A 56616-nucleotide genomic window follows, 5' to 3' on the forward strand; every position below is an offset into this window, starting at 1 on the left:
GTCGGCATCAACCTCCTGCGCGAGGGGCTTGACATCCCGGAGGTGAGCCTCGTCGCCATCCTCGACGCCGACCAGGAGGGGTTCCTCCGCTCGACCACCACCCTCGTCCAGACGATGGGGCGGGCCGCCCGCAACGTCAACGGCGAGGTGGTCCTCTACGCCGACGAGACCACCGACTCGATGGAGGCCGCTATCGAGGAGACCCAGCGCCGCCGCGAAATTCAGCTCGAATACAACGAGGAGCACGGGTACGAGGCGACCACCATCGACAAGCCGGTCAGCGAGACGAACCTCCCGGGGTCGAAGACGGACACCTCGTCGGTCAGCGTCGGCGACGTGGAGAGCGAAGACGAGGCGAAAGCGCAGATCGAGGCGCTCGAAGACCGAATGGACGAGGCCGCGAGCAACCTGGAGTTCGAACTGGCGGCCGACATCCGCGACCGGATCGCGGAGCTACGGCGCGCCTTCGAGATCGACGCTGGAGACGACGGCGTCCCGGCACCGGCGATAGACGAGTAGCGCCCCGATTCTCAGTCCGCGTCACCGTGACGGCGGGATTTTTACCTCGGTGCGTCGCAGTCGGGCATATGTACCGACGCGCGGTGGTCTCCGGCGCGCTCGCCCTCGCCACCGCCGGGTGCGTCGACCGCCTCCACGACGTCGCCGCCTCCACCCCCCGCGACCTCGGCGTGCGGAGCCGGTACGTCGACGGCAACCCGATGGTCGACAGCCAGAGCGTCCTCGCGCGACCCGAGGAACTGCTGACGCACGCGGCCTCGTTCCGGTCCGCCGCGACCGCCGGAAGCGCGCTCAAGCCCGACGCGACCGAGTCCCGCGAGTTCGTCGACCGCACCGAGTTCGTCGACGACGGCGGCGACGCGGTCCTCGTGATCGCCCAGCAGCTCACAGTTCCGGAAGTCAAGCTCCGGCTCGGCGGGATCAGCCGCACCGGCGACCACTCCCTCCGGATCGCGATCGATCAGGGGGGCGTCCGCGGCGAGATCGAGACCGACGAGCCGGTCGTCAAGACGCTGCTGTTGCGGCTCACCGACGAGCGCGGTCCGCCGGAGCGGGTGATCGTCGTCATCGGCGACGGGCGCGCCGGAATCACGGTGTGAGCGAGGTCGGTTCGCGGCCCCGGTCGCCCCGCCTCGGTCCCGCGATCGTTTTGTGGTCGGGCCGCGTCTGGCCGACCATGTCACTCCGCAGTCGACTCCTCGGATCGGCCCTCCTCACCGTCGCCCTTGCCGCGTTCGCGGCGTCCGTCTCCCTCGCGCCGACCGTTCCCCTCGAACCGGCGGCCGACGCCGTGTCGATCATCGCTCCGACCCCGTACTCCTTCCTCGTCGCGCCGGCCCTCTTCGCCGTCGGAGGAGTGCTTCTGGTCGGCGGGGCCGCCGCGCTCGCGGGTGTCGACCTCTCGGCGCGCGCGACGCTCCTCGCGCCCGCCCTCGGCGGTCTCGCGGCGTTCGCGGTCGTCGTCGGCGTACTCAACGCTCCCGCGGCGACCCTCCCGGCGCTCGCCGAGTCGGACGCGCTCGCCACCGCCGTCGCCGGTGCGGCCGGTTCGATCGCGACCGGCGCGGTCGTCGGGTGCGCCGTGGCACCGGTGGTCCGCGCGACGACCACCGAGGACACCGTCGCGCTCCTTGCGGGATCGGTCCTGCTCCTCGCCGCGCTGGCGGCGGGCGCGTCCGACCCCCAGTCGCTGGTCACCGGCGGGATCGGCGGCGCGGCCGCCGTCGCCCTCCTCTGGGCGGTCGACCCCGACCGTTGGCGACCCTGAACCGGGTCACGCCGCTCTCCCGTCCGGAACCGCAGTAGCGCCGTCCCGATCAGTCGCCCGGCCGCTCGCTTTCGGTCTCCAGTTCGATGTCGCGGTCGGCCTCCCGTTCCCCGTCCTCTTGGCGGGCGAGGTCGACGTCGCGGGCCGCGTCGGAGTCCCGCGTCTCGTCGGTCCGCAGGTCGCTGTCGGCCACGGTGTCGAGCTGTTCGAGCGCGCTCTCGATGTCCTCCAAGCCGAGCAGTTTCTCCGTCTCCTCGTCGAACTCCTTGCCCTCTAACCCCTCCATCTGCTGGACGTCGGAGCCGGAGAGCGCCTTGCCGTAGCGCCCGACGAGGCTGGTGAGTTCCTGCGGCAGGACGAAGGTCGTGGACTCGCCCTTGCCGATCTCTTCGAGGGTCTCCATGCCGCGCTCGATGATGGCGCGCTCGCCCATCGACTCGGCGGAGCGGGCGCGGAGGACGGTGGAGATCGCGTCCCCCTGCGCTTCGAGGATCTGGGACTGCTTTTCACCCTGCGCGCGGATGATGTTGGACTGCTTGTCACCCTCCGCCTGCTCGACCGCGGAGCGGCGTTCCCCCTGCGCTTCGAGGATCATCGCCCGACGGCGGCGCTCCGCGCCGGTCTGCTGCTCCATCGCGCGCTGGACCTCCTGGGAGGGGCTCACCTCGCGGACCTCGACGGCCTCGACGCGGATCCCCCACTCGTCGGTCGGCTCGTCCAACTCCTCGTTGATCCGGTCGTTGATCAGCTCCCGCTGCGAGAGCGTGTCGTCGAGCTCCATGTCGCCGATGACGGCCCGCAGCGTGGTCTGCGCGAGGTTCGAGACAGCGTTCTTGTAGTCGTCGACCTCCAAGAACGCCTTCTTCGCGTCCATCACCTTGATGTAGACGACCGCGTCGGCGGTCACCGGGGAGTTGTCCCGGGTGATCGCCGACTGGCTCGGCACGTCGATCGTCTGCGTCCGCATGTCGAACGCGTACGTCCGCGAGACGAACGGCGGGATGAGGTGGACGCCGGGTTCGAGCAGCTTCCGGTACTCGCCGAAGACGGTGAGCGCCTCCTTGTCGTAGGCGTCGACGATCTCGACGGCGCTGACGACCGTGACGGCCGCCAAAAGCACCGCGAGCGCCGCGACGCCGAAGGCGAGGCTCTGCCCGAGGAGGGCGACGCCGACGAGGAGGGCGACGCCGAGCGCGAGGTACTGCCAGACCCGGTCGGGGATCTCGGCCAGCAGCTCCTCCAGTTCGGCGGACTCGCCGCGCGGACCTTGTGTTCCCATACGCGGGGTTACGGCCCGACGCTGTTAACCGTTGGCACGAGACCGGGCCGCGGGCGCGTCGCGTCGGGGGATAGGGTCCGGGGCGCGTCGCGTCCGCCGATCCCCCGGGGCGACGCGACCTCGGGGTCCCGTCGGCCCGCCCGAACCGGTTCGGCGATATCCGTGATACCGGAAACGCCGGTACAGGCCGGCCGGCTTTAACTGCGCAGCGACGGAAGGGGTACCCATGCCAGCAGACGACGGGGACGACGGCCGAAAGTTCAGCACGCGAAGCGTTCACGCCGGCTCGGAGCCGGACCCGGCCACCGGTGCCCGCGCGACGCCGATCTACCAGACGACCGCCTACCAGTTCGACGACGCCGACCACGCGGCGGATCTCTTCGCCCTGGAGGAGGCGGGGAACGTCTACTCGCGGCTGATGAACCCGACCAACGCCGCGCTCGAAGAGCGGATCGCCTCGCTGGAGGGCGGCGTCGGCGCGGTCGCGACCGCCTCGGGCATGGCCGCGCTCGACGTGACGACGTTCCTGCTCGCGTCCGCGGGCGACAACATCGTCTCGTCGTCGGCGCTGTACGGCGGCACCTACACCTACCTCACCCACTCGGTCGAGCGCCGCGGCGTCTCGACGCGGTTCGTCGACCCGCTCGACTACGAGGGGTACGCCGAGGCCATCGACGAGGACACCGCCTACGTCCACCTCGAAACGATCGGGAACCCGGCCCTCGTTACGCCCGACATCCAGCGGATCGCGGAAATCGCCCACGACCACGGCGTCCCGCTGTTCGTCGACAACACGTTCGCGACGCCGTACCTCTGCCGGCCGCTGGAGCACGGCGCGGACCTCGTCTGGGAGTCGACGACCAAGTGGCTCACCGGCAACGGCACCACCGTCGGCGGCGTCGTCGTCGACGGCGGCTCGTTCCCGTGGGCCGACCACGCCGAGAAGTACCCGGAGATCGCACAGGACAACCCCGCGTACCACGGGATCAACTTCGCCGAGCGGTTCGGCGACGCCGCGTTCACGTTCGCGGCGGTCACCCGCGGCCTGCGCGACCTGGGCGACCAGCAGTCGCCGTTCGACGCGTGGAACACGCTCCAGCAGACGGAGTCGCTCCCGCTGCGGATGGACCGCCACTGCGAGAACGCGGCGGTCGTCGCCGAGTACCTCGAAGGCCACGACGAGGTCGCGTGGGTGAACTACCCCGGCCTGGAGAGCCACGAGACCCACGAGGAGGCGACCGAGTACCTGGAGGGCGGCTACGGCGGGATGCTCACCTTCGGTCTGGAGGCCGGCTACGAGGCCGCGCGGGCGACCGTCGAGGAGGCGGACCTCGCCTCGCTGCTCGCGAACGTCGGCGACGCGAAGACGCTCATCATCCACCCGAGCTCCACGACCCACCAGCAGTTGACGGACGAGGAGAAGGAGACCGCGGGCGTCACCGACGACATGGTGCGCCTGTCGGTCGGCATCGAGGACCCGGCCGACATCGTCGCCGACCTGGAGGCCGCCATCGAGACGGCGACGAACTGACCGCGCCGCGCCGTCAGTCCCCCGCCTCGAACCCGTCTTCCCACCGGAACGTCCCGTTCCGCTGGACGACCTCGCCGTCGACCGCCATCCGGGAGCCCGCGCTCACGTCGGTGATCATGTCGACGTGGACCGCGCTCTCGTTGCCGGACTCCCCCTCGGGGAGACAGGCGTCGTAGGCGCGACCGACCGCGAGGTGGACGGTGTCGCCCATCTTCTCGTCGAAGAGGATCGAGTCCGTGAACCGGTCGATGCCGCGGTTCATCCCGATCCCGAGTTCGCCCAGCCGCCGCGCGCCGGGGTCGGTGTCGAGGACGTTCGCGAGCGCGTCCTCGCCCGCCTCCGCGGCGAAGTCGACGACCTCGCCGTCCTCGAAGGTGAGGTGAACGTTCCGCACGCGCGTCGCGTCGATGGTCATCGGCACGTCGAAGAACACCTCGCCCGCCGTGTCGTACGGCGCGGTGAACACCTCGCCGGAGGGCAGGTTGTGGGAGTCGTACGCGACGGAGGCGGCGGAGTTGACCGCGGTCCGGCCCGCGATCGACATGGTCACGTCGGTGTCCGGGGCGTCGTCGCGCTCGGTGACGATCCGGACCCCCTCGCCGTCGTCGAGAATCTCCTTCATCTCCGCCATCTCGTCGGCGAGCGACTCCCAGTCGCGGAGGACGGCGTCGTACACGAAGTCGGCGTACTCCTCGTAGGCCATCCCCGCCTGCTGGGCGAGGCTCCGCGTCGGGTGGACCGTCGACACCCAGTCGGTGTCCATCCGCGCCTCCCGGACGCCCTGCCGCGCCTTCGCGTACGCCCGCCGCGTCGGGCGCTCGACGTCCGCGGTCGCGGTGACGTTACGCCCGCCGCCGATCCGGAGGTAGGCGTCGGCGGCCTCGAACACCGCGCGCTCGACGCCCGGGTCCGCGTCGAAGTCGTCCGCGTCGACCGCGTCGTCCCCCTCGCCCTCGACCCTCGCCTCGACGCCCTTCAGGTAGGCCCGCGAGACCTCGCTCGACCCGTACAGCGTCGTGACGTTCGCCCCCCGCTCGCCGAGCGCCGCGGCGACCGCGACGCCCAGCTCGTGGGCGTCCTCGGCGACGCTCACGACGACGTCGTCGCCGGCCTCGACCCGCGCGCTCCAGTCGACGAGCACCTCGGCGTGCTCGCGTACGCGTTCGTCCATGGTGAGGGGTTCGGGGGTCGGAACGAAAAGCCATCGGGGTCGGGACGCCCCCGCCGGATCCGTCACTCGACTTCCCCGTGGAGGGTCGCGAGGAGGCCGACCGCGAGCAGTCCGACGCCGACGAGCCCGGTCCCGAGCCTCGCCAGCCCGAATGCCGGGGTGCGGTCCACTCGCTCCTGCGAGTACTCGCCGAGGACCCCGTACGAGCGCCCGTCGACGCGGAGGTTGTCGAGCCCGGAGAGGCGGTCAGCGCAGTTCGCGTCCCCGAGCGTCCACTCACCGGTGACCGACGCGCGCTCGAACGCGAGGTCGACCGAGTCGGGAGCGACGCGGAACCCCCGAACTGAGACGGTGCGGCCGTCGGCGAGGGCGACGGCGGCGTCGCGGCAGGCCGCGGGCAATTCGCGGACGTGCGTCGGCGGTCGACCGTCGAGCCCCGGCCCGGCGTGGAGCGTCGCCTGCCAGCGCAAGAGGCCCACGTCCGCGATCAGGAAGAGCAGGAGGAAGACGCCGGGAACCGCGAGCAGCCGCCGGTCCATTGCGGCACGCGCGTTCGTCCGAGCGAAAGATAGGCTTTGCGCCGGTCACGCCGCCGTCGTCAGGACGACTCCTCCGGCAGCGCGAACCCGGTGCCGCCCGCGACGATCGCCGCGGCGGCGAGGATCGTCGCGCCGAGGACGACGAACCCGTCGTCCGGGTTGAGGCCGCCGATCGACGCGGCGATGTCCACGACGAAGACGGTGACGAACAGGCTCAACACCGCGAACGCCAACATCACGAAGCCTGCGATCAGCGCACTTGCCAGCGAGCCGAACGCGTCTAAGATTCCCATGCGTGACGGGGACGCGCCGCCGGACGGAAGTACCTGCCCCTCGGTCCCGCGGAGCTCGGTTACTCCAGGTCGAGCAGAGCCGCGACTTCGTCGAGGTACTCGTCGTAGACCCCAACCGCGGACTCGATCGGGTCCGGGGAGGCCATGTCGATGCCGGCGAGTTTGACGACCGCCAGCGGGTAGTCGGAGCCGCCGGCCTTCAGCATCTCGCGGTAGTCGGCGGCCGCGGACTCGCCCTCGTCCAAGACGCGCTCGACGATGGCGGCCGCGGCGGAGATGCCGGTCGCGTACTGGTAGACGTAGAAGTCGTAGTAGAAGTGCGGGATGCGCTGCCACTCGCGCTCGATGCCGCCCGTCAGCTCGGCCGGCGCGTAGTAGTCGCCCTTCAGGTCGGCGTAGATCTCGTCGAGGGCGTCGGGCGTGAGCGCGTCGCCGGCCTCCACGCGCTCGTGGATCCGCTGTTCGAACGCCGCGAACATCGTCTGGCGGAACAGCGTCGAGCGGAAGCGTTCGAGGTACTCGTCGAGGACGTGGGTCCGAAGCTCGTCGTCCTCGACGGTGTCGAGCAGGTGGTGGGTGAGCAGCGTCTCGTTGACGGTGGAGGCGATCTCCGCGACGAAGATCTCGTAGCTCGCGTCGTGCCACGGCTGCGCGTCGCCCGCCAGCTCCGAGTGCATCGAGTGACCCAGTTCGTGGGCCAAGGTGTACATCGAGGCGATGTCGTCCTGGTAGTTCATCATGATGTACGGCTGGGTGTCGTAGGTCCCCGAAGAGAACGCGCCAGAGCGCTTCCCGCGGTTCTCGTACACGTCGACCCACCGCGAGTCGAGGCCCTCGGCCATGCGCTCCTGGTACGCGTCGCCGAGCGGCGCGACCGCCTCGATCACCCACTCGCGGGCCTGCTCGTACTCCACGTCGGGACCCTGATCGCCCGTCAGCGACATGTAGAGGTCGTGGCTCTGTAACTGATCGACGCCGAGCGCCTCGGCCTTCAGGTCGGCGTGCCGGTGGAGCACGTCGAGGTTGTCGTCGACGGTGTCGACGAGGGTGTCGTACACCTCGACGGGGACGTTCGAGCCGTCGAGCGCGGCGGCGCGCGCGGAGTCGTAGTCGCGGATCTCGGCGCTCGCGACGTGTTCGCGGACGGCCTTTTCGAGCGAGGTGCCGACCGTGTTACGGACGTCGGCCCACTCGTCGTAGAACGTCTCGTGGACGCGCTCGCGGAACTCGCGGTCCGGGTTCGTCTGGAGCTTCGTGAAGTTCGCCTGCGTGATCTCGACCGCCTCGCCGTCGGGGTCCTCGACGACGCCGTAGGTCATGTCGGCGTTCGTCAGCATCGAGTAGATCTCGCTCGGCGCGTCGGTGACCTCCGACAGGTCCGCGAGCACCTCCTCGACCTCGCTCGACCGCGTGTGCGGCTTCTTTCGCAACACGTCGTCGAAGTAGTGGTCGTACTCGGCGAGGGCCGGCTCCTCGTCGACGAACGCCGCAACGTCCTCTTCCGTCAGCGACTGCAGCTCCGGTTCGAGGTAGGAGATCGCGCTCGACGCCTCGGAGCCGAGCGACGACGCCCGCGCGGACATCGCCTGATACTCCTGATTCCGCGTATCCTCGGCGCTGCGGAGTCGGGCGTAGGTGGTCACCTGCTGGAGCTCGCGGAAGATCTCCTCGCGCAGTTCGAGCAGTTCGAGCAGGGTCGCGGCGTCCTCGGTCGCGCGCCCCTCGTAGTCGCGGAGCTCGTCGATCCGGTCGGCGACGGTCTCGCGGGCCGTCTCCCACGCCTCGTCGTCGGCGTAGATGCCCTCCAAGTCCCACTTGTACTCGGCGTCGATCTCGGACCGCTCGGGAACCGAACTCATACCAGTCGAGTCGGTCTCCCGCACACTAAGCCTTGGCAAACCCCGCGCGGCGGGCCGATAGGCGTGCGACGCGTCACCGCTTGACATCCTCCAACGGCTGAAGCCGTGGGATTCCTCCAGTGGGGATGTTGGCTATGCCGTATCCACGGAGGCAAGTTTCCCGTCGCCGGTACTCCGGTTTGTGCGCTCCTCGTTGGGACTTTCCCTCTCGAGAGAGTGTGGTATCTCCGACCAGTTGTGGTCGTCCCACTTGAGGCGCACGGGCCGTGCCATCGACCCTGCTTCGATGTTTTTGCCAGCCTGTCGTTCGAGGAACGTCCGTGAAGCGTCGAGGTCGGCGTGGCCTTCGTAGCCACACAAACACCTAAACACGTCGCCGGCTCGGCTTGTGGTCTCTCGCTCGCCACACACCGGACACTCCGCCGTCGTGTACGCTTCCGACTCGACTTCGACCGTGATGCCGTACTCCTCGGCGGTCGTGGCAAGCCGGTGGATAAACGAGCGATACGCCCAGAACAGGTGGGTTTTCTCGTTCACCTCTGCCGACCAATGTTCCGACAGTACATCGGTGAGGTCGCCCACGTACACGGTTGCCACGCCTTCGTCGTACAGCTGTCTCATCAGGTCGCGGGCGAGTGCGTCCTGTGCGTGGTCGCGTCGTCGTGTCCGCTTTCGATAGAGGCGTCGAATACGGCGACTGCTGTACCGACCTTCACGGAGTTTGGACTTCAGCCGGGCGATCTCCTCGGTGGTTTCGCGGAAGCGGGCGAACAGGTCGCGCCCCTCGTAGAGATACTGCTGGCCGGTCGTGGCCGTACAGGCGACGAGGTTGTTCGCGCCTACGTCCAAGGCAGCCGATTCCTCGGCTAATGGTGAATCCTGTCGAGAATCGGGAACGGTGACAGGCTGAAAGGCCCTGAACGTGTTGTCCATCTCGTCGTAGCACAGCTCCAACCGCCCTTGTTTGCCCTCCCATTTGGGGTCGCCAGCAACTTCGAGGCGCAGGCGCTCATGGTCGCCAAGTCCGTACTCGTTTTTGAGGTCTCGGCCGACAGGGATTTCGAGTCGGCTCCGCTCGCCGGTTTCCAGCGTGTACTGGTCGTTGCGGATGTACGTCCGCAACTCCCTGCCGTTGTCCTCGTTGCCCCAGTAGCCCGGCGTGCCGGTGTCTTCGCCGTCCTCTTGAGCGGCGAAGAACGACCGCCACGCCTCGCTGTTCTTGCGGATGACTTGCTGGGCGGTGGCGGAGCCGAGGACGCCGACGTACCGCTTGCGATAGTCGGCGGTGTCCCACACCGATTCGCCGTCGAAGAAGTTCTGACGACGTTCGTAGGTAAGTTCGTTCCACAAGCTGGCGGAGGCGTCCAGCAAGTCGCGGAGCAGTTGCTCGTCCTCTGTGGAGAGCGGGCGCACCGCGAACGTGTTGGTTCGCTTCACGACAACAGACATTTGTTCTTCTGCGTCTAAATGTCTTTTGGACACAAATAATGCGACCGAACATTGACATTTCGCACACGCTGAACGGGCGGGTGAAAGACTACGCCGAACGGCAGGGCGTAAGCCTCGAAGAAGCGTATCGGGAGGTTATTAAAACGGGACTTGAGGCGGTGGCACATCCAGACGAGTCATAGCGCGCGGATTTCCGGGCCGTGTTGTCGCTCAGACCCACCCCTGAAGGGGTGGGCTTCCGCTCGCTACGTGTCACTCGGTGTCGCCTCCGGCCCACTCCGCGAGGTCGACGACGAGGACGAGCGCGTCCTCGCCGTCGGGGTAATAGCCACCGACACGCCGGATCGGGTCGAACCCCTCGTCGGCGTACAGCGACCGGGCGGGGTCGTTCCCCTCGCGCACCTCCAGCCGGGCGACCGCCACGCCGGTCGCGCGGAGCCGGGCCAGCGCCGACCGGAGGAGGGCCCGACCGGTCCCCTCGCCGCGGGCGTCGGGGTGGACGGCGAGGTCCTTGACGTGGCCGATGTCGCGGCCGTGATTCGGCGTCCGGTCGGCGACGACGAACCCCACGACCGCGCCCGCCCGCTCCGCCACGAGGAACGCCGGCTCGCCGAGCAGCCGCTCGAAGGCGTCGTGCGGCCACGGGTCCGCGAAGCAGGCGCGCTCGATCCGGACCACCGCGAGGAGGTCCGCGCGCTCGGCCTGTCGGATCGTCACGTCGGCGACGCTCACGGATCGGGTTGCGGGTCGCGCGGAATAAACTCGCCGGGTTCCCGCTACCCGTCGATCCACGGCTCGTCCGGGTCGGCGTCGGCCGGTCCGGGAGCGCGCACCTCGAAGCACGCGCCCGCCGGCGGGCGGAGCCGCCGTCCGTCGGGGAGGCCGATGTGGCCCTCGGAGTCGCGGCGGAGCGTCACCTCCCAGCCGTGGGACTCGACGACCTCGCGGACGATGTCCAGCCCGTACCCCGTCCCGTCCGCCCGCGTGGTGAACCCCGAGTCGAACACGGACTCCCGGTCGTCGGGGTCGACGCCGGTCCCGTCGTCGGCGACGAGGAACCCCCCGTCGGTCGCGGTCACGAGGACGGTGAGCGCTTCGTCGTCGCCGTCGGCGGCGTCGGCTTCGTCGGTGTCGGCCACGGCTTCCGTCGGCTCGGTCGCGTCCGGCTTTGCTCGTTCGGTCGCGTCCGGCTTCGCGTGTTCGGTCGCGTTGCGGAACAAGTTCTCCAGGGCCTGCCGCACCCGGCCGCGGTCGCCGTACACCCGGGCGTCGCGGGCGACGGCCAGCTCCGCGTCGTCGTCGCCCTCGGCGGCGGTCTCCCAGGCCTCGTGCGCGACGCTCGCCAGCCCGAACTCGGTCGGCTCGTCCATCCCCGTCCCCTGTCGCGCGAGGGTGAGCAGCTCGGAGACGAGCTGGTCGATCCGGTCGACCGCCCGCTCGCCGCGTTCGAGTGGGTCCGTCTCGCCGCGCAGCCGCGCCATCTCGATGGAGCCGCGGATCACGGACAGCGGGTTCCGCAGGTCGTGCGAGACGATGCTCGCGAAGCGGTCGAGTCGCTCGTTCCGGTCGGAGAGCCGCCGCTCGCGGGCCTTCCGCTCGCTCACGTCGCGGGAGTTGACGAGCAGTTCGCCGACGGGGCTGTCGGCCGGCAGCGACCGCGTCCGCGACTCCAGCCACACCCAGTTGCCGTCGGCGGTGCGGTAGCGGTACTCCAGGGTCGGTGCCGCCTCCGGCTCGTTGAGCGCGCGGTAGAAGCGCTCGGTCACCCGCTCGCGGTCGTCCGGGTGGACGTACCCGAGCGGCGACCGCCCGACGGTCGACCCCTGCTCGTAGCCGAGGACCTCCTCGACGGACGGGCTCTCGTAGACGACGACCCCGTCCCCGTCGACGACGGTGACGAGGTCGCTCCCGTACTCCAGGAAGGCGCGGTAGCGCTCCGGGAAGGTGCGGTCGACGTCGACGCGCCGGACGGTGACGACCCGCCCGCCGAACTCCTCGGCCAGCTCCTCGTCGACGACGGACTCGACCCAGGCGTACCCGCCGCTCGCGCGCCGGATGCGATGGGTGACGGTCCGCGTCGCGGCGACCGCCGACAGCGCCTCCGCGACCGGATCGCGGTCGCTCGGGTGGACGCGTTCGAGGAGGTCGCTCCCGACGAGCGCGTCGCGCTCAACGCCGACGACGTCCGGCACCGACGGCCCGGCGAACAGCACCTCGCCGTCCACGGCGACGGCGAGGAGGAAGCGGTCGGCCTCGCGGGGGCGCGACGGGCCGCCCGCGGACGTCGTGCCGGCGTCTCCCTCTCCCGACGCCCGGCCGGAACCGGCGGAGGCGCTCGGGGGCTCGTCGGTCCCGGCGCGTTCCGCCGGAGAGACGGACCGATCTCGGGCGTCGGCGGGCGCGTCGGCCGCGGTTCGGTCGTCCGCGTCGGGGACCTCTCCCCCGTCGCCGCCGCGGCCGGGCGTCGACGTGTCGGATGGGCGAAGCGTCACTGTCAGTTCTACCGACGGTACGGACGCGGGATGATAAAGCTGCGCGCCGCCGGAATCAGTCGTGATAACTGCGGCGCGGAGCGCCTCGGCGCGTCACACGTCGTCGACGACGGTCCCGTCCGCCCACGCGGCCTCGAAGCCGTCGCGGACGCGGGCCGCGAACCCGCGGTCGCGCAGGTCGAGCATGCCGAACAGCCGGTCGGGCGCGAGCGGGTCGGCCACCTCCAGACACACCTCCTCGCCGTCGATGAGGTAGAAGTTCCCGTACGCGTCCTCCGTGATCCGGAGTTCGAACGGCCCCTGCGCGATCGTCAGCGTCGCCCGGTCCGCGTCTACCGCGGCGCGCGCGTCGTCGAACACGTCCGGCGAGAGCAGCACGGAGACGTCGACGCCGCTCCGGATCGCCCCGAGGAGCCGGTCGAGCAGCTCCGGGCCCTCGCGGTCGACGTCGAACTGCGCCGACACGTCGGTGGCGACGACCACGATCGACTCCTCGGCGGCGTCGATCCGCTCGAAGAGCAGGTCGAGGGAGTCGTCCGCCCCGACCGCGGCGGTCCAGAACTCGTCGTCCGTCGTCTCGGCGTCGGCCAGCCGGTCTATCAGCTCCGACTTCCCGGACTCGTACGTCTCGATCCGCTGTCGCAGCTCCCGCCGTTTCGTCTCGACCAGCCGGTCGACGGCGACCGCCGGCTCGACGGGCGCGTACCGCTTCGGCTCGCGGTCGGTCTGGACCCGGACCAGCCCGCGCGACTCCAGCCCGCCGAGCGCGTCGTACACCCGGCCCTTCGGGACCCCGCTCTCCTCGGCGACGGCGGCGGCGGTCCCGGTGCCGAGCGAGAGCAGCCCGCGGTACGCCCGGTCCTCGTAGCTCGACAGCCCCAGGTCGCGAAGCGACTCCATGCGCCCCGTAGGCGCGTCCCCCACAAAGCGTCGGCGCTCCTCGCTGCGAACGCATATAAACAACGGCAGACACAACGCAGAATCGTTTCGACGATCGCCCTCCACCGGTTCCGTCGCGTATCTGTCGAGCGCGTCTCTACCGCCGAAATAAGGCGAAAAAAAGCGGTTTCGATCTGTCTCGTTCGGTTCTTTCCGCCGAGTTCACTATCCGAAAACGAATACGTTGTTGTGTCGGGTTCCCGAAGGGTATTACGTCGCAGCCCCCTACCCGGACCCAACCAACATGAGTCGAATCCGGACGGCCGCCGTCCTCCTTCTGGTCGCGTCGCTGCTCGCGACCGGGACGGCGGTCGCGCAGCAGGCCAACGACACGGTGCGCGGCGACCCCGATATCGAGGCGTTCGCGCCGGAGACCGCGTTCGTCCCCGGCGAGGAGTCCACGCTTCAGGTGAGCCTGAACAACCGCGGCGACATCTCCGCGCAGGGGGCCGACAACCTCGAAAGCGAGGTGGTGACCGCCCACGAGACGACGGCGCGGATCCGCACCGGCTCCGAGACGGACCGCGCGGTCCCGTTCGACGTGCGGACCGGCGAGCAGACGGTCGGCGACGTCGGCCGCGGCGTCACCGGGCCGATCGAGTTCACCGTCGTCCCCGACGAGGACGCCGAGCCGGGCGTCTACCGCGTCCCGATCGAACTGGAGTACCGGAACGTCGAGAGCGCGGAGGTCGACGACGGCTCGACGGTCCGCGACGAGGAGATCGTCACCGAGACCGTCACCGTCGCCGTCGAGATCACCGACCGCGCGCAGTTCGCCGTCGTCGACGTCGACGGGGTCGTCCAGGCGGGTGACAACGGACTCGTCGACGTGACGCTGCGGAACGTGCGCAACGAGAGCGCCCGCGAGGCCTCCGTCGCCGCGAACCCGATCGACCCGGACCTCTCCTTCGCCACCGACGCGGGCACGACCGAGACGTACGTCGGCGCGTGGGAACCGGGCGAGAATCGCACGTTCACCTACCGGTTCGCCGCCGCGGGCGAGGCGACCGCGCGGGCGTCGACGCTGGAGTTCGAGGTCGACTACCGCGACGCCGAGCGCGCGAACGCGGCCGCCCGGACGGTCAGGACGGGCGTGACGCCGCTCTCCCAGCAAGCGTTCTCCGCGGAGGGGCTGAACAGCACGCTGCGGGTCGGCGAGGACGGCTCGTTCACCGTCGAGGTCCGCAACCGCGGCCCTCGGGACATCGAGAACGCGGTCGTCGTGTTCAGCAACGAGGCGCCCGCTCCCGACGGCGTCGGGCAGGAGACGGTCCAGTCGGACCCGAACATCGTCCCGCGCTCGACGCGGGACACGGTCGGTGACCTCGCGGTCGGCGAGACGACCACCGCCACGTTCGACGCCGGCCTCCGCACCGACGCGAACCCCGGCGAGCGGACGGTCAACGTGGCGGTCCGCTACCGCGGGCTCGGAAGCGACGAGGGCGTGAGCGCGAGTCCGGGCGAGAACGGCTCGGTCTCGCTCGTCTCGACGGGGTCGGCCGGCGACGTCGTCGTCTCCGACACGCTCGACGTCGTCGTCGACGTCGCCCCCGAGGCGGACGTGTTCTCGGTGTCGCCGGCGGAGCCGAACGCGACCCGGCCGTCGACGGTCACGCCGGGGTCGACGGTCCGGTACGACGCGGTCGTCCGCAACACCGGCCCCGAACCGATCACGGACGTACAGGCGAAGCTGTTCGTCGACTCGCCGCTCGCCTCCTCGGACGACGAGGCGTTCGTCACCTCGCTCGACCCGGGCGAGGCGCGGACAGTCACCTTCGAGGTCGAGGTCGAGGCCGGCGCGACGCCGAAGACGTACTCGGCCGCGGTCGACTTCCGCTACGACGACGCGGACGGCGACGAACAGCTCTCGGACACCTACCGGCTCCCGGTCGAGGTGGTCGAAGACGACGAGAGCGGGGCGCTCTCCTCGCCGCTCGGGATCGTCGCCCTGCTCGGCGTCGTCGCGGTCGGCGGTGCCCTGGTCTGGCGGCGCGGCCGGGTGAGCCGGGCGCTCTCCGACCTCCGCGGTCGGCTCCGCTCGCGATAGATGGACCCCGTCACCCGGCTCTTCGGCGCGGTCACCGACCGGGTCATCGAGCGGCCGCGCCGGGTCGTGATCGCCTGTCTCGTCGTGACCGCCCTGTTCGCGCCCGGCATGGCGCTCCTAGAGGCGGACGCCGGGAGCGAGCAGTTCACCGACGGCATCGAAGAGGCGGACGCGCTCGACCGCGTGAACGAGCGGTTCGAACCGGCGTTCGGCGGCGACGACACGACGACGCAGCTGATCCAGCGCGACGCCAACGTACTCGACCGCCGCGGGCTCCTCGACATGCTGGCGACCGCCGAGCGGCTCTCCGACCGCGACGGCCAGCGGGTGACGGACGTCTCCGCGCCCGCGATGGACGTGGCGGCGGAGATCGACGCGGACGCCGACACCCCGGCGGAGGCCCGCGACGCGATCGAGCGGGCCAGCGACGGCGAGATCGACGACGCGGTCGCCGCCGCGGCCGAGGACCCCGGGTTCGCGACGCTGCTCTCCGACGACTTCAACCGCGAGTCCGGGACCGCCTCCGCGGCGCTCGGCGTCGTCTCCCACTCGTTCCCCGAGTCGGCCGACACGCAGGCGCTCCAGCGGGAGGCCCGGACGATCGCCGAGGAGTCCCCCGGCGACGTCACCGCGTTCGGGAGCGGCATCGTCGACAACGAGTTCGAGCGCGTCATCTTCGACTCGCTCGGCATCGTGGTACCCGCCGCGCTCGCCGTGATCCTCGGGCTGCTGGCGTACGCCTACCGCGACCCCTTCGACTTCGTGCTCGGCGGAGTCGCGCTGCTGATGACGGTCGTGTGGACCTTCGGCTTCACCGGGTACGCGGGGATCGCCTTCTCGGAGGTGCTGATCGCGGTGCCGGTCCTCCTGCTCGCGATCGGGATCGACTTCGGGATCCACACGGTGAACCGCTACCGCGAGGACCGCGCCGCGGGCGCGCCGCCGGAGACGGCGATGCGCGGGGCCCTGGGACAGCTCGTGGTGGCGTACTCGATCATCGCCGGGACGACGATCATCGGGTTCCTCGCGAACCTCACGAGCTCGCTCCCCCCGCTCCGGGAGTTCGGCCTCGTCGCCGGACTGGGGATCTGTTTCACCCTCGTCATCTTCGTCGGCTTCCTCCCGGCGGCCAAGCTGCTCGTCGACCGCTGGCGCGCCGAGCGCGACCTCCCCGAGTTCGGCTCGCGTCCCCTCGGCTCCGAGGAGTCCGCGCTCGGCCGGCTGCTCCCGCGGCTGTCCGCGATGTCCCGCCCCGCGCCCGCCGTCTTCCTCGCGGTCGTCCTGCTCCTCACCGCCGGTGCCGCGGGCTACGGCGCGGGCGTCGACACCACCTTCGAGGACGACGACTTCCTGCCGCCGAGCGAGCAGCCGGCGTACGTCGACTACCTCCCCGGCCCGCTTCAGCCCGGCGAGTACTCCGCGACGGAGACGATCGACTTCCTCTCCGAGAACTTTGCCACGAGCGAGGACGACACCGTCACGATATACGTCGAGCGGCGCATGACCAGCGACAGCGCCCTCCGCAGCCTCGCGCGGGCCGAGCGCGACCCGCCCGACACGTTCGTCGCGGTCGACGGCCGCGCCAGCGTCGACAGCGTTCAGAGCGCGATCGACGCCTACGCCGCCGAGGACCCCGAGTTCGAGGCGCTGGTCGAGGCGTCCGCGCTCGACGGCGGCCGGCCGAACCGGAACCTCGACCGGATCTACGCCGAGCTCCGCGACTCGCCGTACGACGACTTCACCGGCGAGTACCTCGCGGACGACAGCCGGTCGACGCGGATCGTGTACGCCGTCGAGTCGGACGCCACCGACGCCGAGATCACGGCCGACGCCCGGCGGGTGGCCGACCGCTACCGCGGGGACGCGACCGCGACCGGCCAGATCGTCGTGTTCCAGGCGGTCGCCGACACGATCTTCGACTCCGCGATCGTCTCGCTGGCGGCCGCGCTCGGCCTCTCCGCCGTCTTCCTCGTCGTCCTGTTCTGGCTGCTGCTCGGTAGCCCGACGCTCGGGCTCGTCACGCTCGTCCCCGTCACGGTCTCCGTCGCGACGCTCACCGCCACGATGCGGCTCGGCGGCATCCCGTTCAACGCGATCACCGCGACGATCCTCTCGATCTCGATCGGACTCGGGGTCGACTACACCGTCCACGTCGCCCACCGGTTCCACGACGAGTACGAGGGCGGCGGCGACGTGGACCGCGCGGTCGTCACCACCCTCCGCGGGACGGGCGGCGCGCTCACCGGCACGTGGGCGACGACCGCGCTCGGCACGGGGGTCCTCGTGCTGGCCATCACCCCGATCCTCGGCCAGTTCGGGCTGCTCACGGCCGCCAGCATCACCCTCGCGTACCTCGCGTCGCTCACCGTCCTCCCCCCGGCGCTCCTCGTCTGGGTCGCCGTCGTCGAGCGCCGCCCCGGACTGCTGTTCGTCGGCCGCCTGCTCGACGCCGCCGGCGCGAGCGAGGTCGACGGCGACCGCGGCTCGACCGAGCGGCCGCGGACCGACGGCGGGACGGACGCGGCGGTCGATCCCGAGGCCGACGCCTTCGAGTGGCAGACCGACCCCGAGCCGCCCGGGGACGACCCGAGTCAGAAGCGTTAAACGCTCGCCGCGGATACGCGGTCGTGAGGGCGCGTAGCTCAGCGGACAGAGCACTTGGTTCCGGACCAAGATGCCGCGGGTTCAAATCCCGTCGCGCCCGTGTTCTCGCGTCGCTTCGCTCGCTCGAACACGGGCGCGACTGGCTCCACGCTCGCTCCCTTCGGTCGCTCGCGTGGATCCCGTCGCGCCCTGCCGTTTTTTCACGAGTGTATTCGACTGTGCTTGTTCGACCGTCATTCTGTCCAGCAAGAGGATTTTTGTTCAACCGCGAAAATCTCGAAACTGAATGAGAGCATCGACGGCGAAAGAGGAACTGCTTGATAAGGGTTTACAGATCGACCATGAGCAGTTTGAACAGCTCTGTAAAATGGTGATCGAGCGTGCAGAGCCGACTCGTGAACTCGAATTAACGCCGTTCCGTGGCGATGGTGGAATCGATATTCACGCTGTCATCGATCGAGAACTGTTCCACGCGCGGCTCGGCGTACAAGCAAAACAGGCTTTGTTGAAATCCTCAGAAAGTGATATATCTGAGCTAGGTTCTGGTCCGTACAGGGAGTTTATTTAGCCTCCCAGAATCTCGTCTGACTCACCATATGGTCTCTGAGAAAACGAAACTAATTGTTCTCGCCCTACTAGCAGGAGGTGCGTTTAGAGCCGCTGACCAGCAAGAGCCATTTTCAGTACTCTGGTTCTCTCTTCTATTCGGCAGTTTACTCAGCGGTGTGATTCTTCTCAAAGTACTCAAGAAGTACCAAGCTGAGAGATAACTTCGCACCCTTCAGCGACCAGTTGTTTCAGACGAGAATGTGTCTGAAGAAGAGGATTTCAACAGAGCCGCAAAACAATATGCTAGCGGTAACACCGTCGGTGCCCGCACTCTTCGCGGATTTAAAGGCGCACTCTCAGAGCAACACTATCACATCGGAACGGAGATCACGACGTCCTCGTTCACCTCTGGAGCCGAGACAAGCGCAAACCAAGATTTCATCCGGTTGATCGATGGTGACCGGCTCACGGACATCATGATTGAGAGCAGTATTGGTGTTGTTACAGACGACGAATCATACGAACTCGATCCAACGTTCTGGAGTGTATTCGAGAAACCGGAGCGTACCGACACGATCCCGTCGCTAGAGGTACCACAGGCCGACAACTTTGACGTGATACGCACCGTCATCCGAGCGGTAGATACGGGTTCGGATATCAAGCCCGATATCGCGGCATACGTTCGAAAACAGACGGATTCAGACACGTTCGATCCGCGGCAAGCGGATTATTACGGTATTGCTGCGTGGCTCCTCCAGTTTCTCCACAAAGAACAGGAGATCGAAATCGACAACCGCACCATCCGTCGTTGGGGACTCACTCGGCTCGGCGAGGAATACGTCACACATCTCGATCGTGGCAATCGAGAATCCGCGGATGACCTTCTCACACAGCAGATCCGTGATGTCGAGATCATTTCCCGCGTATACGCTCAGCTAGAAGCAAACGGTACTCTCTCCCGACATGATATTACGGAGATTCTCGCCGCCGAAACAGATCTCTCGGATTCAACTACTCGTCGACGCGCTCGAACCGTCGGGCAGTGGCTCGTCCGCCTCCCTGAGATCACTACAAACGGTCGAGGATCCGAGCAACAATACGTCCTATCTTCGACGCCACGTTAACCGATCTTCGACGACTCATTCAGTAAAGTCAGAGAGAGTCTTTCGCCTTTGGTCATCCGGTGGAACGTTCGTGATGAGTACTTCCGAGACTTCCCCGCGACTGCTGGCATCACTATTTATCGAACGAGTGGCGTCTACGTAGCTGATCGAGAATACGTCGTGGTCTTCGTACAATACCGTGACTGGGGGTGAATTCGAGAGGACCACGGAAACATCCATCTCCGTGAGTTCTATGACGATATCACGAAGTCGCCGTTGATCCTCTCGGTCGAATCCGCCTGCCTGATATGAATTGAAATCCGCCGTTTTCGACACCGGTTCGTACGGCGGATCTAAATATACGAGATCACCAACTGAAGCCTCATCGACGACGTAGCTAAAATCCGTATTGAATACCGCCGTGTCTTGGAGAACACGTGATGCCTTCCGAATTCGCTGCTCTTGTATCCAATCTGGATTGGAATATCGTCCGAAAGAGACGTTGAATTCGCCGTCACTGTTCTCTCGATACAATCCGTTGAAGCATGTCCGGTTCAGGTGGCCCTGTTGAAATCCTCAGTTATTGATAGTTCTCTGAGGTCGTGCTGAATATAGCGCGCAAGTCGGTCATGTGCCACTTGCCGTGGAGTGTGGGAATAGAGTAATAGACTTGAGGCGTGACTGTTACAGAGGTTTCTATGAGTAACATATATGATTAATCCATCAACCGGCCTTAGGTAGCTTTATTTTCCGCCTATATCTACTGGCTATCACTTGACAAACCATGAGTTCCAACCAATCGCTCGAAATTCTTGCTGTGGCTATTTTCTATATGTGCGTGTTTGCGATGGTCATTGGACCGGCTCTTGAATCGCTCACCGGCTTGGAAACGCTCTCGATGGAAACTACAAGAGGCGTTGAACGTATGTGGGACTTAGTCTCAAAGCCACAGGGCTGGGTTCTCTGTCTCGGCTACGTCCCAGTTCATTTCACGTATCTGATTGTCCGCGCGCGACTCGCCGGTGAATCGGTTGACTCCTACTGGGGGTAGCGGTTCTCGATGCGTCATCTGACAAGGGCTGTGTAGCTTTCTGCGGGCGTGCTGAACTCACCCTCTGTATCTTGTACACGACATTTGTCAGGCCCTGAGGATTTCAACAGAGCCGTTCAGGTATAACAGTAGGCTCGCCTCTCGGACTCGCTCGTCCTGTGTGAGAGTCGACTGTGTAAGGAGCGCATTGAACTCGGAGCGAGCGTTGTAGTAGTATTCTTCCGTATGCTCGTGCGTTTTGTTCTCGGTAATAAGGGCGTCCGGTTGGTCCCGAACGATCTCATAAAACGTTGTTAGCCGCGTGTTCAGATCGTTAATCGTTCCATCGTCAGGATCCTGATCGAAAAAGACAGCACCACCACCGACGAACGGCTCATGATACGCCTCATATGAGGTCGGAAACAACGCCGTGATTTCTGAGAGAAGCTGGCGCTTTCCACCCGCCCATTTCAATATCGGCTCCACCATTCAAGATAGAGTTGCTCGGTATTAGCAAAAAGCTGTCTCGTTGGACTGCTCTCGTCTTCTGTCGTGCCTGGTAGAAGATTGTGTTTTCTGGTCTCCCAAACGCCTCCCTGATGAGTTGTACCCTTCTGAGCCGCCGCCGCCCGTATACAACGACGGCGATCTCCGCTTTCTTCGAGTCAAATGGCTGTGAAGCCGATCTAGCTTCTCTGACCCGTTCACGAAATCTCTCATAGCGCTAATTTAGAGGGTACTGAATAAAATACTCTGAATAATCATATTCTGAAATATCATATTTCGGAGTACCGGTGATCGAGAATTCTTCTAAATCAAAATTAGAGTAGATCCGAGATTAGCCAGATACGGTGCCAATTATATTAGAAATTCTACCTTTCGTCTCAAATCGCAAAACTGTTTTATAATCTACTTGCGTTATTTGAGACAATATGATGTCGGAGAGTCACTTGCGGGTAATCTCTCAGCTCATAGATGGGGGTGACCCGGAAGTAAGTATCAGTACACTCGCTGACCAACTCGAGTGGAGTACCAGTCACGCCTCACGGATCATCACCGAATTAGAAACCTACGGCTGCGTCCAAACCAAACAAAGCGGTCGAGAAAAGCTGGTTTCTCTTACTGAAATCGAACCGATAGAGCAGCTCGAAGGACTCCTCACGGAACATCGTCATATGGACCTACCGGCACTCATCGCCGGCTCCGGATTACAAATTCTCTATTATCTTGACCGGGGACGGACGGCTACCGAATTAGCCGAGCGAAGTGGCGTTAGTCGGGCAACAGTCTACCGCCGGTTAGATGATCTCCAGCTAGTCGGTGTCATCGGGAAATCGAAATCTCGGTACCGTCTCAACGAGCCATTTACCGTATTGGCTTCTATCGCACGAGGACTGTTCCATCAGAAGCATCGCCGTGAAACACGAAAGCACGTCGTTGGACTCAATTTTCTCTGGGAAACGCACAACGAGTATCTCTTCGCGTGCGACGGCGACATCAGCGCTGAAGGGTTTCATCCGACCGGACCAGCGCTGTTCGGTGAGTTTGATGTTCCACTGCTCACCCGTGACCGTCGACACTACTTCCGAACCGATCGAGTCACTGAGGTCGACCCCGTAGCGTTAGTCTGCCATACACTCTTGATCGATGACGGCTCTCGGTACCGAACGTACTGTCTGTTACTGATACAGAAACAGGATATCGATCGAACGGAACTGCGAGAGCGCGCTGAACACTATCACTCTGAGGCGACGACCGATTTACGCACTATCGTCGACGGCCTCATTGAATACTTGGAGACCAGCGGAGAAACGACGGCTGAGCACCTCCCCGAATGGGAAGAGTTCAAACAAACAGCTAGGGAGTATGAGGTTACTCTATGAGCTCTCGTGAACGATTCGGCCGTGGTTATATCGAGGCCGAACTTCAGAAGATCGCGGATCACCTCCAAACAGAGGTGGAGGCGTATCTCATCGGTGGTGGCGCGATGGCACTTCACCAGCCGTCTCTCAAGGACACGACCAAGGACATCGATCTCGTTGTTGTAGATGAGACGGCCCTCAGCCGCCTGATGGGCGTACTCGACGAGCTCGGCTATGAGGAGGTCACCGATCTCGGTGACGAGTACGATCGGCTGGGCGCACGCCATTGCGTACGGAACGATGCCGGCTGCCAGTTCGACGTCTTTTATCGCCAGATCGCCGATAAGCTATTCTTCAGTGACGGGATGCAAGCACGGAGCCAACAGTTTCTCTCGTCGGAGTACTTCTCGGTCGGCCTCGTCTCGTTCGAGGATATCTTCCTGTTCAAAGCCGTAGCAGAGCGCCCGGACGACATCGGTGACATGGCTACGCTCGTCCAAACGGAACTGGACTTCGATGTCATATCAGACGAACTCGAACGCCAAGTAGAGCTCTTGGGTGGGGAGTTCTTCGTCACAGTTGTCTCTGCGTCTCTGGAGCGACTCGATGAGAGCGAAGGCATCCAAACGCCACTTGATGATGTCGTTCGGGAGTACTATCAGCGATATATGGAAGGATACGAGCTCCGAATACAGTTGGACGAGGAAGAACCCAAATCTGTGAGCGAACTAGCCGCTGAGTTGGGCGTTTCAGACGAAGAGATCGAACGTCGATACGAGTATCTCGAGGAGTACGGGTTCGCTAAGCGAACTTCTGAGGGGATTCAAGATACTGGTAAGAACGACGAATTCACGCGATCGTAGGTTTGTGAGTGTTGTCGCCGACGAGCTCTCGGATCGGTTGTCAGTGACCCAATTATCGACAAACTGCTACACATCATTTGAGAGCGTGATAAGGTACCTACCGCTCTATCTGTTCTTGATAGTTGTTCCAGCCTTCGAGCGATGGATAACGGTAAGCGACTGAGATCCCGAGTCGTAACCGTCCACGTTGAGTGAGTGTGGTGCCAACTCTCACCGTGTGCTATGACCTCACATTACACGCATCAAAATATCAGGTAAGATATTATAGTCGCTGAATTAATATGTGTAATTCAAAACTGACATAATATGGAAGAATATGCTGAGTGGGGAGAAGAAATTCAGCGAAAAATGTTCCAGATATGGGAAAAGAACCTCGGAGAAGAATATGGCGAAGGCTTTGAAGTCTTCACTAGTCCGGTTGTCAAAGATGCCTCTGTTATTTTTATTGGTACAAATCCTGGAAGTAGAAAGCAATCAGACGAACAGTACCACCCTCTCATGCGAAACAAGTTCCTCAAAGGTGATTTTTCGACCCCTGATTCACATGATTATGTTAACGACGGAGCTGATTACCCAGTAGCGGAAGCTATTCGTAATCAGCTCTTCGTCAATCGAGAGAAGCACCTAGCGGATAGTGTTGAGACAAATTATTATTTCATTCGAACAAAAAGGGAACAGGGTCACAGTGAGCTTAAATCCGAACTGGGTGGCGTCTGGTCAGAATATAAAAATTCTGTAAAGATACAATTGAGGAGTTAATTAACAAGACGGACCCAGATTTGATCGTCGCATTTTCGCTTGGAACCTACGATAAGTTGATCGATGATCGCCGATATGAGACCGTAGATATAGACACTCATATGAGGCCAATCGAGAGCGACCGCAATCTCAGATTAATTGAAGAATCGCTAATTGATGGTCGACAACTTATCGGTCTTTGCCATCCGACCTACTGGGGTGAAGATGATAAGCAGAAGGTGCGTGAATTAGCTCATCCAATTATCGACTCAGCCTTATCTGAAGACTAATCGGCGTAATTAAATATCGAAATAAGACCGATTGTTAGATATTATTTAGGAACCTCCTACGCTGTTCCATACGCTCACGCTGGCTTCTCTGATCGTAGTGCTTGTTTAGCACGTCCTGTGTGACATTTCCCGGTCACTCACCACGTCCTTCGGCACCTCGTTGTTGAGGTGGTGAGTGATGCCACCACGCCGAAGGGCGTGTGGACTGACGCTCGACGGACAGTCGAAGGCGGCGGTATACACCATCGCCTCGCAACTCTCCGGATCGCGGTCGTGTGGACACTCTCCAGTAGAAACACAGGGCCTTGTGTGTCTGTAACAATCTCCTCGGAGGGTCGATCGATGCGCACGCCCGTCTACCGTCGATACGAGTGGTCGCCTGCCGAATTCGTCGTCGACGTCGGGCCTCCGATCTGCGATCCAGTCGTCGAGAAGCCGGCACACGTCGTTCGATAACGCGATCAGTCGCTCGCCACCTTTTCCGTTCTTGATCGTCGTTCCCTCCTCAGGTCGATGGACGACAGCGATGTACTGTCCATCCGGGTCGTAGTCGTCGACGTCCAGCGAGTGGACTGCCCCAGTCCGCATCATCGTGTGCCACATCAGCGTGAGCGCGACGTGGGGACGGGAGGCGTACTCGTACTTCGAGAGATGGTCGAAAACCTCCTCAGCACGGTCGGACTCGAGCATCACGTCGCGGACGTTCTGCCCGTCTCGTAACACAGGCGACCGGGCCTTCGTGTGGAGGTCGTCGGCGACGGCGTCGATGCTCTCGAGCCATTTCACGAAGACGCGGAGCGTGTCCATCTGCGTCTTCTCGCTAGCGGGTGCGAGGTCACCGTCACGACGTCGCCAGAGGCGGTACTCGTGTAGTGTCCGTCCGCTCAGCTCGTTCAGGTTGTCTATGTCTTCCTCACCACACCAGCGAACGAAGTGACCGAGGCGAGAGCTGTGCGAGTACAGCGTTGCTTTGGCCACCTCGGCTTCGCGATCGGCGAGGTACAGTTCCACGGCTGTTTCCGGGTCGATTGGTTCGAGACTCATCGCTCTTGGGTGCGCGAGTCGCAGTCAGGACCCCGATCTGAAGTCACCGATTTCGGGCGGTACAGTCCCGAAAAGCACGATCCGTTCTCAGTATGAACTCGCGCCCGTCGCGCCCGCTTACTCACGAACCGTTTCACGACTAACAGCGGACGCGCCGTAGCGACGCCCTTCTTCACGAAATCGGAGGATACGCCGACTCGCGAGACCCCGTCTCGAATCGGGTTGAGTACGCCGCGGATCGCGGCCCTCTCACGTCGGGTGATCGGGTCCGCCAAGACCGGGGTGATCTTCGGATGATGGCACTCCGGATCGACGCCGACGACCCCGGCGTCTGTCAGGGGTGCGGCGCTCACGTTCCGATCGACTTTCGTCGCGTTCACGGCGACGATGATGATCGCGTCTACCGGTGTCCCGAGTGCGATTCTTGGGTCCGAATCTGTGAGGGGAGCGCGGCCGGGAAGGACGCGGACACGCCCGACCCGCAACACAACCCCGCTCGCAACGGCGGCGAGCCGTGGGACGGAGGGCTGTCGGGATGACGCCGTTCGTCCGCGCCAGCCGGCTGTACGACCCGGCGGACGGCCCGCAGGTTCACGTCCGTGACGCCGCACGGCTCCGCTGGCAGCGCGACGCCGAACGGGGGCGGTCGGCGTGAGTTCCGACCGTTCACGCGCCGGAGAGACGGCGGCGATCTTCACTTCACACGGCGCACTCGACGCCGCGACGACAATCCTCGCGGCCCGCGTCGCGGGTGTCGATGCCGAGGCGAACCCGGTCGTTCGCGAACTGCTCGCGCTCGGTGAGCTTCCGGCAGCGCTCGCGATGGTCGCGGTCGTCGGCTTGTGTTGCGGTGCGTGGCCGATCGCCGCCGACGCTGTCGACGCGCCCGAGTGGGTCGGCCTTGGGATCGCGACGATCGGCGCGGTGGTCGCCGCGGTGAACTTGGTGGTGGTGTTCGCGTGAGCAGCTCGCGCGGACCCGTTTCGTCGAAGCGCGCCGGGGAGGACGCCGAGGCAGCGGTCCTCGAAGCGGTCGACGGGCTGGCGTACGTCCCCGACGACGAGACCGAACACGTCGACGCTCGCGTTGAGTCGCTCGTCGAGCCGTCGTCGACGCTCCCGTTCGTCGGGATCTGTCTGCTCGAATCGGAGACGCCTGTCGAGATCAAGAGCTCGATCCCTCGGCTCGCAAGCGGCCAGCGGGGGCGATTCTACCTTCGACGCGAGCAGCACGAACTACTCCGAGACGGCGGCGGAAGCTACCTCTTCGCCGTGTACGAACCCCGGCCCGGACGGGAGCCGGTTGCGATGAAGATCGTGCCCGCGACGATCGTTGACGGCGCGGTCACGTCGTGGCGGTCCGGCGGAACCGACCGGCCGGCGTGCGCGCAGGTCTCGTGGTCGCGGATCTTCGATCCGAGCGAGGTGGAGCCGTGAGCGCCGCCGACTACAGGCTCCGGCGGCCGATCGCCCGGTGGGACGATGACCGGAAGTACGCGGCGTGTCCGCGCTGTCAGGCGGACGTGTCCGCGTCGCTCGGCGCGCCGTCGGTCCCGACGCTCCGGCTCGCGAACCAGAACCCGATTCGCGTCGACGGCGAGACGATCAACGCCCGCGGGTACATCTGCGAGGCGTGCCGGTACATCCTCGCGATCGCCCCCGCTGCCGCGGTCGTCGACGTCGGCGGAGCGGCCGATGAGTCGACGCCGTGGATCCGCCTCGGTGCCGTGTTCGTCGACGGCTCGAAGCGGCCGATCGTGGTCCCGCGCCGGGAGGTGCGTCCGCGATGAAGGCGGTCGCGACGGCCCCGCACGAGTACATGGCGAACTACATTTACACCGGACTCGGGGCGTGGTTCGGAGCTGCGCGGCTCGTCGACGCGACCGGGAGCAAGCGCGGGAGCTTCCGGCTCGACGGCGAGAAGTGGCGCGTCACCCTGTCGTACCAAGAGTCGGGACTCGCCCGGCCCGACGGGGGCGAGACCCCGGACGGGACGCGCGTCGACTTCGACACGCTCCGAGAGTTCCGACTGAACGCGGTCGTCGACGACGAGATCGGCCAGCGGAAGGTGAAAGCCCACATCCGCCCACGGTGGCGCGGCTTGGAGTCCACCGACGGGAACGCGGTCGCCCGGCCGCTGTGGGACCTGGGCGACGCTGTCGACGTGCGCGTGAACGCGTCGAACGTCGAGTTCGACACGGTCGAGACGGTCATCCAGCGCGCGGCGGGCGCGGTGACGCTCGACCCGATGTACTTCGACGACCGCAACGACGAGTACAGCGTCGTGATCGACGCGGCGCGGTACGTCCGGCTCGACCGGGATGTCTCCGGCCCGGTTCACGCTCGCGAGGGACCGCTCGCGCGGATGGGTCACCTACTCGAAAGCGATCGGTCTGGATACCGGAAGCTCGTTCAGGACGACACGGAGCGGACGGGGTACTACCATACGGTGACGCTCGGGCCGAAGCGGATCCGCGAGTGCTTCCCCGACCACCGGATTCCGAAGGAGTTGAAGCACTACTACGCCCGCAACGCCGAATCGCTCCCCGACGACCATCCGCTCGCGCACCCGAAGGTCGAAGCCTCGTATCAGGGGAGCCGGTGGGACGAGACGCTCCGGCCGGCGGACCACGACGAGATCGCGGACGAACTCGAAGAGGCGATCCTCGCGACGATCAACGAGGCGGGCCTTCCGACGCAACCCCTCGACGACGACGGGCCGGGGAACGGCCGGACGTACGTCGATGACGCGTACTTCGAGGCGGAGACGGTCGACCGGTCGCGTGTCCTCCCGCTGAACTTGGAACGTGTCGAGAGCGACCAGCGGAACGTGGTCGTGCGCCAGCTCGCGGACGGTCTCTCGCCGGTCGAGTGGGACTCGTTGAAGACGCTCGTCGCGGACGGCGGGGACGTCTCGCCGGCGGAGATTGCCGAGGATCACGACTGGCACCCGGATAGTGTCCGGCGTGGCCTCCGAAGGATAGAGGAGATGGTCGTTCGCGAGCAGGGGTCGGTGGCGTTGCGGTCGCACTACGTCGCCGAGCAGGTCGTGGAGGCGCTCGACGCGGCGCGTGAGGGCGTGCGGAACGCGATAGGGGCCGCGGCGAACGCGGTCCAGAACGCGGAGCGTGCGGCCCTCGACGAGCGGACGAACGAACTGATAGCGTTCTGCCAAGCGAACGGGATACACATCGACGAGCGTGAGGCGCACCTCCGGGTTCGGATGGGGAACCTCGCGGGAGAGTCCTGGTCGGAGCTGGTGACGCGGCTCAAGCGGTACTGGGTCGGTGCGGGCCGTGATCCGGAGCGACTGAAAGAAGCGGTGTCGCACTATCGGGACGCGTCGGGACCGAAGATTCGGCCGGTGCGGAGTGCGTGGGGGAAAGGTCAGACGCTCCGGTAGCGCGGCCCTTTGTGAGTGGCAACACTATCCAGAACTCCTTTTCGCGCCGTTTTCGACACGATCTATCCCTTCGACCGGTGGGGCTGGGACGATCTCGACCGCAATACAAGCGCGGATCTCGGCTCAACGAACTGGTTATCGACGCCGAACCGACACCGGGGGGTCGGTTGGCGGTTAGAGGTGTGGCGAAGGCCACACAGCTAAGCTACCGCAGCCCACTTGCCTCGGATCACTACACTGGTTTTCTTTCACATATTCATGTCATACAGGGAAGCACTTACATGAGAGGAGTGTGGTTAATTTTTCATGAGTCAAACTAGAGAAGACCTTCACTCACTGCTCTACAATCTTGCCGAGGAAGCCATCGAGATAGCGCAATCCAATTCCGATGGCGATACAATTGAGACTACCGAAGTACCATATTTAGAAAGACGTTACCAAACAATAGAAGATAGTATAGAGGGAAGTAGGATCATTAGAACTACCGAAGAAGAGAGCAGCAAAGATGAGATTAGTACTGATATTTTGAGAATTACCTCTCAAGAGTTACAAGAAACCGAAACATATGACCGGGTGATTAGTGAGGTTGAGAATCGTGAATTTGAGAGTTTAATCGTCCCTAGTCCAGAGTCATCCGTTACTTCATATATTCAATCCATATTGGACGGAGCAAAAGATGATGTTTCTGATCGGGATATTGCGAGACATATTTCAATTTTTACGTCGGAAATAGACAGCGCCCCTATTTCTTGGAACCCCAAAGTTTGGATTTTAGGGTTGGGTATTGAGGATGACGATGTACAACTGGAAGAGAACATCTCCATTAGAAAACCAAGTGAAGATGATCTTGTAGAAGATATTCGTATTGAGGATGACGCGGGGTTTAATCGAAGAGCAACTGGAATGCCTGAGCGGGCACCTACAGCTATTATTGAGTTCTCTGAGCGCGCCCCAAACCGCAGGGATATCTATGATACAATACAGGTGATGATCTCAGTACTACAATTATATGATGTGGGATCTGTTTCGTCAATGAAAATAGATCTTCATACAGAGTCTATTATTAAGCCATTCCCTCTACCTGGCAGGTATAATTCTCCAGACACTCCATTTAGCTATACAATATCAGACTCAGAAGTGTCAAATATATCACAATTCTATACACATATGTATGAAGTTGTAGAAGAAAGACTCTATTCTACCGATGAACAAGACTATCTAACCATTTCGTTTGACAGATATGAAAATGCAATAGAAGAGAATAATTCGCCAGAATCGCAATTAACCTCGGCGATAATGTCCTTGGAGGCGATGCTACTCAAAGATGAGGAGAAGGGAGAGTTATCGGAGCGTCTTTCTAGAAGGGCGGACATATTACTTGGCTTATTCGGACATCAACCCATTGAAATTAGCAGAAAGATCAAGACCGCTTGCATTGTTGAATGCAAGACGGCGGCAGTATCGGAATAGTGATATTCAAAGTTCCAACAGTAGCTACGCTCTCTTGGCGAATTCTCAGACCGGACGACTCAATTTCAGCGGACTTACGCGGTGATCAAAACATCAGTTTCACAAGATACTGCACGAAGTATGAGGTGGACGATGGCGATGCCTCTCCTCGATACGTCCGGAGAAGGGGAGCAGGCGGCGAGCCCTAACTCGCCGCCTGCGTCAGGTTATGCACGATGCACTTGCGCGTAAGCTCCCGGAACTGGCCATGCCAGCTCCGGGAGCGGATCTCGTCGCCGTCGTCCTTCAGCATGGCAAACACCGTCTCACTCATTGACCGCTGATTGTAGACATCATCGTCAATTCGGGCGTTGTGAGCCTTCTTGAGCGCATTTTGCTCACAATGTTTGATCACTGGACGAGTTGATGCTTCACGACAGGCTTCTCGGAGATCGCTCCACGAGTACATCTTGTCGGCCAGCAGTGCCTGCAGGTCTTCGGCGTTGCGCCGAAAGACCTGCAGCCCAATGTGGCCGTCATAGGCTTTCTTCGTCGTGAAATGGGCATCCATGATGGCCAGTGACTCCGTGTCAACGAGCAGCGTCGTCTTCATGGCATTGAACGAGTAGCCAACGCGATTTCGGTAGTGTGAGCTGGCTTGATCGCGCTGGAAGCCACTGGCATCAATCGACGCAGTTCCCGACAGCCCCGCCTGCTCCGCTGACCGGCGGAGCAGGCGGCGCAACTCTTGCATCGGAAATTCACCGTCCCACACGCTAAACGACGTGAAGTCAGGCGATTTCTCAAGGTCGAACACGTCGAGGATCCCCGGCATCTCGTTCAGGTAGTCCTCAAACTGCCGGAGCGGTTTGTTGACCTCCTCTTTGAGCAAGAGGAGGCCGATCTTCGTGGACTTGTCGTACCCGTCGTCGCCGTCGGCGACGGCGGGTACGTCTGGCTCTTCTACATGGGTCGTGGCAAACTCGTGAAACGCCTGTGCAAGGTTCCTGAGCCGTCCCATATCTCCGGACGGCGTCCAAATCCCCTGATTTTACCGATCAAATCCGCAGACGGCATCGGCGTTCAACGGAGCAAGACCGCTTATTCAATTAGAAGTCGATACGTACACGGATCGGAAACAGATCAAGACTACGGAGAAGATTTGGTATATGATATTGTAGATTACACACGCAATTGTATTGTGATATATCTACTTCTATCTGAAGACTTCCCGAAAGAGAAGCTTCTAAACAAGCTTGATAACGCATCTGTTCAAGCAGAGTCAAGAGAAACATTAAGAGAGGATATCCAAGATGTAGTTCCTGAGTGGGCAATTTGATCAGCATTGTAATATCCGGGCTCACGGCCGAAGCCGGCCCGCGGATATCTGTGCTTCGCGACTGTGGCTCCGGTAGTGGGTATCACCGGGGTTCGTCCAATTCGTGATCTCTAAGTCCCGAGCGCGAAGCGTCCGCGATGACATCACGGAGATCTCTCCCCTCTGCTCGATACCACACCAGCGCATACCCACCGTCAGTGTCAGCAAGCGTTTCGTGCTGGTCCTCCCAGAACTTGAACGTCGGTCGGACCCCGTTGACCATCGACCCTTTCACGTCCCACGGCCGGCCGTCGCGGTCAGTCGCGTCGAACTTCAGTCCGTCCACGACCGGATAGTCGAGCGTCAGCGGGTAGTGGTCGGTCGCCCACAGCTCGACGAGCTTCCCGTACCGACCGACGATCGCCGGGTCGTAGCTCACGACGATCCTTTGGGTTGCGGTTGGTCGACGCGACGATCTCGCTCGCCGAGCGATTTTCGACCAAAGCTCTACTCGCGTACCTCATTCAGTCGTAAGTGGGTCCCGTGAGGCTCGTAGCGAGTCGAATCCGGCGACGACAGAGCGGCTAAACGGCTATTTGCTTGTGGTTATGAGAAGGAAAGATGGCCGCAGGTGCGACCAAATCAGCTACGCGACTAGTTGAAGTCGTAGGTACGCTCGAAGATCGCGTTCCCACTCGGGTCGTGGATGATCCGGACTACTGCTTCGCCGCCATCAAAACTGGTTCCGTCATCCTTAGATATTTGCCTCTGTTGTCCGGTCTCCCAAGGTCCTCCGCCGATGGATTCGTTGACCCTCTCACCGTCTACGGAGAGTACAAGGTCACCACCATCGATCGACTGACCACCGGTTTTTGTTACATTGATAACGTCTGTTGTGTTACCGTCAATCGTGAAACTCGCCTGCGGCGCGGTGTCACCTAACTGATCGCCGAGTCCGAGAACGAACGTCCCGATAACGGCCGCCAGGATGACAGTGATCGCGACCATGAGGATAACGCCGATGACGGGACTTACTGCCCTGTCTTCTGCGTTGGATTGATTGCTTGGTTTCATAGTTTGAACCCAGCGGCCACCGCCGAACGAGACTCCAGACGACTCCGGGTTCGTTCGGATCGGTTGCTGGTTACTCCGGTATAGGTCGGACTTCCTTATGTACTTAATGGCACGAGTATCAACGGAGAAAATTGGTAACAGGGCCGAAATAGTTGGTACATCTTCAGATCCACGGACTCCACGGCCCGATCCTTTCTACGGATCCCGATCGTGCGCATCGTGATAGCTGAACCGGAAGCGCTACCGACTCGCGTTCAAACGTCCGGAGCGAAAGCAGTTGAAACGCTAATTCCGGACTTAGCTGACCGTTGCCGTGTCCTCAAATATCGCGTTCCCGCTTGGGTCGTGGATGAGCCTGACTTCCACCGTGTCGTCGCTGCCGTACCCGCTTCCGATCGGTCCGATGCCTGCTGTGGTCCCGCTCTGCCAGGTGTCTGTCAGCCCGGACCCGTCCGCGACGGTTCCGCTTCTCGTGCCGTCGATGGAAACCGTGATCTGACTCGGATCTAAGTCCTGACCGCCGGTTTTCGTGATGCTGACGTTCACGTCATCAGAACTCTCGTTTAGCTCCACGTTATCTACTGAAAAACTCGCCTGCGGCGCGGTGTCGCCCAACTGGTCGCCGAGCCCGAGTACGAACGTCCCGATGACGGCCGCCAGAATCACCGTGATAGCGACCATGAGGATGACGCCGATAACGGGACTCACTGCCCTGTCGTCCGCGTTCGACTGATTGCTTGGTTTCATAGTTTGAACCCAGCGCCAACCGACGAACGGGCGGGACACTCGGCCGGCACCGTCGACGCCGAAGACAACTCCGCACCCGTTCAGATCGGTTGCTGGCTGCTCGGTGGGAGGCCGATTTCCCTTATGAACCTGCTGGCGCGGATATCAACGCGAAAAATCGGACCGACGCCCGTCACCCCGCGCTCCCGACTCGCCTCGTGTTCGACCGGGATTCGGAGCGCCTCCCGCGGTCACTCGTCGTCCGCGGTGACGACGACGTCGTCACCGGTCGGCGCTTCCACGTCGACGGTGTGGCGCGTGTGTCGCGCGTGCGTCTCCGCCCAGCGCCGCGCGGGCCCCTCCGCGAGGAACCGCTCGCCGTCGGGGCAGCGCCGACACCGGACGGTCCACGGACGCACGTCGTCCGGGTAGTGGCCGGTGTGGCGCTCGTGGTCGAGCGCGAACTGCTCTATCGCGTGGCCGCCCGGCGGTACCTCGCTGACTTCGCGGTCGAGGTCCCACTCGCGACCACAGCGGGAACACGAGACGGTCGGTGCCTCCGTTCCGCCGTCGGGAGCCGAATGGTCCGTCACGGGGATTCGGTTCGGGCCCCGATCACTTCAACGCGACCACGCCGCGGACGGGGAGGTCCGGCCGTTCGGGTCGCCGACGCCGTCACTCCTCGCGCTCGAACTCCGTGTCGAACATACGCGCGGACATCGGTGCCGGGTCGCCGTCGGTGAGGTTGTACTCGGAGAAGTCGTCCACGCCCGCCTCGCGGAGCAGCTCCTCGTCGTAGAAGCTGTTGCCCGTACACTCGGCGGGGTCGCGCGCGAGGATCTCCAGCACCGCGTTGGAGACGATCTCCGGGCTGCGCCAGTCGTCCTCGGTCCCGAGCCCGAAGTAGCGGGTCGCGCGGGTGTCGATCGTCGTCACGGGCCAGAACGTGTTACAGCCCACGTCGTCGGCGCTCAGCTCCTCGGCGAGCGAGAGCGCGATGAACGACATCCCGAGTTTCGACCACGCGTACGGCGCTTTCCCCGGCGAGCGGTCGGTCACGACCGGCGGCGAGTTCGACAGGAGCCACGCCCCGTCCTGCTCCGCGAGGTGGTCCGCGAACGCGTGCGCGACGAGGTGGCTGCCGCGGACGTTCACGTCGGTCAGCAAGTCGAACCGGTCGGCCGGCAGGTCGGCGACGTTCGCCAGCTGGATCGCGCTCGCGTTGTTGATCACGATGTCGATCTCCCCGAAGTGGTCGATCGCCTCCTCGACGACGGCCTCGACCCGGTCCTCGTCGCGGAGGTTCAGTTCGAGCGCGAGCGCCTCGGCCCCGCGCTCGCGCACCTCGCGGGCCGTCTGCTCGATCGACCCCTCCAGTTCGGTGTCGTCGTCGTCGGTCGTCTTCCCGGTCGAGACCACGTCACAGCCGTGGTCGGCGAGCGCGAGCGCGATCCGCTTTCCGATGCCGCGAGTCGTCCCCGTGATGAACGCCGTCGAGCCCGAGAGGTCGGGCGCTGCGAGTGCCATGCCCTCGGATCGGTCGACCGGGGTATAATTCCCGGTGTCTGAGCGCGGCCCCGCGGCGCGCCCGCCGGGCGCAAACCACTTGACAGGGGGGCGCGTCGCCCCGTCCATGAGCACTCCGACGGCTGCGGCGGACCGACTCGAATTCGGCGTCCTCGGCACCGCGGGGATCGCCCGCAAGGCGGTGATCCCGGCGATCGCCGCGAGCGACCACTCCGTCGGCGCGGTGGCGTCCCGGGACGCCGACCGCGCGGAACGGTTCGCGGACGAGAACGCGATCCCCCGCAGCTACGGCACCTACGAGGCGCTCCTCGACGACGACGCGCTCGACGCGGTGTACGTCCCGCTCCCGAACGGACGCCACGCCGAGTGGACGAAACGCGCCGCGGACGCCGGGCTGGACGTCCTCTGCGAGAAGCCGCTGGCCGCCGACGCCGACGAGGCCCGGTCGGTCGTCGACCGCTGCGACGAGCGCGGGGTCACGCTGATGGAGGCGTTCATGTACCGGTATCACCCCCGCACCGAGCGCGCCGTCGACCTCGCGGCGACCGAACTCGACGACGTCCGCACGGTGACCGCGACGTTCCGGTTCCCGCTGTACGACCGCCCGAACGACGTGCGGCTCGACCCCGACCTCGCGGGCGGCTCGCTGATGGACGTGGGCTGTTACCCCGTCTCGCTGGCCCGGACCGTCCTCGGCACGCCGGACCGGGCGTACGCCCACGCCGGCGACACGCGGGACGCGGGCGTCGACACCGAGCTCGCGGGCGTGCTGGCGTACGACGACGGCCGGTCGGCCCGGGTCGCCTGCGGGTTCGACACGCAACTCGTCCAGCGGTATCGGATCGACGCGACGAACGGCTGGATCGAGGTCGAGCGGGCCTTCGACGCCCCGACCGACGAGGCGGTGGAACTCACCTACGAGATCGACGGTCGACGCGGCGTCGAGACGTTCCCCGCGGTCGACCAGTACCGGCTTCAGGTCGAGCACTTCGCCGACCGCGTCGCCGACGGGACCGCGCCGCTCACCGACGGGAGCGAGGCCGTCGCGAACATGCGGATCGTCGACGCGCTCGCGGAGAGCGCCGCCGAGGGCGGTCCCGTCGACTGCTGAGCCGCGTCGCTCGACGCCCGACTACCGCGCCGTCGAGCGCGCGTCGTCGCTTGAGTCCGGAGACGGGGACCGAACCGCCTCCCACCCGCTGATACAGGCCTCACAGAGGTAGTACGCGAAGCCGTCGACATCTCGGTACGTCAGCGAGGCGTTGACTCCGCACCTCTCACAGTTCATGCCCGGCCACTACGCCAAGACGGTTATAGGTCTTCTGCTTCCGTCCGTCTCTGTGATAATTCGTTACAGAAGCGCCGGATCGGAAATTCCGGGGCGAGACGCCCGACCTCGTTCGCGGTCTACCGCAGCGCGTCGAGGGCGAACTCGAAGGCCGCGACCGGCACCTCGAGGTCGTGTTCGACCAGCACCGCCGGGTGGAGTTCGCCGATCACGCCGACGCGCTCGCCGTCGATCACCACGTCGGCGGCCCGGCCCTCGATGAACGAGGGGTGTTCGGTTCGCGGCGTCTCCAACTCGGCGTCGAAGTCGCCACAGAGCGCCTGAAGCCGCCCCTTCGCGGCCTCGTAAGAGGCGTCGCGGCGGGCGACCGCGCCGGCGACGTGCCGCGACTCGGCGACGTTCGTGTCCGCGTCGTCGTCCCGCTCGGCGACGAAGCCGACCTCCGCGACGTCCTGCGGGTAGGCGTTGTGCGTGTTCCGCTCCAACAGCATCACGAGCGACGGGAGCGCCCACGTGCGGAGCTGGGTGTACTCCTCGCTGTACGGCTCCGTGATCTCGACCGGGTCGCCGCCGCCGAAGACGCCCGCGCCGTCGACCGCCGCGCCACCGGTGCCCGGCTCGACCCGCATCCGCTCGTAGTTCTCCGTCCCGCTCGTCATGTGGAAGTTCAGCAGGTCCTCGAACCCCAATCCGACGAGGCTGGTCCGGACCGCGTCCTCCAGCCGGGAGCGCTCGTGACGCCCGCCGACGGTGCCCACGTCGGGGTACCGCGGCTCCAGCTCGTCGAAGCCGTACGCGCGCCCCACGTCGTCGACGAGGTCGAGCGGGTGGAGCACGTCGACGCGGTACGGCGGAATCTCGACCTCGTACGTCACGTCCTCGCCGAGCGTGTAGGAGGCGTCCAGCCCGGAACGCTCGAAGCAGTCGACGACCTCCTCGGGCTCGAAGTCGACGCCGAGCAGCGTCTCGATCCGGTCGTGGCTCACGCTCTTCTCGTCGGTGTCGAGGTTCGGGCGGATCAGCTCGGAGCCGTACTCGTCCGGGTGGGTCGCGCCGTCCGCGTAGTTCACCTCGACCTCCTCGATCGTGGCCCCGCGGGCCGACAGCGCGTAGCAGATGATGTTGCACATCCGGTCTATCGTCCACTGGTCGGTGCCGGTGAGCTCGACGAACAGCTCCCGGGAGCCGGTCGTCACCTCGGTCCGCTTCCCGTTGATGACGGGCGGGAACGAGAAGAGGCCGAGCTCGTCGTAGATCGCCGGGTAGCGGTCGAGATCCGCGACGAGGTCGGCGTACGTCTCGCCGGTAGCGTGCTCCGTCAGGACCTCGGCCGGGGTCAGCTCGTCGTTGGAGTCGAGCGGGACGAACGCGTCGCCGTCGGGGTCGACGCCGCGGTAGGTGACCGACGGCTCCGCGCCCTCCTGGAGCGGCGCGCCCTTCACCATCGCGAGGTCGTGGATGCCGATCGCGCCTTTCGCGCGGCCGCGCCCCATCGTCGCGTGGAGCTTCTCTTGGAGCTGGATCAGCGACTCCAGCGCCGCCTCGTCGAGGTCGAGCCCGCGCACCACGGCCCCGGTGACGTACGGGCGTTCGTCGGGGACCGACTCGTCGACCTCGATGGTCCACTCCGGATCGTTCGTGTTCGGGACGTAGACGCCGCGGGCGTCGCCGTAGTGGTACCGCAGCGACCGCGCCACGCCCTCGACGGAGAGCCGGTCGAGCCGGTCGGGCGCGAACTCGAACTGGTACTGGCCGTCGTCGGTCTCGCCCTCGAACTCCAGGCCGAGGCCGAACAGGTCGGCCTTGAGCTCCTCGTCGTCCTTCTCCCCGTGGCCGGTGAGCTCGCGGAGCTCGTCGGGGTCGACGTCGACGACGGGCATCAGTAGCTCACCTCCGCGTTCCGCAGGAAGTCGATGTCGGCCAGGGTGCCGTGGAGGTCGCGGATGTCCTCCGCGCCCGTCGTCAGCATCGCGAGCCGCTCTAAGGCGAGCCCCCACGCCATCACGTCGCAGTCGACGCCGAGCGGCCCCGTGACCTCCTCGCGGAAGACGCCGGAGTTACCGATCTCGATCTCCTCGCCGGTCTCCGGGTGCTCGCCGAACAGCTCGAAGGACGGCTCCGTGTAGGGGTTGTAGTGCGGCTTGAACTTGATGTCCGTAATTCCGAACTGCCGGTAGAACTCCTCGAACGTGCCCATCAGGTCGCGCACGGAGAGGTCCTCGGCCATCACCCACCCCTCGATCTGGAAGAACTCCAGTAAGTGCGTCGGGTCGAGCGTGTCGTTGCGGTACACCTTCTCGACGGAGAAGTAGCGCTGGGGCGGCTCCAACTCGGCCCCGGCGACCCCGGAGAGGTAGCGCATCGACAGCGACGTGGTGTGGCCGCGGAGGGCGACCTCGCGGGCGAACTCCTCGGACCACGGCGAGTGGTAGCCGTCGGCGTCCTCGCCCCAGCCGTCGCGGTGCGCCGACTCGACCCGGTCGATCAGCTCGTCCGGAATCTCCTCCATCGGGTCCACGTCAAGCGCGAAGCGGTCCCAGTGGGTCCGCGCCGGGTGGTCCTGCGGCATGAACAGGCAGTCGTTGATCCAGAAGTCGGCGTCGGCGTGAGGGCCTTCCATCTCCTGGAACCCCATGCCGACCAGCACGTCCTTCACGCGGTCGGCGGTCCGGCGGAGGACGTGTTTGCGGCCGCCGCGGGCCGTCTCCGCCTCGGCCTCGACGTTGTACTCGGCGAACTCGGCGTCGCGCCACTCGCCGCTGGCGAGCAGCTCCGGCGTGAGCGCGCCCACCGTCTCGGCCGCCTCGACGCCGGTCATCAGCGCGTCGACGCCGTCGTCGGTGAGCGTCACCGTCCGCGTGACCGACTCCGCGAGCGCGACGAGCCCCCGCGAGTCCAGCCGGTCGATCACCGACGCCTCGACGCCGAGGTCGCCCGCGTCGAGGCCCGCCCCGCCGGCGTCGGCGAGCGCCGCGAGCGCCGCCGCCTCAGGGTCGGCGTCGGGGTCGGCGTCCGAGGCGATCGAAAGCTCGCCGCCGTCGACGCTCCCGAAGCCCTTGCGCGCGAAGTTCGCGAGCGCGATGTCGACCTCGGGCCCGTCCAGGTCGGCCTCGCCGATGACCGCCCCCATCGAGACCGGGTCGGCGTCGGCACCCGCGTCGAGGCCGGCGCGGTAGAGCCGCGTCTCGGGGAGTCCCTCGTCGACGTACGTCCGCCCCTCGTCGGTGAGTTCGAGCGTCTCGTCGGTCACCGACGCGACCTCGACGAGGCCCTCGTCGGCGAGGTCGAAGGCCGCGCCCGCGACCGTCTCCGGTTTCAGGTCCGTCTCCTCGCCGAGCTCCGCTACCGTTCGTTCGTCCGTCGCGCTCGCGGCCTCGAGGACCGCGAGCTGTCGTTCCGTGAGTCGCATTCGAGTTGTCTCTACACGCGTGCGGCTGGTTGGTAACGGTTCCGGGACCGCCCCGTCACGGCGAAATCAGTTATGATAGCTTGAACGTCCGTTTTATGTACCAGTTCGGCGAGGACGCAGACATGAGCAGCGTAACGCCCGAACCGACCGACTCCGGTTCGCCGCCCGAGACGGCCCGCGTCCGCCACGGCGGCAGCGGTCCCAGCCCCAGCCTCGCCGTCGTCGAGGCGATCGCCGACCTCGCCGGCGTCGACCCGACCGACCTGTCCGACGAGGGCGTGGTGTTGTACGAACACGTCGACCCCGACGCGCTGAACGCGATCGTCTCCGGTCGACCCGACGCGGACGTGGACGTCTCGCTCACGTTCGCGGGCTACGACGTCCGCGTCGGTCCCGACTCCGCCGTCGCCCGTCGCTCGCGGGAGTAGTCCCTTTTCACCCGCGACCCGGCGAGGCGGTTCGGTCCACGGCCGACCGAACCAGTCCCGTCCCGCTACGCCTCGTCGCCCGCGCGTTCGCGGAGCCGCGCGATCCGGTCGCCGAGCGGCGGCTGGACCTCGAACCACGTCGACCAGTCGCCGGTCTCCGGCTCGACCCCGCGGCGCTCCGCGACGCGTTCGAAGGCGGCCGCGACCCGGTCCGCGCCGACCGCGTCCGCCGCGCGGGCGTCCGCCGCGTACTGGACCCGGCGGCCGGCCCAGAAGGAGACGAGCCCCACCGCGACGAGGGCGGCGAACCCGGACTCGAACGGGACGAGCGCCGTCACCACGCCCGCCAGCGCCGCCAGCACGCCCCCGACCGCGACGGCGCGGAACTCGGCGTAGTACGTCGCCACCCGTCCGGCCTCCGCCGCGAGCAGCCCGACCGCGACGTCCTCGTCGAGGTCCGTCAGCACGTCTTCGGTGAGGAACAGCACCCGCCGCCGGGGCGGCCCGCGGACGGCGACCTCCGCGGGACCGGGAGCGTTACCCGGGGCCTCGATCGCGATCCGGTCGACGTCGAGCCCGCCCGGCTCCGCCAGCGCCCCGATCTGGGCGCGCTCCGCGTCCGTCGGCTCCCGGAGGTCGCGGTAGCGGTCGGCGGCGTACAGCGGTCCGACGGCGACCGCGAGCGCGGCGACGACCCCGACACCGAGCGCGAGCGCGACCCTGATCATCGCTCTCGCCGACGGGACGACCGGAGTAAAAAGGCCCGGTGTCGCGGCGGCGCTCCGAGTCGCCCTCGGCGCGTCCGTCCCCGGATCACGCCGGGACGCGCCGCGCGAGCGCCCGGACCGCCGCCGCGGCCTCGCTGTCGGGGGCGGCGGCGACGACCGGGCGCTCGGCTTCCACCGACCGCCCGACGCGCGGGTCGGCCGGGACCACCTCGACCGGCGCGCCGAGCGCGTCGCCGATCGGCTCCACCGGCGGCGGTTCGGTCACGCGGTTGACCGCGCAGCCGACCAGCCCGGCGTCGAGCTCGCGCGCGAGCTCCCGGGTCCGGATCGCGTCGGCCAGCGCGAACGCCCGCGGCGAGACGACGAGCAGGCAGGCGTCTGCGATCGCCAGCGGCACCCCGGCGTCCGCGCGCCGCCCCGCGGGACAGTCGAGGACGACGGTCCCGAACTCCCGTTCGACCGCGGCGACCGCCTCGCTCAGGTGGCTCAGGTCGGCCGCCCGCGCGCCGGCCAGCGTCCGCCCGCACGGGACGATGTCCACCGGGCCGCTCCGCACCGTCTCGATCGGGGCCGCAGCGCCGGCGAGCACGTCGTGGAGGTCCGGGCCGCGCCCGTCCGGGAGGTCGGCCATCCCGAGGTCCGCGTCGACGACGACCCCGTCGAGTCCGGCGGCGACGTTGTACGCGAGCGTCGTCTTCCCGACCCCTCCCTTCCCGCCCGCGACCGCGAGGATCACGCGAGCCCCTCCAGCGCTTCCGTCGGCACGTCGCTCTCCTCAGCGCGTTCCGCCAGCGCCGCGGCCCGGTCACGGATCGCCCGCAGGCGCTCGGCGTCGGCCGCGACGCGCTCGTCGAGTCCCTCGACCGCGTCGATACCGCCGGCCTCCTCGACGGCCTCCGTCGCCGTCGCGAGGTCGGCGTCGGTCAGCCGCTCCGCCAAGTCGATCCGGGCCTCCGCGGCCGCGAACAGCGCGTCGACCGCCGCGGGCTCCACCTCGGCAGGCTCCGTCTCGCCGGGCGTCGTGTCCGCCGACGCCGCCGACGATCGGTCCGGCCACTCCTCGTCCGCCGATTCGACGCCCCCTGCGTCACGGTCGAGGTCAGCCGGTTCCCCCTCGGTCTCGCCGGCTCCGTCGACCGCTCGCCGCGGCGGTCGGTGGTCGTCGAGGTCGCGCAGCGCCGCTCGCACGGCTGAACCGTCCTCCCCGTCGCCCGCGCCGTCGACCGCTCCGGACGCGTCCGCGGGCTCGATGTCGACGACCTCGACCGGCGGCTCGACCCGCTCCGCGAGCGCGGCGAAGCCGAACGCCGCCTCGTCGCCCGGCCCGATCACCGCGGTCACCCCCGCCGCGTCCCACCCGGCCGCGGCCGCGCCGCCCCGCCGCGGCGGGAGGACGGGGGCGTCCAGTCGGCTCTCGATCCGGACCCGTCGCGGGACCGCCCCGTCGTTCCGCACCCGGAAGCCGACGAGCGACGCGCCGCCCTCGCGCTCGACGTACCAGTCCAGTTCCATGCGCCGGATCCCGCGGAATCACACTTAAACGTCGGGCCGGTCCGACGCCCCGCCGGCGGCCTCCCCCACGCGAACGCGCGCGGTCCGGAGCAGCGACCTCGCGCTCCTGTCCGCCGCCTCGACCGCCCGCGCCGCCTCGCCGCGAAGTTCCACCGGGGCGTCGAGCGCCGCGACCCTGACCGCCGCGAGCGACGCGGCGACCGGGTCGCCGTCGTACGCCTCCGGTCCCGACCCGGCGTCGTTCGGATCGCCGCCCGGAACGACCGCGAGCGCCTGTCGGAACTCCGGGTACACCGCCTCGGCGAGTTCGTGACGGGCGGCGCGCCGGCGGTTGCGGAGCCGGTCGCGGAGCCGGAGCCGCCGCCGGCGCTCGTCGCGGTTCCGGGCGGCCTCGGCTCGGGCGCGTTCGAGGGCCTGTTCGGCGGCGATCGCCTCGGTCTGCGCGGCCGACAGTTCGGCCGCCGCGGTCTCTAGGTCGTCGAGCGCCGCGTCCGCGTCGGCGTCGACCGCGCGGCGCGCCCGGGCGTCGCCGCGCAGCGCGGCGACCCGTTCTTTCAGCCGCTCGATCTCGCCTGTCGTCTCCGCGACCCGTCGCCGCGCGGCGGTCAGGTCTACGGGTTCAATCTCGATCGCGGCGAGATCCGACTCGATATCGTCGATCTCGCTCGCCACCGACGCGGTCCGCCCCCGAGACCGCGCCGCCGCCGCGAGCTGGCGTCGGAGCCCGGCGTCGGTGGGGATCCGCCCGATCACCGCGCTCGGTTCGGGACGCTCCTCGACGGGGACGGGCCCGTCCTCCTCGTCCGCTCCGGGGCGTCCGTCTCGTCCGTTTTCCCCGTCTCGCCCGTCTTGCCTGTCCCTCTCGTCCCCGCAGTCGGACGCCGACGGCGTCGATCTCGCCCCGGTCACAGCTCCCGACCCCGCATCGCGTCCGGATCCGGATGGTCCGTCCCCGCGGCGAACGCCGCGTACGGCGTCGACTTCGCGCTCCGGTCCGCGTAGGCCGCGGCGGCCTCTCGCACCGGCTCGTCGAGGGCGACGAACTCGTTGAACGGCTCGGTGCGCTCGATCTGGACGTCCCCGCCGTGCGACTCCCGCAGCCGCAAGGCGAGGAACGCGGCGTACACCGTCTCGTCGAACAGCGCGGCCCGCCCGAACCGCCGGGCGACGACCGACTCGTGGCGGCGACACAGGTTCCGGAGACCGGTTCGGGCGGCCGCCGAGTAGGTCACGACCAACAGCACGGCCGCCGCTGGTCGATTTCGGAATTTATCTGTTCCGGACCGGAACGTTTCAGTCGCGTTCAGCGATCCCGGCGTCGTCGGGCGATCGCAGCCGCGATCCGACGGTCAAAAGCGCTCGAGGTCGAACGCCGGGCGATCGGCCTCGCCCGGCCCGTCGTCGACGCCAGTCGCCGCGAGGACGCGCTCGCGCGCGGCCGGCTCCGAGGGCGCGACGACCACGGTCCCGTCGACCGGGTCGTCGCCGACCGCTCGGAACACGTCGTCGTCGCCGTCGAACTCGGTGGCGTACGTCCGGAGCACGGCCGCGACGCGTCGCTCCGTGGCCGCGAGGTCCGCCTCGCCGTCCTCGAACTCGCGGAGCGCGTCCTCGACGTTCCGTATCGCGGAGATCCGGTCCATCTACGTCGTCCGGAGATGCCCCTGCTGGGGTTCGTACACTTCGCCCTTCGTCCGGAGCTTCTCGATCTCCTGCTCCGCCTTCCCCGGGTCCATCCCGATCTCGCCGGCGCGGTCGAGCACCTCGTCGACGGGCGCGCCCTCCTGGTACTCCTCCTCGATGTCGGCGATGAGCCCCTTGATGTTCTTGATCCGGTCGCGCTGGCTCTTCGAGGTTCCCGTCTCGACCACGTCGGCGTCGAACTGCCCCGTCTCCGGGTCGACGCCGATGTCCTTGAGACACGACTCGACGATGTTCGTCGCGCGGTCGGCGTCCTCGCGCTCGACGGTGTCCGAGAGGCGGACCCGCGCGCTGGCCTCGGAGAGCCGCACCATCGCCTCCAGCTTCCGGGCGGTCACCGGCACCGGCGCGTCCTCGTCGGCCCCCTTCGAGCGGAGGTCGACGTAGAACTCCTCGATCAGCTCCTTCGCCTCGTCGGTCATCGTCGGGAAGCAGGAGCGCTTCGCGTGGGCGACGTACTTGCGAAGCAGCTCCGCGTCGATCTCCGGCGCGACCTCCTCGGTCACCTCCGCCACCTGCTCCGAGGTGAACTCCGAACTCGCCAGCTCCTCGCGCTGCGTGTTGAGCTCGCCGGCGTAGTTCGTCTTGATGATGTGCTGGGCCAGCCGGGAGTCGTGCTCCGGGTCCGGGCTGTCCGTCACCGTGAAGATCAGGTCGAACCGAGAGATAAGTGCGGGTTCCAGATCGATCTGCTCGCCGATCGGCTCGTACTGGTCGAACCGCCCGTACTTCGGGTTCGCCGCGCCGAGCAGCGAACAGCGGGCCTTGAGGGTGGCGTTGATCCCCGCCTTCGAGACGGAGATCTTCTGCTGTTCGAGCCCCTCGTGCATCGCGGAGCGGTCCGAGGAGTTGTGGACGACGAGCCCGTTCGCGACGAAGTTGTGGGTCCCCTCGACGGTCAGGTCGTACACTCTCGGTCGCTCCCCGTCCTCGATCCGCGTCAGGATCGACCGCAGCGCTGCTTTGACGTCGGCCACCTCGCCCGCGACCGCCTCACGCAGGTCGTCGAGTCGCTCCGTTTCGACCGCTCCGGAGAGCCACCGGGAGACGGTCGCCTGCGTCACGTCGAGCGACGACGCGACGTCGGCTTGGCTGACGCCGTACGCGTCGAGCGCGGCAGATAATTCCGCCCGCGTTTCGCCGACCGGGCCCCGGTCGACCAGTTCACGGGCACGCTCTTCGACCGTCTCCACCGGTCCCCCGATCACGTCCGCGAGACGCTGTCGGAGCACCCCGCCGCGGTGTTCGGTCGACTCGGGCGGTACGGTTTCGACGGACTCGACGCGACGCCACTTCACGTCGCCGCGGACGAACTCGCGGAGGTCGGAGAGGTCGGTCTCCGCCACGCCTCCGACGATCTCTCGGAGTCGGGCCGTCACGGTTCGACGAACCGCCTCGCTGTCGCCCCACTCCCGCGAGATCCGCTGTTGTGACACGTCGGTCCCCTCCGCGAGCTCGGACTGCGGGACGTGGTAGCGGTGCCGCAGTTCGGCGAGGGCGTCCCACGTCGGGTCCGATTCGAGCGTCGTCAGGTCCTCGCCCGCCGTCTCGGTCCGCGCCTCGAACGCGCCGAGCACTCGGCCGGCTCGGTCGACGGAGACGTTCGCCGCGCCGCTCTCGAAGTCGTGATACGTGCCGGCGTCGAGCCCGCACTCGTCTTGGTGTAGTCGGAGCGACTCGCGACTTCCGGCGAGAATCTCGTCGACCTCCGGGATCACGTCGAGGATCGTCCGATCGCCGTCGGCGGCCTCGACGACTCGGTCGAGCGACGACGCCTTTCGGCTGGCCGTGAATCCGACGAACCGACGGAACGCCGCCAGCGAGTCCGCGTCGGTCACCGTGAGGTAGTACACGTCTCGGCCGCCGCTCCGTTCGCGGTGCTGGAGCTGACTCGACACGCCGAACTGTAAGAGGATGTTCCGCGTGCCTCGGAGCAGGTCTCGGCTCGCGGACGCTATCCGAATGTTCCCGGCCGACTCGTCCACGTGACCCTCGCTGTCGGCGAGCGCGCGGACGAACGCGGCCTTTGCCGCCCGGCTTCCGGTCGAAACGGGGGTCGGGAAGCACTTCTCGTCGTACCGGCCGAGGTTCATCCCGGCGTTGAGGACGGCATCGGCGTGTTCTTTTCCGTGGACGCGGACCGTCTCGACGCTGTCACGCTTCTCGCTCGGGTAGCGCGTCGGCTCCGTGCCGAACGCTTCGCGCGCCGCGCGTTCGAAGTCGTCCAACAGCTCGCGATCGGCGTTGGTGAACCGAACGCCGTAGACGCCCTCGTCGCGGTCGTAGTAGACGTTTCCGTCGCCGGAGAGGTAGCCGAGGACGCTTCCCATCGCGGCGTCAACCCCGTCGCCACCGTCACCCGGAACGGCGTCGTCGCCCCCCGCCGCCGCTACCGCTCCGCCGCCGTCGGCGGCCGCGGTCGGAACCTCGCGCGGGACGTACACCCAGTCGCCCTCGTCGAGCGCGGCCGCCTCGCGCTCGACTCGCTCGCCGTCGTCAAGCACGAAGAACGGGTGGTCGGCCGTCGAGCGGAGCGACTCGCCCGTCTCCATCGTCACGCGAGTCAGCTCCGCGGGGGCGTCGTACTCGTGGACGGCGGAGACGGGGCGTTCGACCAGCCGCCCGTTCTCGTCCATCGACCAGACCGCGAGGTCGACGTCGCGGACGCGGCGGCCGTTCGAGAGTTCCTCTATTTCGCCGTCCTCGGCGGCCTCCCGCGCCAGTTCGTCGATGCGCTCGACGCGCCCGTCAGAGAGCGTGACCAGCGTGTCTCCGGTGACGCAGTCCATCTTGTCGAGTTCGTCGACCGCCGCGATCCCCTTGTCTGCGAGGACGAGCGCGCCGGCTTCGAGGGACCACTGTTGGCCGTCGCCGAAGTCGTCACGAACAGCCGCGGCGGTGAGGCCCGCCGCGGACGACCCCTTCCCGGAGGTGTACACCGAGCGGGGTGCGATGTTTTCTACGTACGAAATCATCTGAGAGTTGTGCGAGATAATCCCGTTCGAGACGTAGTTGTGTGTTCCCTCGACTTCGAGATCGTACACCCAATCGTCTTCGGGGTTGACCGGTTCGATGGACTCGATGCGGTCCCACCGAATATCGTCATCCACTAATTGTCGAAGAGCCGCAATATCGGCAGCTACTCCCCCTCCATCGGTCTGTGCGCTTCCGATCTCCGTGCTGTTTGTCGAGGGTGAATTCGCGGCCTCGAACGCTTCAACGACGTTCCGAAGCGCACCGACGCTCGGATTTCGCGATCCCGCTTCGTAGTGACGATAGGTGTTGCGAGGAACGCCGCACTCGTACTGCGTCAGTCCGAGCGCGTCACGAACTCGCCGGAGGACGGGGGCGACGTTCGGAACGACGTTGAGGTTGGTGTTCCGATCTGTTTCGAGATGTTCCTCTGCCGCCTCCTGCTTTCGGTCGGTCACGAACCCGATTTCGGTCACGTACCGGTCGAACTGTGCCCCGCTAATCCGTAGCCGGTGGCTTCCGTTCTTCCGCTCGTGGAGTTGGCTGGTGATTCCGTGTTGAAGCAGAAGCGTCCGAAGATCCGTGAGAAGCGTCTCACTCATGGAGGCAACGGTAATTTCCCGCTGCTTCGCTGAGACGTGAGCCTCTCCTTCGACGAATCCCTTTATGAACATCCGCGTGGCGGAAGGTGACGCTCCGAGGATCGGTCTCGGAATCCGCTGGTCTGCGGACCCCTCAAGGAGCACCTCGTCGAGGTTTTCGAGGAAACTGACGAACTCTCCCGCAGAACACAATAACTCCCTCGCGTCCTTTCCGTCATGTGGTTCGCGGGTCGTGGTTTGGAGGCCGAGAGTCTCCAATGTCGACCGAGCATCGGACAGGACCGCCTCGTCGTTGTTCGTGATCGACACGAACCCCGAATGGTCGTCACGCCGCTCAACGTACCCCTCAGCGACGATGTATCCGAGGAGACGCGCGAGATCCGGTGTCCACTCGTCGGGCAGATCGAGCCGAACCGCGTTGTGCGACTGAGCGCGGCGGAATTCGACGTTGACCGCGTCGTCACCTTCGACATTGAGTCGGTTCGGAGCAGCGACGAACTCGCCTTCGTTCAGTTCGTCCGCGACGACCGCCTCGAACCGTCCGTCACGTTGAACGAACAGCGGATGCGACGGCGTTACTTCCAGTTCCGCGCCGGAGGCGGTTTCGACGCGGTACATCGTTTCGGGAGCCTCCCGCTTCCAGACCTTCGTCGCCCGGGCGGACCCCACGGTCCCGTCGGAGCGGAGCGACGGCACCTCAAAGTCGACCTCGTCAAAGACGCCATCGTCGACCGGTTTCGAGTCATTGAGGTTATCTTCAACGAGGTCTCGTATCGGAACCTTCCGCCCGTCTCCGAGGGTCACACGAGTATCACCTTTCAAACACTTACCCGTGCCCGGATCCCCGATCAGGAGCATATGAAGATCTCCGCGGATCCGCGAGCCGTCGGGGAGGTGCTTGGTGACGCCGGAGAACAGCTGGAGGATCATCGCGAGCTTCTCCTCCTCGTAGCCGTAGATGGCGGGCGCGATGGATCCGACCATCGCCTCGTAGATGTCGTCGCGCTCGGAGAGTTCGATGATGTCGCGTTTGTCCGCCTCGGTGATGTCCATGTCCTCGAACTCCTCGTCCTCGATGGAGATGGAGACGCCGTCCATGTACAGGTCGAAGATGGCGGACTTCTCGTTGCCCTGCTCGACCTGCTCGATGTGGAGGACGCCGACGCAGGTGACGTGGTCGCCGGGGCTCACCTCGCCGGTGATGTCGTCGACGATGTCGACGTCGAGCGACTGGGGCGTCTCGCCGCCGCGCAGGCCCTCCGGCGACTCCTGAATGCGGAGCTTCTGGGAGTCGACGAACTCGGACTGGTCGAAGTTGACGCGGAAGGGTCCCTGCCGCTCACAGCCCTGACACTCGTGGGGCTCTTGGAAGCCGCCGTCGGACTGCGGGATGTACGTCATCGTGCCGCAGCGCTGGCACTCGAAGGCGGCCTCGGTCACCTTCGGGCGCACGTCGGTCGCCTTGCGGACGATTCCCTGAACGGAGACGAGCTTGCCGATGTGGTCGTCGTGGACTCGAATGCCGCGGATGTCGACGCTCTCGGGCAGGTCCTCGATCCGGACGTGCGCGCGGCCGAGGCTGACGTCGGCGGGGAGGTCGTAGAGCCGCAGCGCCTCCTCGGCGTACTCGCGCATCTGTTCGGGCTTGTTCAGGAAGTCCTCGGCGAGGTCGCGGTCGAACTGAAAGAGATCGTCGTAGGAGACGTACAGCGAGCGCTCCTCGTTGGGGTAGCGCTGCGCGAGCTGTCCGATCTCCTCGCGGTAGTAGTTCCGGTAGAACTGGATGAACCGCTCCGTGAGGTCTTGGGTGCCGGCCTGTGCCATTGCGACACCACTTCGTCACCATCACGTATCAACCTCCGGTTCGGAGCGGACGTGGTCGATCGAAGCGCGGTCGACGGGCGGTTCGAACGCGGTCGATTCAGGCGCGGGCGGAGCGCGGGCGGGGCGGTCGAGCATTCCGGCTACGCCCGCCCGACGAACGTCGCGTCCGCGGAAGTGCGGCCCTGGTTGAACGAGAGCACCTTCGCGCGGATCACGTCGCCGGGTTCGAGGCCGCCGGGGATGTCCTCGGCGAACACGACGAACCCCTCGACCTTCCCGACGGCGACCTCCGAGCCGGAGTGGTGGTCCGTCAGCTCCGTCACGCCGAACTCGTACGTCTCGCCGATCTCGACGGGCGCGTCGCGCCTCTGAGCGGCCTCGTGGGCGCGCTTCGACTCGCGCGCCTCGGCGGACGGGCCGCGGAGCCGGCGGACGAGCACGAACAGCGCGATCAGCGCGACCGCGACCGCGATACCGATCACGAGCGGCGACGAGGGGATCATACCCGTGCGGTCGACCGCGGTCGTCTAAACGATGTGGGTCCGCGACGGCGGTCGGCCGGGCGACCCGGACGCGCCCACGCTCCCGCCAACGGGATCCGTTCGCCGCGCTCGCATGAGAAACGCCTTTGCCCTCGAAGCCCCCCTCTCAATCCGATGCGACACAGCCGCGGTTCCCGACGACTCGCGCACGGGTGTGGTGTGCCGTGAAGGTCGCGGACGCGGTGCCGGAGTTCGCCGACGCCTTCGGGTTCGACGAGTTCAACCGGATGCAACGCGAGGCGCTGCCGGGCATCTGGGAGACCGACCACAACGTGGTCGCGTCGGCTCCGACGGCCTCCGGGAAGACGGCGCTCGCCGAACTCGCCATCTGTAGGACCCTCTCGGAGGGCGGCACCGCCCTCTTCGTCGCGCCGCTGCGCGCGCTCACCAACGAGAAGGAGAGCGAGTGGGAGCGGTTCGAGGAGCTCGGCTACTCCGTGTACGTCGTCTCCGGCGAGCGCGACCTGAACCCCCGCCGCGCGGAGCGCGCGGACGTGCTGGTGACGACGCCCGAGAAGGCCGACAGCGCGACGCGGAAACACGACTCCGCGCGCTACTCGTTCATCACCGACGTGGACTGCGTCGTCATCGACGAGGTCCACCTGCTCGACTCCGAGAAGCGCGGCGCGGTGCTGGAGGTCACCGTCTCGCGGCTCCGGCGGCTCCAGGACCCGCGCGTCGTCGCGCTCTCCGCGACGATGCCGAACATCGACGACGTCGCCGAGTGGCTCGACGCGCCCGCGGAGACGACGTACGCGTTCGGCGACGAGTACCGCCCGGTCGACCTCGAAACCGGCGTGAAGACGTACTCGCACGGCTCGAACGCGTTCGCCGACAAGTACCGACGGCTCTACCGCGCGCTCGACTTGGCCGAGCCGCACGTCCGCGAGGACGGGCAGGCGCTCGTGTTCGTCTCCTCGCGGCAGGACACCGTTCAGGCGGCCAAGAAGGCGCGCGACGAGATCACCGAGCGGGACATCCCGATCGACTCGCGGGACGACTACGACTTCCACAACGAGGCCAAGGAGCTCACGAACGACACGCTCCGCCAGTCGGTCACCGACGGCGTCGGCTTCCACCACGCCGGCCTCGGCAAGGACGACCGCGACCGCGTCGAGGAGTGGTTCAAGCAGGGGAAGATCAAGTTCCTCTTCTCGACGTCGACGCTCGCGTGGGGGGTGAACCTCCCCGCGCGCTGCGTCGTCATCCGCGACACGAAGTATCACGACCCGCTGGAGGGCGAGACCGACATCTCGCCTTTGGACGTGCTCCAGATGCTCGGCCGCGCCGGCCGCCCGGAGTACGACGACGTGGGGTACGGCTGGGTGGTCTGCGACCGCGGCGACGCGGACAAGTACCGGGAACTGCTGCGCGAGGGCAAAGCGATCGAGTCGCGGCTCGCCGCCGACCTCGAATCGCACCTCAACGCCGAGATCGCGATGGGGACGATCCGCGGGTTGGAGGACGTGATGGCGTGGCTGGAGACCACCTTCTACTACGTCCGCGCGCAGTCGCAGCCGGAGGCGTACGAGTTCTCCACGCTCCGCGACCGCGTGCGCGACACGCTCGAATCGCTCGTCGACGACGGGTTCGTCGCGGCCGACGACGACCTCGCCATCGAGCCGACGGGGCTGGGACGGCTCGCCTCGAAGTACTACCTCCGCCTGGACACCGCCCGCCGCTTCCGGCGGCTCGCCGACCGCGAGACGCTGACGGCCGACGCGGTGTTAGAGACCGTCGCGTCGGCCGGCGAGTTCGACTCGGTGTCGGCGCGCTCCGCCGAGGCGGACGCGGTCGACCGGATCCTCGACGGCCGCGACACCGACCTCGAAGACGGCCACCGCAAGGTGTTCGCCATCCTGCTCGCCGGCATGGCCGACTCGATCCCGAGCGACCTGCGCTCGGACGCGTGGGTGATCCGCCAGAACGCGCTCCGCCTGCTCGCCGCGCTCGCGGAGTTCCTCGACCGCTTCGCCGGCCCCCGCGCCGCCAACCTCGCCCGCCGCGTGGAGGCGCGCGTCGAGCACGGCGTCTCCCGCGAGGCGGTCGCGCTCACCGCGATCGAGGGAGTCGGCTCCGGCCGCGCCGAGCGCCTCGCGGACGCCGGCCTCACGTCCCCTGCCGACGTCGTCGACGACGGCCCGGAGGCGCTCGCCGGGGCCGGGCTGAGCGACTCCGTCGCCGAGCGGATCGTCGACGCCGCGCGCGACTGTCCCCGGATCGACGTCGACTGGGGCGACTTCCCGGACGCCATCGCCGTCGGCGAGAACGAGATGTGCGAGGTCGCCGTTTCGACCCGGTCCGGAAGCGCCCGCACGGGGATCCGCGTCACCGTCAACGACGTGGAGATGACGGCGACGACGACGTACCTCGACGGCGAGACGACGGTCCCGGTCGGCGTGTTCGGGCCGCCGGACGCCGACGAGCTAGAGTTCGTCGTCGAGGTCGTCTTCCCGGACCTCCCGCTTCTGCCCGTCACGGCGACGCGAACGGTTCGGGTGAAATGACTCCCCACGGTGGCGCGTGCCTGCGAGCGGCGCGAAGCGCCGCGAGTCAGCACGCGCGAGGGAGTCGCTGGCGGCCGTCGCCGCCAGCGACGAGGCTGGGGAGGTGTGAGGTGCTGTGCGGAGCGGGGCGGGACTCGAAGGGGCAGTCGCGAGGCGGGCAGAGGCGACGCAAGCACCGCAGGAGCGAACGAAGTGAGCGACGAGGAGCACAGCGAGCGTGCGCCCGCCTCACGACTGGGGCTTCGGCGGTCTTGGTCACGGTGTCGATGTCGTAGTAGCGAGCGACTGGGGATGCGGGGGTCACGATTATGACCGGAGTAGTGTATAGTCGAGCGGTCGAGTCCGAAGCGACGAGTTTCAGTCTTCCTCCCGCTCAATATTCCATATAAACGCCCGCTACGACCGCTTTTCACCCATACCGCGGCCACCCCTCCCATGCCGCAACGACTCCGCGTGCTGGCCGGCGACTGCGACGTGACCGACCGCGGCGACCGGACGCGCACCCACCGCGGCCGCGTCGTGATACTGATAAAGCCCGACGACACCACGCTCGTCCACGACGCCGACGGCTACCAGCCCGTTGCGTGGCTCACCCGGCCCGAGAGCGTCGTCGTCGAGGGCGACGGCGACGGGTTCACCGTCACCGCCCGCGACGGCTCCCGGGAACTCCGGGTGGTCGCCCGGGAGGCGACCGCGAGCCGGGCGCTCCCCGTCACCGAGGCCGGCGTGCCGGTCGGAACCTGTCCCGAGGACGGCGGGCCGCTCGTTCGCTCGCGCGGCGACGTGGTCTGTCTCGACTGCGAGACGCGGTGGGGACTCCCGGCCGGCGCGAGCGTCACGGACGCGACCTGCGACGACTGCGGCCTGCCGAAGCTCCGCGTCGAGCGCGGCGAGCCGTTCCACCTCTGTCTCGACCCCGCCTGTGATCCCATGGAGGACGCCGTCAGCGACCGGTTCGACGGCGCGTGGGGCTGCCCCGACTGCGAGGGCGACCTCGCCGTCCGCTCCGCGCCCGGCCGCGTCTACCTCGGCTGCGAGAACTATCCCGACTGCGAGACCACCTTCTCGTTCCCTGCCGGCGTCGTCGTCGACGAGTGCGACTGCGGGCTCCCCGTCTTCGAGACGGCCGCCGGCCGCGGCTGTCTGGACGGTGGCTGCGAGGTCGCCGGCCACGCGGCGACGAGGAAAACGGACCCCGAGTAGCCCGACCTACTCCGCGAGCTGTTCGCGGCCCGGCGCGATGAGCCGGTCGAGGTACTCCGCGAGCGCGCCCTTCGCGTCCGCGGGGTGGAGCTCGCCGGACTCCAAGTCCGCCTCTAAGTCGTCGTAGCCGTCGTACTCGAGATCGCCGCCGTACTCCTCCGGGCGCTCGACGACGACGGAGTCGAACCGCGGGAACACGTGGTACTCGAACACCTGGAGGACCGGATTCTCGCGCTCGACGCCGTCCTCGGTCGGCTCGGGGTCGGCCGTCGGCGGGCAGTAGGCGTCGTTCACCTTCGACTCGATGTCATCGCGGGAGTCCTCCATCGAGATGGTGACTCCCTCGCTGGAGGACATCTTCCCGCGGCCGGTACCCAGATCGGCGATGAGCGGGGTGTGGAGGCTCGTCGGCGGCTCGCGGTCGATGCTCGGGAGCACGTCGCGCGCGAGCATGTGGACCTTGCGCTGCTCCATCCCGCCGACCGCGAGGTCGACGCCGAGGTACGGGATGTCGAGCGCCTGCATCAGCGGGTAGACGGCCTGTGACACCTTCACCGAGTCGCCCGAGCTGATCTCGGCCATCGCGCGCTCGGCCCGCGCGAGGGTGGTCTCCAACTCAAGCGCGTGGAGGTCGAGGGTGTAGTCGTCGTCGAGCTGGAAGTCGGAGCCGAGCACGAACTGCGTGTTCGACTCGTCGAGCCCGTACGCGATGAACTGGTCGCGCATCCGCTCGGCGGTGTGGCGGATCTCCTCGAACGATCCCTTGTCGTTGAGGTAGGCGTGAACGTCGGCCAGAAGAACCGTCACCTCGAACCCCGCCTCCTGGAGGTCGATGAGCTTGTTCGCGGTGAGCATGTGACCGATGTGGAGCACGCCCGAGGGCTCGTAGCCGACGTACGCCCGCTTGCCCTCGGGGTCGTCGGCCAGCGCCTCGATCTCCGCCTCGGTGACCACCTCGGCCGCGTTCCGGGTGATCAGCTCGTGAGCGTCCATACCTGCGAGTGTGCGTTCCCGGACATATGACTTCTGGAAGCGTGTTGTGTCGGCTCACGCGGCCCGAGCGCGACGGCGTCGGTTTGGCGGAGCGGCTACTCTTCAGTCTCCGGGAGCGTCCGCCCCGCGCGGTGTTCGGAGATGATCCGGTCGATCCGCTCGGCCTTCTCGTCGCGCCGGCGCTCCTCCGCGCGCTCCTCCCAGTCGTCGACGGCGGCGGCGAGGTCGTCCTCGCTCGCGACCGCCAGTTCGTCCACCTCTCGGACCGGCACCGCGTCGGCCGGCACGACGGGTATCGCCCGCTCGAACAGCACCTCGTCGGCCACGTCCGAGAGGTTCCCCTCGCCGCGGATCACCGCCCGCGGCTCCGTCTCCGCGAGCCGCTCCGCGGTCCGCCGGCCCGCCCCGGACGCGTCCCGGAGGTAGACCACGTCGCCGGCGACGAGCCCGTACGCCTCGTCCGCGGCGTCGAGCGCGTCGAGCGTGAACTGCTCGACGACCTTCACGCTCACCAGCCCCTGTCCCTCGGCCACGTCGCCGAAGTTCGAGTGGTCGAGCCGCCACAGCTCCTTCAGCGTCTCCACCTTCCGTTCGAGGTCCGCGACGCGCTCTTGCGCCTCGTCGCGCTCGCGCTCCAACCGGTCCGTCTCGCGCTCCAGCCGCGAGACCGCCCGCCGCGTCCGCGCCTCGATCCGCTCCTCGCGTTTCGCCTCCTCCAGCTCCGACTCCAGCTCCGCGATCCGGTCGTCGCGCTCGTCGAGGTCGTCCTCCAGCGACTCGGCGTGCGACTCCAGTCGGTCGACGCGCTCGCGGAGCCGCCGGATCGTCTCCTCCTCCTCGGTGCGCTCCGGCTCCGTGGGGTCGGTCTCGTCGTCGCCGTCGCCGCTCCCGCCGTCGCCGCCGTCGTCCTCGCTCAGCTCCTCGATGACGGCCTCGACCGAGGAGCCGCCGGCGACGACGCCGGCGATCACCGCCCCGCGGTCGAGCCGCGGCGGGGTCTTCGCCGCGATCCGCTCGAACTGGTCCTCGTGGTCGTCGTAGGCGTACAGCGCGGCCGCGAGCGCGTCCCGCTCGTGGTCGTTGTCGTAGCTCGCCTCGCGGGTTCGGTGGAGCTTCTCGTCGACCGGGAGGTCGGTGGTGGGCCGCCAGCCCGCTGCGTCGAACGAGCGCCGGAACTTCTCGACCGTCTCCGGCATCGGCTCCACGTCGGCGGCGACGATGATCGGTCGCCCCTGCTCGACGATCCACTCGGTCACCTCGGCGGTGTCGCCGGTCCGCGAGGAGTACAGCGCGTGGACGGTGCCGTCGAGGCCGACGACCGCGGCCGCGGTGGTGGTGCCGGGGTCGATCCCGACGATGACGCGGTCGCGCCGCTTCACCAGCGGCTCGTACTCGATGCCGTCGCGGCGCTCGCGCTCGACCTCGACGCGCACGTCGCCGGCCCGCGAGTCCGAGACGGGGATGTCCTCCGGGCGGGCCTCGACGGTGAACGTCGCGTTCGCGTAGCCGCCGTATTTCTCGGTCACGTCGCGCTCGAACGAGAGGTTCGCCTCCTTCAGCTTCGACTGGACCTGCCGCGTCCGCTTCCGGACGTTGCCGTGGATCCGCCGGGTGTAGCGGTCCTGACTCCACCCGCCCTTCCCGGTGGAGCGCCCCCGGGACACCTTCACCGTCGTCTCGTCGGTGAACGCGGTCACCTCGTGGCCGACGTTGGCGGCCGCGAGCCGGGCCGACGCCTCCGCCTCCTTCATCGGCTTCTTGCCGTAGGGGATCCCGTGTCGGGAGGCGACCCGGGAGAGCGGCTCCGGACGCTCCGCCCCGGTCACCTGAACCAGTCGGGTGCCGTCCGGCAGCGACCGGAGGAAGCCGACGAGTTCGTTCTTGTCGGCCGCGAGCTCGTAGGCGTTGTCGGTGGCGACGTAGAGGGGCTCGCGGTCGTCGA

52 protein-coding genes, 1 tRNA gene and 1 pseudogene (2 of these 54 only partly in view) are annotated in these 56616 nt (G+C 66.4%); 23 read left to right on the forward strand and 31 right to left on the reverse strand.

The features are described from left to right. From uvrB to NAF06_RS06320, 3 genes are all read left to right on the forward strand, one after another. On the forward strand, positions 1-519 hold the end of the coding sequence (uvrB, locus tag NAF06_RS06310) for an excinuclease ABC subunit UvrB (RefSeq protein ID WP_008585270.1). The gene continues 1536 nt to the left of window position 1, outside the view; the window shows 519 of its 2055 coding nt (coding positions 1537-2055); its start codon lies off the left edge, out of view; its stop codon occupies positions 517-519. Between the two features lie 68 nt (positions 520-587). Next, positions 588-1118, forward strand: a complete 531-nt coding sequence (locus NAF06_RS06315) for a hypothetical protein (protein WP_008585269.1) — start codon at positions 588-590, stop codon at positions 1116-1118. A gap of 77 nt (positions 1119-1195) precedes the next feature. Then, a complete protein-coding gene (locus tag NAF06_RS06320; protein ID WP_008585266.1) occupies positions 1196-1786 on the forward strand; it encodes a hypothetical protein in 591 nt (196 codons plus the stop codon). A gap of 49 nt (positions 1787-1835) precedes the next feature. Here the strand turns inward: NAF06_RS06320 and NAF06_RS06325 are convergent, their stop codons facing one another. After that, a complete protein-coding gene (locus NAF06_RS06325; RefSeq protein ID WP_251106194.1) occupies positions 1836-3065 on the reverse strand; it encodes an SPFH domain-containing protein in 1230 nt (409 codons plus the stop codon). 226 nt (positions 3066-3291) lie between these two features. Here NAF06_RS06325 and NAF06_RS06330 point away from each other — a divergent pair, with 226 nt between their 5' ends. Then, positions 3292-4596: an O-acetylhomoserine aminocarboxypropyltransferase/cysteine synthase family protein gene (locus tag NAF06_RS06330; RefSeq protein WP_008585263.1), complete on the forward strand. Its 1305-nt coding sequence runs from the start codon at positions 3292-3294 to the stop codon at positions 4594-4596. A 13-nt stretch (positions 4597-4609) separates the two neighbouring features. On the opposite strand, the gene NAF06_RS06335 is transcribed toward NAF06_RS06330, so the two are convergent. The 8 genes from NAF06_RS06335 to NAF06_RS06370 all read right to left on the reverse strand — a co-directional run bounded on the left by NAF06_RS06335 (position 4610) and on the right by NAF06_RS06370 (position 13299). After that, entirely contained in the window at positions 4610-5767 is a 1158-nt protein-coding gene (locus tag NAF06_RS06335) for an aminopeptidase (RefSeq protein ID WP_008585260.1), read from the reverse strand. 62 nt (positions 5768-5829) lie between these two features. Then, complete coding sequence (locus NAF06_RS06340; protein WP_008585258.1) at positions 5830-6306, reverse strand: hypothetical protein; 477 nt, start codon at positions 6304-6306, stop codon at positions 5830-5832. Between the two features lie 59 nt (positions 6307-6365). Further along, positions 6366-6599, reverse strand: coding sequence for a hypothetical protein (locus NAF06_RS06345; protein WP_008585255.1), 234 nt, complete (start codon positions 6597-6599; stop codon positions 6366-6368). Between the two features lie 59 nt (positions 6600-6658). Then, entirely contained in the window at positions 6659-8458 is a 1800-nt protein-coding gene (pepF, locus tag NAF06_RS06350) for an oligoendopeptidase F (protein WP_008585253.1), read from the reverse strand. Positions 8459-8590: 132 nt separating this feature from the next. Next, positions 8591-9907: an RNA-guided endonuclease InsQ/TnpB family protein gene (locus NAF06_RS06355; protein ID WP_008585251.1), complete on the reverse strand. Its 1317-nt coding sequence runs from the start codon at positions 9905-9907 to the stop codon at positions 8591-8593. Between the two features lie 252 nt (positions 9908-10159). Then, complete coding sequence (rimI, locus tag NAF06_RS06360; RefSeq protein ID WP_008585249.1) at positions 10160-10639, reverse strand: ribosomal protein S18-alanine N-acetyltransferase; 480 nt, start codon at positions 10637-10639, stop codon at positions 10160-10162. Between the two features lie 44 nt (positions 10640-10683). Continuing rightward, positions 10684-12399 (reverse strand): PAS domain-containing sensor histidine kinase, encoded by a 1716-nt coding sequence (locus NAF06_RS06365; protein ID WP_008585246.1) that lies wholly within the window; start codon positions 12397-12399, stop codon positions 10684-10686. 93 nt (positions 12400-12492) lie between these two features. Continuing rightward, entirely contained in the window at positions 12493-13299 is an 807-nt protein-coding gene (locus NAF06_RS06370; RefSeq protein WP_008585245.1) for a TrmB family transcriptional regulator, read from the reverse strand. 283 nt (positions 13300-13582) lie between these two features. Between NAF06_RS06370 and NAF06_RS06375 the strand changes: the two genes are divergently transcribed. The 5 genes from NAF06_RS06375 (at position 13583) to NAF06_RS06395 (ending at position 19662) form a co-directional block, all read left to right on the forward strand. After that, positions 13583-15385, forward strand: a complete 1803-nt coding sequence (locus NAF06_RS06375) for a COG1361 S-layer family protein (protein ID WP_008585243.1) — start codon at positions 13583-13585, stop codon at positions 15383-15385. Continuing rightward, positions 15386-17989, forward strand: a complete 2604-nt coding sequence (locus tag NAF06_RS06380; RefSeq protein WP_008585240.1) for an efflux RND transporter permease subunit — start codon at positions 15386-15388, stop codon at positions 17987-17989. It begins immediately after the preceding gene. Positions 17990-18016: 27 nt separating this feature from the next. After that, positions 18017-18089 (forward strand) — tRNA-Arg (locus NAF06_RS06385). Between the two features lie 186 nt (positions 18090-18275). Next, the gene (locus NAF06_RS06390; protein ID WP_080507160.1) at positions 18276-18557 is read left to right on the forward strand and encodes a restriction endonuclease; all 282 of its coding nucleotides are present in this window, start codon (positions 18276-18278) and stop codon (positions 18555-18557) included. Between the two features lie 241 nt (positions 18558-18798). After that, on the forward strand, positions 18799-19662 hold the full coding sequence (locus NAF06_RS06395) for a DUF7226 domain-containing protein (protein WP_080507159.1): 864 nt from the start codon (positions 18799-18801) through the stop codon (positions 19660-19662). A 15-nt stretch (positions 19663-19677) separates the two neighbouring features. On the opposite strand, the gene NAF06_RS06400 is transcribed toward NAF06_RS06395, so the two are convergent. Next, the gene (locus tag NAF06_RS06400; RefSeq protein WP_008585236.1) at positions 19678-20175 is read right to left on the reverse strand and encodes a DNA adenine methylase; all 498 of its coding nucleotides are present in this window, start codon (positions 20173-20175) and stop codon (positions 19678-19680) included. A gap of 250 nt (positions 20176-20425) precedes the next feature. Between NAF06_RS06400 and NAF06_RS06405 the strand changes: the two genes are divergently transcribed. After that, complete coding sequence (locus tag NAF06_RS06405) at positions 20426-20692, forward strand: hypothetical protein (RefSeq protein WP_080507158.1); 267 nt, start codon at positions 20426-20428, stop codon at positions 20690-20692. An 87-nt stretch (positions 20693-20779) separates the two neighbouring features. Here the strand turns inward: NAF06_RS06405 and NAF06_RS06410 are convergent, their stop codons facing one another. After that, a complete protein-coding gene (locus tag NAF06_RS06410; protein WP_008585234.1) occupies positions 20780-21160 on the reverse strand; it encodes a DNA adenine methylase in 381 nt (126 codons plus the stop codon). Between the two features lie 443 nt (positions 21161-21603). On the opposite strand from NAF06_RS06410, the gene NAF06_RS06415 reads away from it, so the two are divergent. The 3 genes from NAF06_RS06415 to NAF06_RS06425 all read left to right on the forward strand — a co-directional run bounded on the left by NAF06_RS06415 (position 21604) and on the right by NAF06_RS06425 (position 24155). Further along, positions 21604-22554 (forward strand): HTH domain-containing protein, encoded by a 951-nt coding sequence (locus NAF06_RS06415; protein WP_204365285.1) that lies wholly within the window; start codon positions 21604-21606, stop codon positions 22552-22554. Next, positions 22551-23396 carry a DUF6036 family nucleotidyltransferase gene (locus tag NAF06_RS06420; RefSeq protein ID WP_008585230.1) on the forward strand — a complete coding sequence of 282 codons (846 nt, stop codon included), beginning with the start codon at positions 22551-22553 and terminating at the stop codon, positions 23394-23396. Before NAF06_RS06415 ends, NAF06_RS06420 begins: the two co-directional genes overlap by 4 nt. A gap of 306 nt (positions 23397-23702) precedes the next feature. After that, positions 23703-24155 (forward strand): hypothetical protein, encoded by a 453-nt coding sequence (locus NAF06_RS06425; protein WP_152418754.1) that lies wholly within the window; start codon positions 23703-23705, stop codon positions 24153-24155. 303 nt (positions 24156-24458) lie between these two features. On the opposite strand, the pseudogene NAF06_RS06430 reads toward NAF06_RS06425, so the two are convergent. Beyond that, positions 24459-25468 (reverse strand): annotated as a pseudogene (locus tag NAF06_RS06430) (tyrosine-type recombinase/integrase). 296 nt (positions 25469-25764) lie between these two features. Between NAF06_RS06430 and NAF06_RS06435 the strand changes: the two are divergent. The 6 genes from NAF06_RS06435 to NAF06_RS06460 all read left to right on the forward strand — a co-directional run bounded on the left by NAF06_RS06435 (position 25765) and on the right by NAF06_RS06460 (position 30340). Next, entirely contained in the window at positions 25765-26007 is a 243-nt protein-coding gene (locus tag NAF06_RS06435) for a DUF7563 family protein (RefSeq protein WP_008585227.1), read from the forward strand. Positions 26008-26119: 112 nt separating this feature from the next. Further along, the gene (locus NAF06_RS06440; protein WP_008585226.1) at positions 26120-26431 is read left to right on the forward strand and encodes a DUF5658 family protein; all 312 of its coding nucleotides are present in this window, start codon (positions 26120-26122) and stop codon (positions 26429-26431) included. Beyond that, the gene (locus NAF06_RS06445; RefSeq protein WP_008585224.1) at positions 26428-26904 is read left to right on the forward strand and encodes a PD-(D/E)XK family putative nuclease; all 477 of its coding nucleotides are present in this window, start codon (positions 26428-26430) and stop codon (positions 26902-26904) included. The genes NAF06_RS06440 and NAF06_RS06445 overlap by 4 nt, the downstream gene beginning before the upstream one ends. Further along, on the forward strand, positions 26901-27257 hold the full coding sequence (locus NAF06_RS06450) for a hypothetical protein (protein WP_008585221.1): 357 nt from the start codon (positions 26901-26903) through the stop codon (positions 27255-27257). The genes NAF06_RS06445 and NAF06_RS06450 overlap by 4 nt, the downstream gene beginning before the upstream one ends. Continuing rightward, positions 27254-28870 carry a DUF7845 domain-containing protein gene (locus NAF06_RS06455; RefSeq protein WP_008585219.1) on the forward strand — a complete coding sequence of 539 codons (1617 nt, stop codon included), beginning with the start codon at positions 27254-27256 and terminating at the stop codon, positions 28868-28870. The genes NAF06_RS06450 and NAF06_RS06455 overlap by 4 nt, the downstream gene beginning before the upstream one ends. 306 nt (positions 28871-29176) lie before the next feature. Beyond that, a complete protein-coding gene (locus NAF06_RS06460) occupies positions 29177-30340 on the forward strand; it encodes a hypothetical protein (RefSeq protein ID WP_152418753.1) in 1164 nt (387 codons plus the stop codon). Between the two features lie 184 nt (positions 30341-30524). On the opposite strand, the gene NAF06_RS06465 is transcribed toward NAF06_RS06460, so the two are convergent. The 6 genes from NAF06_RS06465 to NAF06_RS06490 all read right to left on the reverse strand — a co-directional run bounded on the left by NAF06_RS06465 (position 30525) and on the right by NAF06_RS06490 (position 34964). Then, positions 30525-31340, reverse strand: coding sequence for an IS5 family transposase (locus NAF06_RS06465; protein WP_008585218.1), 816 nt, complete (start codon positions 31338-31340; stop codon positions 30525-30527). Positions 31341-31740: 400 nt separating this feature from the next. Further along, the gene (locus tag NAF06_RS06470) at positions 31741-32076 is read right to left on the reverse strand and encodes a PD-(D/E)XK family putative nuclease (RefSeq protein ID WP_008585215.1); all 336 of its coding nucleotides are present in this window, start codon (positions 32074-32076) and stop codon (positions 31741-31743) included. A 215-nt stretch (positions 32077-32291) separates the two neighbouring features. Further along, positions 32292-32711 carry a type IV pilin domain-containing protein gene (locus NAF06_RS06475; protein WP_049908825.1) on the reverse strand — a complete coding sequence of 140 codons (420 nt, stop codon included), beginning with the start codon at positions 32709-32711 and terminating at the stop codon, positions 32292-32294. 297 nt (positions 32712-33008) lie between these two features. Then, a complete protein-coding gene (locus NAF06_RS06480) occupies positions 33009-33458 on the reverse strand; it encodes a type IV pilin domain-containing protein (protein WP_049908828.1) in 450 nt (149 codons plus the stop codon). Positions 33459-33688: 230 nt separating this feature from the next. After that, the gene (locus NAF06_RS06485) at positions 33689-34030 is read right to left on the reverse strand and encodes a DUF8062 family protein (protein WP_006629022.1); all 342 of its coding nucleotides are present in this window, start codon (positions 34028-34030) and stop codon (positions 33689-33691) included. 82 nt (positions 34031-34112) lie between these two features. Beyond that, positions 34113-34964: an SDR family oxidoreductase gene (locus NAF06_RS06490; protein ID WP_008585207.1), complete on the reverse strand. Its 852-nt coding sequence runs from the start codon at positions 34962-34964 to the stop codon at positions 34113-34115. Between the two features lie 106 nt (positions 34965-35070). Between NAF06_RS06490 and NAF06_RS06495 the strand changes: the two genes are divergently transcribed. Then, positions 35071-36075 (forward strand): Gfo/Idh/MocA family protein, encoded by a 1005-nt coding sequence (locus tag NAF06_RS06495; RefSeq protein ID WP_008585205.1) that lies wholly within the window; start codon positions 35071-35073, stop codon positions 36073-36075. 21 nt (positions 36076-36096) lie between these two features. Here the strand turns inward: NAF06_RS06495 and NAF06_RS06500 are convergent, their stop codons facing one another. From NAF06_RS06500 to pheS, 3 genes are all read right to left on the reverse strand, one after another. Further along, a complete protein-coding gene (locus NAF06_RS06500) occupies positions 36097-36252 on the reverse strand; it encodes a hypothetical protein (protein WP_160162879.1) in 156 nt (51 codons plus the stop codon). 119 nt (positions 36253-36371) lie between these two features. Then, on the reverse strand, positions 36372-38132 hold the full coding sequence (gene pheT / locus NAF06_RS06505) for a phenylalanine--tRNA ligase subunit beta (RefSeq protein WP_008585203.1): 1761 nt from the start codon (positions 38130-38132) through the stop codon (positions 36372-36374). Beyond that, positions 38132-39661: a phenylalanine--tRNA ligase subunit alpha gene (gene pheS / locus NAF06_RS06510; protein ID WP_008585202.1), complete on the reverse strand. Its 1530-nt coding sequence runs from the start codon at positions 39659-39661 to the stop codon at positions 38132-38134. The genes pheT and pheS overlap by 1 nt, the downstream gene beginning before the upstream one ends. A gap of 122 nt (positions 39662-39783) precedes the next feature. On the opposite strand from pheS, the gene NAF06_RS06515 reads away from it, so the two are divergent. Then, positions 39784-40089: a HalOD1 output domain-containing protein gene (locus NAF06_RS06515; RefSeq protein ID WP_049908827.1), complete on the forward strand. Its 306-nt coding sequence runs from the start codon at positions 39784-39786 to the stop codon at positions 40087-40089. 65 nt (positions 40090-40154) lie between these two features. On the opposite strand, the gene NAF06_RS06520 is transcribed toward NAF06_RS06515, so the two are convergent. The 8 genes from NAF06_RS06520 to NAF06_RS06555 all read right to left on the reverse strand — a co-directional run bounded on the left by NAF06_RS06520 (position 40155) and on the right by NAF06_RS06555 (position 49932). Then, complete coding sequence (locus tag NAF06_RS06520; RefSeq protein ID WP_008585197.1) at positions 40155-40817, reverse strand: hypothetical protein; 663 nt, start codon at positions 40815-40817, stop codon at positions 40155-40157. Positions 40818-40902: 85 nt separating this feature from the next. Next, the gene (locus NAF06_RS06525; protein ID WP_008585195.1) at positions 40903-41553 is read right to left on the reverse strand and encodes a nucleotide-binding protein; all 651 of its coding nucleotides are present in this window, start codon (positions 41551-41553) and stop codon (positions 40903-40905) included. Continuing rightward, positions 41550-42329 (reverse strand): DUF7857 domain-containing protein, encoded by a 780-nt coding sequence (locus NAF06_RS06530; RefSeq protein WP_008585192.1) that lies wholly within the window; start codon positions 42327-42329, stop codon positions 41550-41552. The genes NAF06_RS06525 and NAF06_RS06530 overlap by 4 nt, the downstream gene beginning before the upstream one ends. Positions 42330-42353: 24 nt before the next feature. Then, a complete protein-coding gene (locus tag NAF06_RS06535) occupies positions 42354-43238 on the reverse strand; it encodes a DUF7856 family protein (protein ID WP_008585189.1) in 885 nt (294 codons plus the stop codon). After that, positions 43235-43573 (reverse strand): DUF7855 family protein, encoded by a 339-nt coding sequence (locus NAF06_RS06540; protein WP_006629010.1) that lies wholly within the window; start codon positions 43571-43573, stop codon positions 43235-43237. The genes NAF06_RS06535 and NAF06_RS06540 overlap by 4 nt, the downstream gene beginning before the upstream one ends. 105 nt (positions 43574-43678) lie before the next feature. Beyond that, a complete protein-coding gene (locus NAF06_RS06545) occupies positions 43679-43972 on the reverse strand; it encodes a DUF7854 family protein (protein WP_008585186.1) in 294 nt (97 codons plus the stop codon). Then, positions 43973-49429 carry an LAGLIDADG family homing endonuclease gene (locus tag NAF06_RS06550; protein ID WP_008585184.1) on the reverse strand — a complete coding sequence of 1819 codons (5457 nt, stop codon included), beginning with the start codon at positions 49427-49429 and terminating at the stop codon, positions 43973-43975. Positions 49430-49569: 140 nt separating this feature from the next. Then, entirely contained in the window at positions 49570-49932 is a 363-nt protein-coding gene (locus tag NAF06_RS06555; RefSeq protein ID WP_008585182.1) for a TRAM domain-containing protein, read from the reverse strand. 203 nt (positions 49933-50135) lie between these two features. Here NAF06_RS06555 and NAF06_RS06560 point away from each other — a divergent pair, with 203 nt between their 5' ends. Both NAF06_RS06560 and NAF06_RS06565 read left to right on the forward strand, forming a co-directional pair. Then, complete coding sequence (locus NAF06_RS06560; RefSeq protein ID WP_008585180.1) at positions 50136-52478, forward strand: DEAD/DEAH box helicase; 2343 nt, start codon at positions 50136-50138, stop codon at positions 52476-52478. A gap of 435 nt (positions 52479-52913) precedes the next feature. After that, the gene (locus tag NAF06_RS06565; protein WP_192813813.1) at positions 52914-53681 is read left to right on the forward strand and encodes a topoisomerase DNA-binding C4 zinc finger domain-containing protein; all 768 of its coding nucleotides are present in this window, start codon (positions 52914-52916) and stop codon (positions 53679-53681) included. 6 nt (positions 53682-53687) lie between these two features. Here the strand turns inward: NAF06_RS06565 and NAF06_RS06570 are convergent, their stop codons facing one another. Together NAF06_RS06570 and NAF06_RS06575 are read right to left on the reverse strand one after the other, a co-directional pair. Beyond that, complete coding sequence (locus NAF06_RS06570) at positions 53688-54674, reverse strand: tyrosine--tRNA ligase (protein ID WP_008585175.1); 987 nt, start codon at positions 54672-54674, stop codon at positions 53688-53690. Positions 54675-54769: 95 nt separating this feature from the next. Further along, on the reverse strand, positions 54770-56616 hold the 3' portion of the coding sequence (locus tag NAF06_RS06575) for a DUF460 domain-containing protein (RefSeq protein WP_008585172.1). 205 nt of this gene lie beyond the right edge of the window; the window shows 1847 of its 2052 coding nt (coding positions 206-2052); its start codon lies off the right edge, out of view; it ends in the stop codon at positions 54770-54772.

The organism is Halorubrum hochsteinianum (assembly GCF_023702125.1).
GTDB classification, from domain to species: Archaea; Halobacteriota; Halobacteria; order Halobacteriales; family Haloferacaceae; genus Halorubrum; species Halorubrum hochsteinianum.

What these genes read in the sequence shown, in the direction of transcription:
- NAF06_RS06315 (WP_008585269.1), top strand. Translation starts at nt 588, where the DNA reads ATGTACCGACGCGCGGTGGTCTCCGGCGCGCTCGCCCTCGCCACCGCC.
- NAF06_RS06320 (WP_008585266.1), top strand. Translation starts at nt 1,196, where the DNA reads ATGTCACTCCGCAGTCGACTCCTCGGATCGGCCCTCCTCACCGTCGCC.
- NAF06_RS06325 (WP_251106194.1), bottom strand. Translation starts at nt 3,065, where the DNA reads ATGGGAACACAAGGTCCGCGCGGCGAGTCCGCCGAACTGGAGGAGCTG.
- NAF06_RS06330 (WP_008585263.1), top strand. Translation starts at nt 3,292, where the DNA reads ATGCCAGCAGACGACGGGGACGACGGCCGAAAGTTCAGCACGCGAAGC.
- NAF06_RS06335 (WP_008585260.1), bottom strand. Translation starts at nt 5,767, where the DNA reads ATGGACGAACGCGTACGCGAGCACGCCGAGGTGCTCGTCGACTGGAGC.
- NAF06_RS06340 (WP_008585258.1), bottom strand. Translation starts at nt 6,306, where the DNA reads ATGGACCGGCGGCTGCTCGCGGTTCCCGGCGTCTTCCTCCTGCTCTTC.
- NAF06_RS06345 (WP_008585255.1), bottom strand. Translation starts at nt 6,599, where the DNA reads ATGGGAATCTTAGACGCGTTCGGCTCGCTGGCAAGTGCGCTGATCGCA.
- pepF (WP_008585253.1), bottom strand. Translation starts at nt 8,458, where the DNA reads ATGAGTTCGGTTCCCGAGCGGTCCGAGATCGACGCCGAGTACAAGTGG.
- NAF06_RS06355 (WP_008585251.1), bottom strand. Translation starts at nt 9,907, where the DNA reads ATGTCTGTTGTCGTGAAGCGAACCAACACGTTCGCGGTGCGCCCGCTC.
- NAF06_RS06370 (WP_008585245.1), bottom strand. Translation starts at nt 13,299, where the DNA reads ATGGAGTCGCTTCGCGACCTGGGGCTGTCGAGCTACGAGGACCGGGCG.
- NAF06_RS06375 (WP_008585243.1), top strand. Translation starts at nt 13,583, where the DNA reads ATGAGTCGAATCCGGACGGCCGCCGTCCTCCTTCTGGTCGCGTCGCTG.
- NAF06_RS06380 (WP_008585240.1), top strand. Translation starts at nt 15,386, where the DNA reads ATGGACCCCGTCACCCGGCTCTTCGGCGCGGTCACCGACCGGGTCATC.
- NAF06_RS06390 (WP_080507160.1), top strand. Translation starts at nt 18,276, where the DNA reads ATGAGAGCATCGACGGCGAAAGAGGAACTGCTTGATAAGGGTTTACAG.
- NAF06_RS06405 (WP_080507158.1), top strand. Translation starts at nt 20,426, where the DNA reads ATGAGTTCCAACCAATCGCTCGAAATTCTTGCTGTGGCTATTTTCTAT.
- NAF06_RS06410 (WP_008585234.1), bottom strand. Translation starts at nt 21,160, where the DNA reads ATGGTGGAGCCGATATTGAAATGGGCGGGTGGAAAGCGCCAGCTTCTC.
- NAF06_RS06415 (WP_204365285.1), top strand. Translation starts at nt 21,604, where the DNA reads ATGATGTCGGAGAGTCACTTGCGGGTAATCTCTCAGCTCATAGATGGG.
- NAF06_RS06420 (WP_008585230.1), top strand. Translation starts at nt 22,551, where the DNA reads ATGAGCTCTCGTGAACGATTCGGCCGTGGTTATATCGAGGCCGAACTT.
- NAF06_RS06425 (WP_152418754.1), top strand. Translation starts at nt 23,703, where the DNA reads ATGGAAGAATATGCTGAGTGGGGAGAAGAAATTCAGCGAAAAATGTTC.
- NAF06_RS06435 (WP_008585227.1), top strand. Translation starts at nt 25,765, where the DNA reads ATGGCACTCCGGATCGACGCCGACGACCCCGGCGTCTGTCAGGGGTGC.
- NAF06_RS06455 (WP_008585219.1), top strand. Translation starts at nt 27,254, where the DNA reads ATGAAGGCGGTCGCGACGGCCCCGCACGAGTACATGGCGAACTACATT.
- NAF06_RS06460 (WP_152418753.1), top strand. Translation starts at nt 29,177, where the DNA reads ATGAGTCAAACTAGAGAAGACCTTCACTCACTGCTCTACAATCTTGCC.
- NAF06_RS06465 (WP_008585218.1), bottom strand. Translation starts at nt 31,340, where the DNA reads ATGGGACGGCTCAGGAACCTTGCACAGGCGTTTCACGAGTTTGCCACG.
- NAF06_RS06475 (WP_049908825.1), bottom strand. Translation starts at nt 32,711, where the DNA reads ATGAAACCAAGCAATCAATCCAACGCAGAAGACAGGGCAGTAAGTCCC.
- NAF06_RS06480 (WP_049908828.1), bottom strand. Translation starts at nt 33,458, where the DNA reads ATGAAACCAAGCAATCAGTCGAACGCGGACGACAGGGCAGTGAGTCCC.
- NAF06_RS06490 (WP_008585207.1), bottom strand. Translation starts at nt 34,964, where the DNA reads ATGGCACTCGCAGCGCCCGACCTCTCGGGCTCGACGGCGTTCATCACG.
- NAF06_RS06495 (WP_008585205.1), top strand. Translation starts at nt 35,071, where the DNA reads ATGAGCACTCCGACGGCTGCGGCGGACCGACTCGAATTCGGCGTCCTC.
- NAF06_RS06500 (WP_160162879.1), bottom strand. Translation starts at nt 36,252, where the DNA reads ATGAACTGTGAGAGGTGCGGAGTCAACGCCTCGCTGACGTACCGAGAT.
- pheT (WP_008585203.1), bottom strand. Translation starts at nt 38,132, where the DNA reads ATGCCCGTCGTCGACGTCGACCCCGACGAGCTCCGCGAGCTCACCGGC.
- pheS (WP_008585202.1), bottom strand. Translation starts at nt 39,661, where the DNA reads ATGCGACTCACGGAACGACAGCTCGCGGTCCTCGAGGCCGCGAGCGCG.
- NAF06_RS06515 (WP_049908827.1), top strand. Translation starts at nt 39,784, where the DNA reads ATGAGCAGCGTAACGCCCGAACCGACCGACTCCGGTTCGCCGCCCGAG.
- NAF06_RS06520 (WP_008585197.1), bottom strand. Translation starts at nt 40,817, where the DNA reads ATGATCAGGGTCGCGCTCGCGCTCGGTGTCGGGGTCGTCGCCGCGCTC.
- NAF06_RS06530 (WP_008585192.1), bottom strand. Translation starts at nt 42,329, where the DNA reads ATGGAACTGGACTGGTACGTCGAGCGCGAGGGCGGCGCGTCGCTCGTC.
- NAF06_RS06545 (WP_008585186.1), bottom strand. Translation starts at nt 43,972, where the DNA reads ATGGACCGGATCTCCGCGATACGGAACGTCGAGGACGCGCTCCGCGAG.
- NAF06_RS06550 (WP_008585184.1), bottom strand. Translation starts at nt 49,429, where the DNA reads ATGGCACAGGCCGGCACCCAAGACCTCACGGAGCGGTTCATCCAGTTC.
- NAF06_RS06555 (WP_008585182.1), bottom strand. Translation starts at nt 49,932, where the DNA reads ATGATCCCCTCGTCGCCGCTCGTGATCGGTATCGCGGTCGCGGTCGCG.
- NAF06_RS06565 (WP_192813813.1), top strand. Translation starts at nt 52,914, where the DNA reads ATGCCGCAACGACTCCGCGTGCTGGCCGGCGACTGCGACGTGACCGAC.
- NAF06_RS06570 (WP_008585175.1), bottom strand. Translation starts at nt 54,674, where the DNA reads ATGGACGCTCACGAGCTGATCACCCGGAACGCGGCCGAGGTGGTCACC.